The sequence below is a fragment of the Bifidobacterium moukalabense DSM 27321 genome, assembly GCF_000522505.1.
Taxonomy (GTDB): Bacteria; Actinomycetota; Actinomycetes; order Actinomycetales; family Bifidobacteriaceae; genus Bifidobacterium; species Bifidobacterium moukalabense.
Genome location: NZ_AZMV01000007.1, coordinates 574,676 through 632,346, shown reverse-complemented (window position 1 = coordinate 632,346; position 57,671 = coordinate 574,676). Strand labels below are relative to the sequence as shown.

At 60.8% G+C, this 57,671-nt stretch carries 44 protein-coding genes, 2 tRNA genes and 3 pseudogenes (2 of these 49 running past the window's edge); 20 read left to right on the top strand and 29 right to left on the bottom strand.

Translation table 11 applies throughout. From position 1 onward, the window contains the following. The 4 genes from menA to BMOU_RS08935 form a co-directional block, all read right to left on the bottom strand. On the bottom strand, nucleotides 1-406 hold the start of the coding sequence (menA, locus tag BMOU_RS08950) for a 1,4-dihydroxy-2-naphthoate octaprenyltransferase (RefSeq protein ID WP_034876835.1). The gene continues 680 nt to the left of window position 1, outside the view; the window shows 406 of its 1,086 coding nt (coding positions 1-406); its start codon is at nucleotides 404-406; its stop codon lies off the left edge, out of view. Between the two features lie 155 nt (nucleotides 407-561). Further along, nucleotides 562-1,362, bottom strand: coding sequence for an alpha/beta hydrolase (locus BMOU_RS08945; protein WP_137648258.1), 801 nt, complete (start codon nucleotides 1,360-1,362; stop codon nucleotides 562-564). Beyond that, the gene (locus BMOU_RS08940) at nucleotides 1,359-2,171 is read right to left on the bottom strand and encodes an alpha/beta hydrolase (RefSeq protein ID WP_034876832.1); all 813 of its coding nucleotides are present in this window, start codon (nucleotides 2,169-2,171) and stop codon (nucleotides 1,359-1,361) included. Before BMOU_RS08940 ends, BMOU_RS08945 begins: the two co-directional genes overlap by 4 nt. Nucleotides 2,172-2,264: 93 nt before the next feature. Beyond that, on the bottom strand, nucleotides 2,265-3,623 hold the full coding sequence (locus tag BMOU_RS08935) for an MFS transporter (protein ID WP_034876830.1): 1,359 nt from the start codon (nucleotides 3,621-3,623) through the stop codon (nucleotides 2,265-2,267). Nucleotides 3,624-3,901: 278 nt separating this feature from the next. Here BMOU_RS08935 and BMOU_RS08930 point away from each other — a divergent pair, with 278 nt between their 5' ends. Beyond that, nucleotides 3,902-4,927, top strand: coding sequence for a LacI family DNA-binding transcriptional regulator (locus tag BMOU_RS08930; RefSeq protein WP_034876828.1), 1,026 nt, complete (start codon nucleotides 3,902-3,904; stop codon nucleotides 4,925-4,927). Between the two features lie 214 nt (nucleotides 4,928-5,141). Here the strand turns inward: BMOU_RS08930 and BMOU_RS11065 are convergent. Continuing rightward, a pseudogene (locus BMOU_RS11065) lies at nucleotides 5,142-5,315 on the bottom strand (amino acid--tRNA ligase-related protein); the annotation flags it as partial. Between the two features lie 146 nt (nucleotides 5,316-5,461). On the opposite strand from BMOU_RS11065, the gene BMOU_RS08925 reads away from it, so the two are divergent. Then, complete coding sequence (locus BMOU_RS08925) at nucleotides 5,462-7,975, top strand: DNA cytosine methyltransferase (RefSeq protein WP_051428951.1); 2,514 nt, start codon at nucleotides 5,462-5,464, stop codon at nucleotides 7,973-7,975. Between the two features lie 48 nt (nucleotides 7,976-8,023). Here BMOU_RS08925 and BMOU_RS08920 read toward each other — a convergent pair whose 3' ends face one another. Beyond that, on the bottom strand, nucleotides 8,024-9,271 hold the full coding sequence (locus tag BMOU_RS08920) for a hypothetical protein (protein ID WP_051428950.1): 1,248 nt from the start codon (nucleotides 9,269-9,271) through the stop codon (nucleotides 8,024-8,026). A 324-nt stretch (nucleotides 9,272-9,595) separates the two neighbouring features. After that, nucleotides 9,596-11,272, bottom strand: a complete 1,677-nt coding sequence (gene lysS / locus BMOU_RS08915) for a lysine--tRNA ligase (RefSeq protein ID WP_034876825.1) — start codon at nucleotides 11,270-11,272, stop codon at nucleotides 9,596-9,598. A 95-nt stretch (nucleotides 11,273-11,367) separates the two neighbouring features. Here lysS and BMOU_RS08910 point away from each other — a divergent pair. The 3 genes from BMOU_RS08910 (at nucleotide 11,368) to BMOU_RS08900 (ending at nucleotide 14,805) form a co-directional block, all read left to right on the top strand. Further along, nucleotides 11,368-11,444: transfer RNA gene (locus BMOU_RS08910), tRNA-Pro, on the top strand. Nucleotides 11,445-11,652: 208 nt separating this feature from the next. Further along, complete coding sequence (locus BMOU_RS08905; protein WP_034876823.1) at nucleotides 11,653-14,502, top strand: glycoside hydrolase family 3 C-terminal domain-containing protein; 2,850 nt, start codon at nucleotides 11,653-11,655, stop codon at nucleotides 14,500-14,502. A gap of 27 nt (nucleotides 14,503-14,529) precedes the next feature. Further along, nucleotides 14,530-14,805 (top strand): hypothetical protein, encoded by a 276-nt coding sequence (locus tag BMOU_RS08900; protein WP_034876821.1) that lies wholly within the window; start codon nucleotides 14,530-14,532, stop codon nucleotides 14,803-14,805. A 64-nt stretch (nucleotides 14,806-14,869) separates the two neighbouring features. On the opposite strand, the gene BMOU_RS08895 is transcribed toward BMOU_RS08900, so the two are convergent. Both BMOU_RS08895 and BMOU_RS08890 read right to left on the bottom strand, forming a co-directional pair. Beyond that, nucleotides 14,870-16,225 carry a sensor histidine kinase gene (locus BMOU_RS08895; protein WP_034876818.1) on the bottom strand — a complete coding sequence of 452 codons (1,356 nt, stop codon included), beginning with the start codon at nucleotides 16,223-16,225 and terminating at the stop codon, nucleotides 14,870-14,872. Continuing rightward, a complete protein-coding gene (locus BMOU_RS08890) occupies nucleotides 16,218-16,940 on the bottom strand; it encodes a LytR/AlgR family response regulator transcription factor (RefSeq protein ID WP_235143760.1) in 723 nt (240 codons plus the stop codon). The genes BMOU_RS08895 and BMOU_RS08890 overlap by 8 nt, the downstream gene beginning before the upstream one ends. A 183-nt stretch (nucleotides 16,941-17,123) precedes the next feature. On the opposite strand from BMOU_RS08890, the gene BMOU_RS08885 reads away from it, so the two are divergent. From BMOU_RS08885 to BMOU_RS08870, 4 genes are all read left to right on the top strand, one after another. Continuing rightward, nucleotides 17,124-18,311, top strand: a complete 1,188-nt coding sequence (locus BMOU_RS08885) for an MFS transporter (protein ID WP_034876816.1) — start codon at nucleotides 17,124-17,126, stop codon at nucleotides 18,309-18,311. Nucleotides 18,312-18,675: 364 nt separating this feature from the next. Next, nucleotides 18,676-20,493, top strand: coding sequence for an ABC transporter ATP-binding protein (locus BMOU_RS08880; RefSeq protein ID WP_034876813.1), 1,818 nt, complete (start codon nucleotides 18,676-18,678; stop codon nucleotides 20,491-20,493). Continuing rightward, on the top strand, nucleotides 20,486-22,231 hold the full coding sequence (locus tag BMOU_RS08875; RefSeq protein WP_034876811.1) for an ABC transporter ATP-binding protein: 1,746 nt from the start codon (nucleotides 20,486-20,488) through the stop codon (nucleotides 22,229-22,231). Before BMOU_RS08880 ends, BMOU_RS08875 begins: the two co-directional genes overlap by 8 nt. Nucleotides 22,232-22,394: 163 nt before the next feature. Beyond that, entirely contained in the window at nucleotides 22,395-24,026 is a 1,632-nt protein-coding gene (locus BMOU_RS08870; RefSeq protein ID WP_034877452.1) for an alpha/beta hydrolase family protein, read from the top strand. Here the strand turns inward: BMOU_RS08870 and BMOU_RS08865 are convergent, their stop codons facing one another. Together BMOU_RS08865 and BMOU_RS08860 are read right to left on the bottom strand one after the other, a co-directional pair. Next, entirely contained in the window at nucleotides 24,027-24,518 is a 492-nt protein-coding gene (locus BMOU_RS08865) for a hypothetical protein (protein WP_034876809.1), read from the bottom strand. It lies immediately after the preceding gene. After that, a complete protein-coding gene (locus tag BMOU_RS08860) occupies nucleotides 24,515-26,398 on the bottom strand; it encodes a PspC domain-containing protein (protein WP_034876806.1) in 1,884 nt (627 codons plus the stop codon). The genes BMOU_RS08865 and BMOU_RS08860 overlap by 4 nt, the downstream gene beginning before the upstream one ends. A 245-nt stretch (nucleotides 26,399-26,643) precedes the next feature. Between BMOU_RS08860 and BMOU_RS10740 the strand changes: the two are divergent. Together BMOU_RS10740 and BMOU_RS08850 are read left to right on the top strand one after the other, a co-directional pair. Beyond that, nucleotides 26,644-27,994 (top strand): annotated as a pseudogene (locus BMOU_RS10740) (ATP-binding protein). After that, nucleotides 27,991-28,677: a LuxR C-terminal-related transcriptional regulator gene (locus BMOU_RS08850; protein ID WP_034876804.1), complete on the top strand. Its 687-nt coding sequence runs from the start codon at nucleotides 27,991-27,993 to the stop codon at nucleotides 28,675-28,677. The pseudogene BMOU_RS10740 and the gene BMOU_RS08850 overlap by 4 nt, the downstream one beginning before the upstream one ends. A gap of 91 nt (nucleotides 28,678-28,768) precedes the next feature. Here BMOU_RS08850 and BMOU_RS08845 read toward each other — a convergent pair whose 3' ends face one another. From BMOU_RS08845 to serS, 12 genes and pseudogenes are all read right to left on the bottom strand, one after another. Continuing rightward, the gene (locus BMOU_RS08845; RefSeq protein WP_034876803.1) at nucleotides 28,769-29,545 is read right to left on the bottom strand and encodes a GntR family transcriptional regulator; all 777 of its coding nucleotides are present in this window, start codon (nucleotides 29,543-29,545) and stop codon (nucleotides 28,769-28,771) included. A gap of 33 nt (nucleotides 29,546-29,578) precedes the next feature. Beyond that, nucleotides 29,579-30,943, bottom strand: coding sequence for an aspartate aminotransferase family protein (locus BMOU_RS08840; RefSeq protein WP_034876801.1), 1,365 nt, complete (start codon nucleotides 30,941-30,943; stop codon nucleotides 29,579-29,581). A 208-nt stretch (nucleotides 30,944-31,151) separates the two neighbouring features. Beyond that, the gene (locus BMOU_RS08835; RefSeq protein ID WP_034876799.1) at nucleotides 31,152-32,645 is read right to left on the bottom strand and encodes an amino acid permease; all 1,494 of its coding nucleotides are present in this window, start codon (nucleotides 32,643-32,645) and stop codon (nucleotides 31,152-31,154) included. Nucleotides 32,646-32,758: 113 nt separating this feature from the next. Further along, nucleotides 32,759-33,610: a phosphotransferase enzyme family protein gene (locus tag BMOU_RS08830; RefSeq protein WP_235143759.1), complete on the bottom strand. Its 852-nt coding sequence runs from the start codon at nucleotides 33,608-33,610 to the stop codon at nucleotides 32,759-32,761. Nucleotides 33,611-33,629: 19 nt separating this feature from the next. After that, complete coding sequence (locus BMOU_RS11620; RefSeq protein ID WP_235143758.1) at nucleotides 33,630-33,830, bottom strand: hypothetical protein; 201 nt, start codon at nucleotides 33,828-33,830, stop codon at nucleotides 33,630-33,632. A 429-nt stretch (nucleotides 33,831-34,259) separates the two neighbouring features. After that, a complete protein-coding gene (locus tag BMOU_RS08825) occupies nucleotides 34,260-35,306 on the bottom strand; it encodes a YdcF family protein (RefSeq protein WP_034876798.1) in 1,047 nt (348 codons plus the stop codon). Nucleotides 35,307-35,497: 191 nt separating this feature from the next. Continuing rightward, on the bottom strand, nucleotides 35,498-36,058 hold the full coding sequence (locus BMOU_RS08820; RefSeq protein ID WP_034876796.1) for a cysteine hydrolase family protein: 561 nt from the start codon (nucleotides 36,056-36,058) through the stop codon (nucleotides 35,498-35,500). A gap of 26 nt (nucleotides 36,059-36,084) precedes the next feature. Further along, entirely contained in the window at nucleotides 36,085-37,533 is a 1,449-nt protein-coding gene (locus BMOU_RS08815) for a purine-cytosine permease family protein (protein WP_034876795.1), read from the bottom strand. 138 nt (nucleotides 37,534-37,671) lie between these two features. Continuing rightward, nucleotides 37,672-38,607: a PfkB family carbohydrate kinase gene (locus BMOU_RS08810; protein ID WP_326928908.1), complete on the bottom strand. Its 936-nt coding sequence runs from the start codon at nucleotides 38,605-38,607 to the stop codon at nucleotides 37,672-37,674. Between the two features lie 11 nt (nucleotides 38,608-38,618). Next, nucleotides 38,619-39,639, bottom strand: a pseudogene (locus BMOU_RS08805) (ADP-ribosylglycohydrolase family protein). A 219-nt stretch (nucleotides 39,640-39,858) separates the two neighbouring features. Further along, a tRNA-Ser gene (locus BMOU_RS08800) sits at nucleotides 39,859-39,943 on the bottom strand. A 139-nt stretch (nucleotides 39,944-40,082) separates the two neighbouring features. After that, nucleotides 40,083-41,369, bottom strand: coding sequence for a serine--tRNA ligase (gene serS / locus BMOU_RS08795; RefSeq protein ID WP_034876794.1), 1,287 nt, complete (start codon nucleotides 41,367-41,369; stop codon nucleotides 40,083-40,085). A gap of 130 nt (nucleotides 41,370-41,499) precedes the next feature. Between serS and BMOU_RS08790 the strand changes: the two genes are divergently transcribed. Further along, nucleotides 41,500-42,636 carry a diacylglycerol/lipid kinase family protein gene (locus tag BMOU_RS08790; protein ID WP_171001985.1) on the top strand — a complete coding sequence of 379 codons (1,137 nt, stop codon included), beginning with the start codon at nucleotides 41,500-41,502 and terminating at the stop codon, nucleotides 42,634-42,636. Here BMOU_RS08790 and BMOU_RS08785 read toward each other — a convergent pair. Next, on the bottom strand, nucleotides 42,552-43,439 hold the full coding sequence (locus BMOU_RS08785) for a PRD domain-containing protein (RefSeq protein WP_034876791.1): 888 nt from the start codon (nucleotides 43,437-43,439) through the stop codon (nucleotides 42,552-42,554). The genes BMOU_RS08790 and BMOU_RS08785 overlap by 85 nt on opposite strands. A 29-nt stretch (nucleotides 43,440-43,468) precedes the next feature. After that, on the bottom strand, nucleotides 43,469-45,604 hold the full coding sequence (locus BMOU_RS08780) for a glucose PTS transporter subunit IIA (RefSeq protein WP_034876790.1): 2,136 nt from the start codon (nucleotides 45,602-45,604) through the stop codon (nucleotides 43,469-43,471). Nucleotides 45,605-45,898: 294 nt separating this feature from the next. On the opposite strand from BMOU_RS08780, the gene pgm reads away from it, so the two are divergent. The 5 genes from pgm (at nucleotide 45,899) to rpiA (ending at nucleotide 51,991) form a co-directional block, all read left to right on the top strand. Beyond that, nucleotides 45,899-47,575 (top strand): phosphoglucomutase (alpha-D-glucose-1,6-bisphosphate-dependent), encoded by a 1,677-nt coding sequence (gene pgm, locus BMOU_RS08775; RefSeq protein WP_034876789.1) that lies wholly within the window; start codon nucleotides 45,899-45,901, stop codon nucleotides 47,573-47,575. A gap of 210 nt (nucleotides 47,576-47,785) precedes the next feature. Beyond that, on the top strand, nucleotides 47,786-48,583 hold the full coding sequence (locus BMOU_RS08770) for a LytR/AlgR family response regulator transcription factor (protein WP_034876786.1): 798 nt from the start codon (nucleotides 47,786-47,788) through the stop codon (nucleotides 48,581-48,583). Beyond that, nucleotides 48,583-49,950 (top strand): sensor histidine kinase, encoded by a 1,368-nt coding sequence (locus BMOU_RS08765; RefSeq protein WP_034876784.1) that lies wholly within the window; start codon nucleotides 48,583-48,585, stop codon nucleotides 49,948-49,950. Before BMOU_RS08770 ends, BMOU_RS08765 begins: the two co-directional genes overlap by 1 nt. A 37-nt stretch (nucleotides 49,951-49,987) precedes the next feature. Further along, the gene (locus BMOU_RS08760) at nucleotides 49,988-51,151 is read left to right on the top strand and encodes a ribonuclease H family protein (protein WP_034876782.1); all 1,164 of its coding nucleotides are present in this window, start codon (nucleotides 49,988-49,990) and stop codon (nucleotides 51,149-51,151) included. Nucleotides 51,152-51,292: 141 nt separating this feature from the next. Then, nucleotides 51,293-51,991 (top strand): ribose-5-phosphate isomerase RpiA, encoded by a 699-nt coding sequence (gene rpiA / locus BMOU_RS08755; RefSeq protein ID WP_034876780.1) that lies wholly within the window; start codon nucleotides 51,293-51,295, stop codon nucleotides 51,989-51,991. Nucleotides 51,992-52,161: 170 nt separating this feature from the next. Here the strand turns inward: rpiA and BMOU_RS08750 are convergent, their stop codons facing one another. The 4 genes from BMOU_RS08750 to BMOU_RS08740 form a co-directional block, all read right to left on the bottom strand. Continuing rightward, entirely contained in the window at nucleotides 52,162-52,404 is a 243-nt protein-coding gene (locus BMOU_RS08750) for a helix-turn-helix transcriptional regulator (protein WP_235143757.1), read from the bottom strand. Next, nucleotides 52,404-52,721, bottom strand: coding sequence for a DUF6442 family protein (locus tag BMOU_RS08745; protein WP_034876778.1), 318 nt, complete (start codon nucleotides 52,719-52,721; stop codon nucleotides 52,404-52,406). The genes BMOU_RS08750 and BMOU_RS08745 overlap by 1 nt, the downstream gene beginning before the upstream one ends. A gap of 374 nt (nucleotides 52,722-53,095) precedes the next feature. Next, nucleotides 53,096-53,185, bottom strand: a complete 90-nt coding sequence (locus BMOU_RS11060) for a 30S ribosomal protein bS22 (protein ID WP_004268639.1) — start codon at nucleotides 53,183-53,185, stop codon at nucleotides 53,096-53,098. Between the two features lie 114 nt (nucleotides 53,186-53,299). Further along, on the bottom strand, nucleotides 53,300-53,914 hold the full coding sequence (locus BMOU_RS08740) for a hypothetical protein (RefSeq protein WP_034876775.1): 615 nt from the start codon (nucleotides 53,912-53,914) through the stop codon (nucleotides 53,300-53,302). Nucleotides 53,915-53,977: 63 nt separating this feature from the next. Between BMOU_RS08740 and radA the strand changes: the two genes are divergently transcribed. The 3 genes in view from radA to BMOU_RS08725 are tightly spaced (at most 45 nt apart) and all read left to right on the top strand, a layout consistent with a single transcriptional unit that may run on beyond the window. Beyond that, nucleotides 53,978-55,387, top strand: a complete 1,410-nt coding sequence (gene radA, locus BMOU_RS08735) for a DNA repair protein RadA (protein WP_034876773.1) — start codon at nucleotides 53,978-53,980, stop codon at nucleotides 55,385-55,387. 45 nt (nucleotides 55,388-55,432) lie between these two features. Next, the gene (locus BMOU_RS08730) at nucleotides 55,433-56,899 is read left to right on the top strand and encodes an adenosylhomocysteinase (protein ID WP_034876771.1); all 1,467 of its coding nucleotides are present in this window, start codon (nucleotides 55,433-55,435) and stop codon (nucleotides 56,897-56,899) included. Nucleotides 56,900-56,903: 4 nt separating this feature from the next. Then, nucleotides 56,904-57,671: the 5' portion of an amidohydrolase family protein gene (locus BMOU_RS08725; protein ID WP_034876769.1), read on the top strand. It continues 633 nt past the right edge of the window; 768 of the gene's 1,401 nt are visible here — the first part of the coding sequence; the start codon lies at nucleotides 56,904-56,906; the stop codon falls past the right edge of the window.

The following is a 57,671-nucleotide window of genomic DNA, read 5'->3' as shown; positions in this document are numbered from 1 at the left end:
GGCCACGCGACGGGTCACGGGTCGACAGTGTTTCGGCAGAGGAGCGGCCCGGCTCCATGTCGGCCCCTCGACCTTCATCCGTCCCGCGCACGCCGTCGGAGTAGTCATTCGCGAAGTTCGCGGCGATTTGCAGGAACAGAGCCACGCAGCCGCACAGCACCGCCACCAAGATGAACCAGCTTACGGAATGGTGGCATGCACCGACCAACGAACCGAGTTTCGTCTCCCCCAGATCACGTTGGCCTCCGAAGAACGGACATGGCTCGTGCAGCACGTCACCGCCCTGCGAATAGACGAACACACCCTTCCACGACAGCGCGGTCCCGATGATCACCGGGGCGACCGCCAACGGCAGGGTCTTCAGGCGAGCGCCGCGAATCCAAGTCGACATTGTCATACCCGCCATGGTACCCAGTCCATCGCGAATCGGCCTGGTCCGCTTGGTTGGAGAGCCAAACCATGATGACGCCGCAAGATGGCCCACCGCGGAATCCTCCCGTCGCGCATGCATCCAAACGGAACAAGGCGCCTCCCGCAGGAAGCGTCTGGAACAACCGAAGATCATATGGCCTGGGATGAGATGAACTCACCTACGCCCTGCATGACGATGCGGCGATGTTCCACATTGCCGAAGCCGTGGTCACCACCTTTGATCTCCAACAGATCCATACGTTCGCCATACACATCGCGGTAGCGGCGTGCGTATTCGATCGGAATGAAATCCTTAGTGCCGTGAACGAACTTCGCACGCCCCACGAAGCCCCACGCCTGCGCATACGGATCGGACGCCGTGGCATCGTCAATCATCGCACGTCCCATGGCGACGCCCATGAAATCGAAATAGCCCAGATCGTCCAGCATGCTTAACGAGCATCCTTGCAGATGGCCGCCGCGAATCTCGTCGGCATAGGATGCCGCGATCGAACACAAGGCGATCGAACGCGGTTGCACCGCAAGTCGTGGCGCGGTCCATGTCGCGATCACCGCACCCAAGCTCAATCCCGCCAAGTGCAGGTTGTCCGGATCGCAACCTGGAAGGTTACGCACCGCTTCCGCCACTTGCAACGCGTCGGACACGTCACCCGTAACGGTGGTGTCGTAGAACGATCCGTCGCTTTCACCATGACCGGCGCGATCATAGGTCACCGCAACGAGACCACGTTCGGCAAGCTCGCGGGCCATCTGCACCATGAATCCGGAGAAATCGATGCGATTGCCACCGAATCCGTGGAATAACAGCGCCACGGGCGCCTTCCCATGCTCGTCGAAATGCTCCGGCAGATATTTCGTGCCGCGCAAGGTCAACGGTCCGCGGGTGCCGCCGTCAACGTGAAATGCAATCGGCTCCACACCAATCATCATCGATTCCCTTCCTTATCGGCCATCCATTCGATGGCGGTTGTGATGTGCTGGTTCCAGAACGTCCAATCATGCACGCCCGGGTGTTCCTCGTAGACGACATCGACGCCAAGTTCGCGTGCCGAGGCAGCGAATGCACGATTGTGTTCGATGAGAAAATCCTCGCCGCCGCAGGCCAGATACAACGGCTGCATGCTTCCTTCGCGTACGGCCGTATGCATGCGTTCGCGCGGATCGTTCGGCCCGCCCGCGATCTTCCTGAGATCGCCGAAGACGCTGCGGTAATAGTCGTAATCGGCGATCGGATCACGATACCCGGGTTCGACGCCGTTGATGGTGTCGAGAATCAGCGCCGACGAAAGCGCTGCGATCTTGCCGAAGATTTCCGGATGGCCCAGCCCTAGGTTGAGCGCACCGAATCCTCCCATGGAATTGCCTGCGATGAAGGTATTGGCGGCAGCGTGGGAAACATTGAACATGCGCCTGGTGAATGGCACCAGTTCGTCGACGATGAACGACTCCCAGTCTCCGCGCATTGCGGAATCGACGTAGAAGCTGTTTTCGCCGCTCGGCAGGAATACCGCGATACGATGGTTTTTGGCGAGGCGTTGGATGTCGGTGTTGTCGATCCAATCGTTGCAATCGCCGCCATAGCCGTGCAGCAGGTACAGCGAACGCATCAGATTGTCGGACTCGCCGTATTCCGGTGCGGTGCCGGTATCGGTATCGTACGGATCGGTTGGGATGATAGCCTTCATCGACGTCTTGCGTTTCAGCGCATTCGAGGCGAAGGAGATGTCCAGAACAGCCATGTGAGGCTCCTTAATTGTCTTGGAAATCGGCCGGGTTCCGCAACGGACACCGAACGGCTGGACCGGTGCGTGCCACGAAACCCGACAACCGGCTTACTCTGCGGGTTCCGCACTCTTCCGTGCGGCCAGCTCCTCGCGGATGTCATCGATCTGATAGTCGACCTTGTACATCAGCATAAGCATGATACCGATTGCGCCGCAGATCACCGGCAGCCATACGAAGTTGAAGGTGATGGCGTTGAGCGCCGCCGGGGTCTGCGCTTGATTCGGCACGAAGCCGCTGGCCTGCAGGATGAAGCTGGACAGCCATCCGGCGATGCCCGCACCACAGGTGACGCCGATGGCCGCGCAGGAGGTGATCAGGCCCTGGCTACGCACGTTGCTCTTCCATTCGCCGTAGTCGACCACATCGGCCAGCATCACGAAGCCCATGCTCTGACCGGCACCGGAGAGCGCGGCGAAGGCGATGGCCGCGAAGATCAGCGGCAGCGACATTATCTTGGCGCCGAAGTACAGCGCGACGGAACCGACGATGCCGAGCACGAAGAAAAGAATCGCGATATTGCGTTTCTTCATTCGCCTGGCGAAAATCGGGGCGAGGATCATGCCGACGATCATGCCTGCGGAGTTGACGCCGTTGGCGATGGATGCGAGATTCTCGTTGCCGACGTTGTATTTGAAGAAGTACACGATGGAAGCGGACTTGGCGACCACGCCGATGAAAATCACAAGATTCAGCAGGGTGAGGATCCACCACGGCTCGTTGCGCAGCATGGCCGCGAGGCTTTTGAGGAACGGTGGCTCCTCGGACTTCGGCGTGTACACGCGTTCGCGGGTGTTGGTGAAGGTCATGAGCAACAGCGCCACGCAGATCACGCCATACAGCGCCATGGTCAGGGTGAAGCCGAGTTGCTGGTTGCCACGGCCGAGCAGATTGACCAGCGGTAGGGTGAGCATGCCGGAGGCGATGACGCCGATCTGCCCGCCGACGTTGCGGAAGGCGTTGGCGGTGACGCGTTCCTGCGTGTTGGTGGTGAGGTTCGGCAGGATGGCGGTCACCGGAGTGGTGACTGCCACGGCTACGAAGTTCATGAGAATGTAGGTGACGTACACGTAGATCATCTGCAACGGCCCGCCGAAGCCCGGTACGGAGAAAGTCATGACCCCGATCACCGCGAATGGGAAGGCGAACCACAAGAACCACGGGCGTACCTTGCCCCACTTGGTGTGGGTCTTGTCAATGAGCACGCCGACGACCGGGCCCGCGACCGCGTCGAGGATGCGAACCACCAGGAACAGCGTGCCGACCGACATCAGACTGATGCCGGCGACATCGGTGTAATAGAACATCATGAACGTGGTGATGACGCTGAATACAAGGTTGTAGGCGCAATCCGAGGCGCCGTAGCTCAGTTTTTCCTTCAACGAAAGTTTGACGTTTGCATTGTCCATGTGACGTAACTCCTTTGTCAAAAGCCTGTCAAGACTTGGGACTTGCCGTTGCCGCGGCGCGTTGGCAAGTGCAAGACGATTTCGGGCTCTCCATTCCTTCCGTCGTCTCGGTTTGCCAGCATAGGCAATCATTCCGCTATTTTCCTACCGTATTAGAGAAATTTCTTGACTATTTTCAGCCCATCCATCCCGCAAATTCTCTTCATGTGCACCATCAAGCCGTTTACTCACAACGCATTCAACAGACAAAAAGAAATTTCTTCGATAATATCGTTGACATGGCAACAGCATCACCCGAACACCGGCAACGTCCGAAACTGGCGCAGATCGCCAAAATGGCGAACACCACGGCTTCCACCGTCTCCAAGGTCATCAATGGACGCTCCGGCGTATCCGATGAGACACGTTCACGCATCGAGAGGATCCTCAACGACCTTGAGTACACGAAACAGCCGGTACGCCATGCCTCGTCCACATCCATCACGCTGGTATTCGAATCCATGGCGAACCCCTGGGTGCTCGACATCATGCAGGGAGCCACCGACGCGGCCATCGCACGCGGATTCACGGTGACGGTCTGCGCGAAGCACTCCTCGGACGGCGAGCGCGACGACAGCTACCGTCAGGCGATTCGCAGGGCGCGGCCTCGGGCCGTCGTCTTCGACAACGCCTACGTGTCGATGAAGGACCGCACGCTTTGTCAAGAGCTCGGCGTCCGTTTTGCGGTAATCGACCCGTCCGGCAGACCGGCACACGACTGCGCCGAAGTACGCATCGACAATTGGACGGGCGGATTCGAAGCGGGCTGCCATCTGCTTGGTCTTGGGCACCGCAGGTTCGCGGTGATCTGCGGCCCTTCGTCCTCGACCTGCTTTCCCGCAAGACTTGACGGGTTTCGCTCCGCCTTGATGCAGGAAGACGTCACATTGGATGACGATATGGTCCGTATCGGCGATTTCTGGTCGGAATCGGCACGCCTGCACGCCTTGGAACTGTTGTCGAGCGAAGATAGGCCGACCGCGATCTTCGCATGCAGCGACACACACGCGCTCGGAATCTACGATGCCGCGCACCAACTAGGATTGCGCATTCCCGAGGACCTGTCGATCATAGGATTCGACGACATCGAAAGCGCCCGGCATCTCAACCCACCGTTGACCACCATGCGCCAGCCGATGGCCGAAATGACAAGTTCCGTGTTGAGCACGCTGCTCTCCTCGAAGGACGCGGCCGCCACCAGCAAGCTCCTGTTCCCGCCTTCATTGATCGTACGGGGCAGCACCGATGCATGCCCAATGCGCTAGCAACTATGCAAAAGGGCGTTTCCCCATCGGGAAACGCCCCCTGAGACTTGGCTCCGCCTCAGTTCAGCGGCTTCAATTTTTAGAGGATGGCTCCGGCGGAAAGCGGATACCTTCGTCGGCGAACAGTCCACGGGACTGTTCTTCTCCTCGGGCGGCATCCTGCCAAGCGGGATGCCGCGCCTCGCGTGAAGCCCTTGAAAATTAACGCTTTGCGTTAATTTAGGGGCTTCACCAGTGGGAAAGTGATGGTCTCGCGGATGGTGGCGCCGGTCAGCGCGATGAGCAGTCGGTCGATACCCATACCCATGCCGCCCGCCGGAGGCATACCGACGCCAAGGGCCTCCAGGAAGTCCTCATCGATGTCGCAGACCTCCTCGTCGCCCGCGAGCTGAGCAGATCAGAGCGGCCGGAAACAGCTTTCACACAATTCAAAGTAAGACCATTGCTCAATATCTTTATGAAGGAGGATTCTTCATAAGAAATGAATAATTCTCCTTCTTGCATCTTTCATTACAATAGTATAGATTAAAAACTATGGGAGACACTCAATTAGGTTACGTATCACTGTTCAGCAGCGCTGGCCTCGGCTGCTATGGATTCAAGTCCGCAGGCTTCGACTGCGCGGCCACCGCAGAACTTATACCACGCAGACTAGACGTGCAGCGGGCCAACTCTGTGGCATCCGACGACAAAGCTTATGTCCTAGGTGACTTGACCAACGTCATCGTCCGGCAGTATCTCATCGAACAGGTGAAGCATTGGGAGAAGTCCAACGGCACCGATATTACCGTCATCGTTGCCACACCTCCCTGCCAAGGCATGTCCGTCGCCAATCACAAGAAAAACGACGAGTTGGGACGCAATTCACTAGTGGTCGAATCCATCAAAATCATCTCCGAACTAGAGCCACGGTTCTTCGTCATGGAGAACGTACGAGCATTCCTTACTTCGGCATGTCGAGACATTGACGGCAAACTCAAACCTATACGGGAAGCCATCGACGCACATCTACTCGATCGATACAACATCTTCGCCAAGGTAGTGAATTTCAAAGACTATGGCGCCAACTCCAGCCGCACCCGCACCTTGGTGCTCGGCGTGCGGCGTGATATCCAAGACGTCACACCCATCGATTTATTCCCAGATCGAGCGCAGGCACCCACGCTACGTAATCTCATTGATGACCTGCCGACCCTCAATACGATGGGACAAATCGATCCAAACGACATTTATCATGCATTCCGCCCCTACAACCCCGACATGCGCCCATGGATTCACGGTCTAAAGCCCGGCCAAAGCGCGTTCGACAACGTCGATCTTGCGCTGAGACCGCATCACATGGTCAACGGCAAAGTCGTTGAGAACAAAGCGAGCAATGGCGACAAATACCGCCGAAACCTCTGGGATAAGGTAGCACCCTGCGTCCATACACGTAACGATATCCTTGCCAGTCAGTCCACCATCCATCCCTGCGACGACAGAGTTTTCAGCATTCGAGAGCTGTCTCGGATGATGGGAGTTCCAGACACATTTCGCTGGACAAAAGACGACCCTAAGACACTCAACGCACTGCCCGAAGAACAAAAGCGAACTTTCCTTAAGGAACATGAAATCAATATCAGACAATGCTTGGGCGAGGGCGTTCCGACGCAGATTTTCGCCGCCATCGCACGCAAAGTGGCGCTCTACAACCATACGCCCCGCAAACGTCGCGGACGGCCCAGCAAACATGCCAACAACGCAGTGCTTCCACCCGTCGCATCGTTCGTGAGCGATGCCGAGCGAAACAACGTCCATAGGAAACAACTCGCCGCGTTTTACACCAGGCAGGACATCGCCTACAGTCTACTATCCACATTGCCTGAATACCCCCGCTCCAAGACGCTTCGTATCCTCGAACCATCAGTCGGCGCTGGCGCGTTCGTTCCCCTGTTGATCAAACGATACGGGGATCACGAGTTGCATATTGACCTCGTCGACATCAATCAACATGCGTTGGAACAAGTTAAGGAGCTACTGGCTCGTCTGGACGTGCCCAATCATGTGCATCTGAACTACATCAACACCGACTTTCTGAAGTTCGAGCCCTCGAACCGCTATGACATCATAGTGGGAAACCCACCGTTCGGCTCCCCGTCCCACAGACCGGCGTTTGAATCCAAGTTTTCGGTTCGCGACCTCTACGCCCTGTTTCTCGAAAAATGTCTTTCACTCGGCGAGCATGTGGCGCTAGTTATCCCCAAGACTTTCCTTAACGGTGCAGAATTCGTACAACTACGCAATTATGTGGCCACTAAATGTGCCATCAAGGACATCCAAGACTACGGCGAATCCGCGTTCAGCGACATCAAGATTGAAACCATCGGTCTGCACGTCTCTCACGATGTTCCAAGCAACACCGCCGTCCTGTCACTCCCGATGCGCAACCGCCGAATCGTGGCACAACACATCATCACTTCAAAGAAGTTCCCCTCGTGGTTAATCTACCGCAACGATTTCTTTGATGCCATGTGCAAACAACTGCGTCTCGGATGTTTCGAAGTTTACCGCGACCGTTCACTCACGCTGAACAAACAGCATTTCGAAAATGGGATTCCCGTGGTCAAAGCACGAAATATTGTCAACGGCCGTATAAACCTCAATGCCGTACAATCGTTTTGTGCGCCGGAGTGCGTGCCAGTATCATTCAAGACTAAGGTATCCGCCACCAGTGCCATAGTCGTACCGAATCTGTCGTATTATCCACGTGGCGCTGTGTTACCACAGCACTGTTATGTAGATGGGTCAGCCGCGGTTCTAATTCCTCACAAAAACGAGAAAGTGAATCCTGACGAAGTCATAAAGCTATGGCCGACCGTCGATTTCTTCTTCTTCTACCGCATCGCACGCAACTATTCAGTCCGATCACTCAACGTGGACACCATCAGCGTCTTCTACTGGGGAGTTCCGAAAGCTGGATATGAGCCAATCGTGCGTATGGAAGGAGTTCCGAACTCGTCTTGGCTTTATGCCACCGTATCCGCCAACGGCAAAGTCACCCAGCGTTAGGAGTAATGCAGCGTCTCGGTCGGGCGGAATAGCCGACCGAGACGTGTGTCACGCCAAATCGGGCGCACCAACCTTGCGACGTTGACGACGCAGGAACTCACGAATCGACTCGGCATCGGCATGTTCGTCCAGATTGGCCGCATAGCCCACATTGAGCACATGGACAAATCGGGCCAAATCATAGAAGCCATCGCCAAGAGCAATTGATTCTTCGACATTATCCAGTTTGGACAACAGACAATCAATCTGGTATTGGGGATCAATTTGCTGAGTCTTATTGTCAGGATGTGCACAAGTGTAATGTTGCTGTGGAGTGAGAAGGATAAGGTTCTCTCGCTCGGCAACGAGCTGGGGGAATAAATGGCGAGGGAAAATGTGATGAACTTGAGTCGCCTTGTCGATGGCAAACTTATCCTTCACCTCGCTACAGGGGAAATGCCTTTTCTTTACGGCATCCATCTGCTTGGCAACAAGCGATGTCCCGACCTGCGACTCTGAATCTTTCGGCATATCAAGGGCAGCTTGCTGACGTGTCTCAGTCTTGTCTTTGCCCTTATCTCGGAAGTTGATGGAGTTGTAGTTCAGAGAAATATATGTCATAGGAGACTTGCTCACATGCCCTTTTGTCGCTCCCGGCACATGCCACTCAACAGCCAGCACATTGAGCACCTTGGGAAAAATACGACGAATCTCGACTTCGTTGCGGATATTAGTGTACGACAGCAAATCTTCGATGAACGCGCGGCGGAGTGCACGAAAGTCAATTTCAGTATGCCCGCTGTTATGATACTTTTCAAAATAACCCATCATACCGCTTTGACGCAATGTCTCCTTGAGATATTCGAGAAGAAAGTCATAGGCATTAAACTCATCACCAGCGATGAATCTAAGAATGTCCTCCTGCTCCACCGTATATCGAATGGCGGCACCGCATTTCTCTTCCCCGAGCAAACCAGCATATGCCAGTGTTTTAATTGGCTGAGATACAAATTTATCGTATTCGTTATGGGCGGCGGGCTCCTTGGCCGACGGCTTTGTAAACACACGCGTCACCACTGTCTCCAACTTGGCAACATCCCATATGTCTTTGGTGCCGAACGACTCTCCAGGATGCATCTGACCGTAGTCCACGATGCATCGGGCAATGGTTCTCAACACATCCGGGGTCACTTTCTGATCCATGAACCGTGGGCTGATACCAGTACCTTTCCAACGCATGGTCGCCGTCTTAAGATTCAGATTCCTGCTTTGTAGGTACTTCTCCATAATAATCTCAACGTGGGAATCGTCTGCCATAGTGGATCCTTAACGTTATTCATTCGATACACGGAACAGTATATCGCGCAATAGAACCGTTTTAAATTCTGCGGAAATAAGAACTTTACCGGAAGACGGATACCTTTTCACTGGACAGCCCCATTGTGCCGTTCAACTTTCGGATGGGCACCCGCTAAGTGAGATGCCCATGGCTCGTGCGGCCTGCAAATGCAATTCCCACGGAATTGCGGCAAGCTTAGTTCAGCGGCTTCATTTTAAATGATAGCTCCGGCAGGCTGACGGCCCACTGGGCCGTCAGCCGTTTCGCCTCGCGTGAAGCCCGTTACTTATTAATGCTTCGCATTAATTCAGCGGCTTCACCAGCGGGAAAGTGATGGTCTCGCGGATGGTGGCACCGGTCAGCGCGATGAGCAGTCGGTCGATACCCATACCCATGCCGCCTGCCGGGGGCATGCCGACGCCAAGGGCCTCGAGGAAGTCCTCATCGATGTCGCAGGCCTCCTCGTCGCCGGCGAGCGCGGCCTTGGCCTGGGACACGAAGCGCTCGCGCTGTACGACCGGGTCGTTGAGCTCGGAGTAGCCGGTGGCCAGCTCGAAGCCACGCACGTAGAGGTCCCACTTCTCGACTACGCCGGCCTTGGAGCGGTGGCCCTTGACCAGCGGGGAGGTCTCGACCGGGAAGTCGCGCACGAAGGTCGGCTCGTACAGCTTGTCTTCGTAGAAGTGCTCCCACAGGTGCTCGACGAGCTTGCCGTGGTTCTCCACGTCGTCGCGTTCCACGCCAAGCCTGTCGGCGATCTCGCCCAAATGTTCCACGGAGGTTCCCGGATTGTCCGGGCCGCCGTTCGGCACGATTTCCTCGCCCAGCGCCTCGGATAGGGAATCGTACATGCTGATGGTCTTCCATTCGCCGCCGAGATCATATTCGGTGCCATCGAGCAGGGTCACCTTGTGGCTGCCGAAGACATCCATGGCGGTGTCCTGCACGAGCTGCTTGACGAGTGCGCCGATGGTGTCGTAGTTGCCATAGGCCTGATATGCCTCGACCATGGTGAATTCCGGGGCGTGGGTGGCGTCGGCGCCCTCGTTGCGGAAGTCGCGGTTGATTTCGAACACACGGTCGATGCCACCGACCAGGCAGCGCTTGAGGAACAGCTCCGGCGCGATGCGCAGGTAGAGATCCAGGTCGAAGGCGTTCATGTGCGTGGTGAACGGGCGGGCCGCGGCGCCACCATGCACGGTCTGCAGCATCGGGGTCTCGACCTCGATGAAGTCGTGGTCCGCGAAGGTCTTGCGCAGGGAGGCGACGGCCTTGGAGCGGTTGCGCACCATGTTACGGATCTTCTCGTCCGCGATCATGCCGATGTACGGCTTGCGGGTGCGGGTGTCCTCATTCAGATCCTTGTGCAGGGCCGGCAGCGGCTGCAGTGCCTTGGCGGCGATGGCCCATTCGGTGGCGAACACGGACAGTTCGCCGGTCTTGGAGGCGATCACACGGCCTTTGATGAACAGGTGGTCGCCCAGATCGACCAACTGCTTGAACTGCTTGAGGGAGTCGGCGCCGATCTCCTTCTTGGAGATCATGCCCTGGATTTTGGTGCCGTCGCCGGCGGACAGCTGCACGAAGCACAGGCCGCCCGCATTGCGCAGGAACAGCACGCGGCCGGCGATGCCGACCACGTCTTCGGTCTCGTCTCCGGCTTCGAGCTTGCCGTCGTACTTGGCACGCACCGCTTCGATGGTGTCGGTCACGTCAAGGGTGACCGGGTACGGCTCGATGCCCTCCCTGAGCATCATGGCGCGCTTGGCCACACGCATCTGCACCTGCTCCGGATGCGCCAGCGAGCCGAATTCCTTGTTGCTCGGGTCCACAGCCTCGTCCAGAGTCGCGCCGTCGTTGATCCTGGCGCGAATCGCGGCATCCTGCCGCAACAGCATTTCGGCACGTTCCACCGTGGTCATAACGGGAACGGGGGCCTCTTCATTCTGATGTTCTTGGGATTCGTTGGTCTCAGTCATAAGCCCCCAGTGTAACGAGATGGCAATACACAACATACGACACGCCGGGTTTGCGCACATGGCTCATTCGTGTAACATATCCAACTGTTGCAAAACGGGCTGTAGCGCAGCTTGGTAGCGCGCTTCGTTCGGGACGAAGAGGCCGCGGGTTCAAATCCCGCCAGCCCGACCACAACACAGGCGGAACTTCGGTTCCGCCTTTTCTTTTCCCGCACGCCCATGTTTGCCAAACGTGCCGCGGAACGTACCGAAGGTGCCGGTCGGCCCACGACATCACGCTTTCTCAGGTGAAATGGAATCATCAGCGGCCAACCGCCATGCGCAATGCAGCGCAACGGCCTGACCACTGAATCCAATCAAACGGACATATTGAGGGAGTGATGATGAAGAGGAAGTTCTTCCATCCCATATCGAAGCGATTCGGCGTCTTCGGTCTGGTGCTGACGGTGCTGCTCACGATGGTGATGATCATCGCCAACGTGGCGCTCAGCCGATATTCCAACACCATTTCGTCCACGCTGGATCTCAACAGGCAGATCAGCGCAGGCGGCGACGACGCCACCTATCAGAAGGCACGCGAGCTGACGCAGGAAATCGCCGGAGAAGGCGCCACCCTGCTCAAGAACACCAACGACGCACTGCCGCTCGGCACCAAGAAGATCAACGTGTTCGGCTACGGCAGCGTGAACCTGGTATACGGCGGATCCGGCTCCGGCTCCACGTCGGGCGCCTCCTACAACGACACGTTGAAGCAGTCGTTCGAGGCCGAGGGTCTCAGCGTCAACGAGGATCTGTGGAACTACTACACCAAGCAGTCGCAGAGCGCAGGCTCCTGGAACGTGTTCTCCCCCAACGGCGGTGACTACAACATCTATGACGCAAAATGCACCGGCGTGCTCGACATGATGGACGACGCCAAACAATACAGCGACACCGCCGTGGTCGTGTTCTCCCGTGCGGGCGGCGAAGGCGGCGATCTGCCAATGGACATGGGCGTCAAGGACAGCGAATCCGGCGAAGGCCTGGTCGGCGGCGACTCCGGCAAGAGCTATCTGGAATTGCAAAGCGCGGAAACCGACCTGCTCAAGGCCGTGGAAAAGAATTTCGAGCACGTGATCGTGCTCGTGAACTCGTCGCACGCCATGGAACTCGGCTTCCTTGAAGACGCCGGCGTGGATGCCGCGCTGCAGATCGCAGGCCCCGGCGCCACCGGCATGCGCGGCGTGGCCGATGTGCTGCTCGGCAAGGTCAATCCGAGCGGTCATCTCGTGGACACCTACGCCTACGACGTGAAGAGCGCGCCGTCCTACTACAACATGGGCGATTGCTATTACACCGATTACCAGCAGCAGATGAGCGACAAGTACTTCTACTTCGAAGAGAACATCTACACCGGCTACCGTTGGTATGAGACCGCCGCCGCGGACAAGGCCGTGATCACCGCCTCGGACGGCACCGTCTACGATTACGGCGATTATGATTCCATCGTGCAGTACCCGTTCGGCTACGGCCTGAGCTACACCACCTTCGACTGGCAGCTTGAGGATTACCAGGTCGACGGCCAGGGCGGCGAGGTGACCGCTACCGTGAAGGTGACCAACACCGGCGACGTCGCGGGCAAGGACGCGGTGCAGCTGTACTACAGCGCCCCGTACACCAAGGGCGGCATCGAAAAATCCGCCGTGGACCTCGGCGCGTTCGCCAAGACCAAGGAACTCAATCCCGGAGAATCCGACGAGGTGAAGCTGACCATGACCTTCGACGACATGGCCTCCTTCGACTACAAGGGTGCCGGCGCCTACGTGATGGACAAGGGCGACTACACCTTCACCCTGCGCACCGACAGCCACACCGTGAAGAACGACGACTCCACCTTCACCTACACGGTGGAGAACACCATCACCTATGACGACGCCCATGACGGCAAGCGCTCCACCGACAAGGTGGCGGCCACCTCCCAGCAGGAGTTCCAGGACGCCGGTTCGCTCGAGACGAACGTGACCTACCTGTCGCGCGCAGACCTGGCAGGCACCTTCCCGAAGGTCGAACGCCGCCTGAACCCGACGTCGATCCCCGCCAAGGTCAAGGAACGTCTCGAGGCCAACGGCCCAGGCTCCACCGTGCTGACCTCCGACAACAGCGACGCCTCCGACGCCGAGACGCCGACCACCGGCGCCGACAACGGTCTCACGGTCGACGACATGACCGGCGTGGACTACGACGACGAGAAGTGGGACAGGCTCGTGCAGCAAATGAGTGTCGACGAGCTCGTCGAACTGACCGGCAACGCCGGCTGGCAGACCTCCGCCATCGAATCGGTCGGCAAGAAGGCAACCACCGACATCGACGGCCCGCAAGGACTCAACGGCTTCAACTTCTCCGGCACGAAGATGAACGCCTACGCCTCCGAAGTGCTCATGGGCATGACCTGGAACGTGGATCTGGTCAAGCGGATGGGCTCCACCTACGCCGATGAGGCGCTCTCCTGGGGCATCGTCGGCATGTACGCGCCGGCCATGAACACGCACCGCTCCCCGTTCGGCGGCCGCAACTTCGAATACTTCTCCGAAGATCCGACCCTCTCCGGTCTGATGGGCGCGGCCGAAGTGAGCGGCATGCAGGGCGAAGGCGCATACGTGTACGCCAAGCACTACATGCTCAACACGCAGGACACCAACCGAGACGGCGCCGCCAATTGGTGCAACGAGCAGGCCCTGCGCGAAGTCTACGCCCGCCCGTTCGAGCTGGCCATCAAGAACGCCGACTGCACGGGCCTGATGACCGAGCTCTCCCGCATCGGCACCTCCTGGAGCTCCGCCACCAAGGCGCTGTGCACCGAACTGCCACGCGACGAATGGGGCTTCAAGGGCAAGATCATCACCGACGGCGTCGGCCCCGGCGGCAGCTACTACATGCTTCCGGACTACGCCATCATGGCCGGCAACGACATGATGCTCACCCGAGCCAGCGGCGACTGCGGCTACACCGACACCATCCTCAAGAGCGACGCCGGCATCCGCAACATGCAGCGCGCCGCCAAGAACATCCTCTACGTATACGCCAACTCCAAGGCCTCCGAGGTCTCCGGCAAGTATGACGTGAACTGGGAATGGATGTGGGTCGTCGGCGACGTGGCGCTCGCCGTGGTGACGCTCGCCCTGTTCATCTGCCTGCCGGTACGCGCCTGGTGCGTACCCGAGCGGCCCGTCGTCACCGCCTCCGGCAAGTAAACGGATGAATCCCGGAAAGGAACAGCAATGAACGCGCAGCGCAATCTCAAGAATTCCCCGATCCTCAACCTCATCTGGCTGCTGTTGATCGTGGCCAGCAGCTCCATCGGCATTCTCGCCGGCGTGATCTACATACTCGCCGTAACGAACGTGCAGATCCTGAGCTGGTCGATCGGATACGTGCTCACCTCCGGAACGAACGAGACGATCATGGGCCCGTGCCTTACGGCGTTCATCGTCTGCCTCGTCGTATTCGTGGCCTGCATGCTGAAAAACGTGATTCTCAAGGCCATCAAGCGCTGACGGAATCCTCCGAAACCCATAACCAACACAGGTGCGAACCCACTGCCCCGGGTTCGCACCTTTTTCAATTCAGCGGGAATACCACCTGCAGGGTAAAGGAATCGGGGGCGATCTTCACGTTCATCGTGCCGCCATATTTTTCCGCCGTGTAGCGGATGCCCCGCAATCCGTAGCCGTGATAGCCTTTGCCGGCCTTCTTGCTGGTGACCGGCAGGCCGTCGGCCAGCGTAATCGGCTCGTCGCAGTAGTTGCGTATGCGGATCATCAGAAAACCGTTGTCGGGATAGACCGACACCTGGATTACACGCTTGGCCGGATCCCGTTGCTTCGTCACGCTTTCGATGGCGTTGTCGAGCGCATTGCCGAACAGCGCGTACAGGTCGGCCTGGTCGATGAAATCGAGCTTCGCGCCATCCACCATGCAGGTCAGGGTGATGTGCTCCGCCTCGCAGTACAGCGATTTTTCCGTCAGCACCACGTCGAGCACGCGATTGCCGGTCTGAACCGCGGAATCGTAGATCATCACCGACTGCTCCACCTCGCCCAGCCGTCGGTCGACCTCCGCATCGTCCTGCATGGTGCGGAAGGCGGCCAGCTGGTATTTGAGATCATGGCACTTGCGATTGATCAGGTCGATCGTCTCCTTGGAGATCTCGTATTGCCGTTGCTTGCTTTGCCACAATCGTTGCACCAGACTGAGTTCCATCTGCGCATGCTGCCGTTGTTCGATGTCATTCTGCAGATACAGCGTGATCAGGCCCAGCAGTTCGACCATGATGCGGAATGCGGGAATCATATAGGTATGATCGCGGGAGCCGAGCAGCAGGAAGATGACCTGATAGTTCGACAGCAGCAGGAACATGATGCACAGCGTCGCCGCGAACAGCAGCTTGCGTTTGCCCACGGTCCCGGCATGACCGTTCCGCAATTGCGGCAGCAGCCTCACCCGCACCACGACGAACAGCGCCACGCAGACGGCCGGCGTGAGCAGCCCCAACGCGACGACGCGTGCGGGATCGGGAAGCCACATGGTCACGCAATCCATGCATTCGAAGCTCAGGGAGGCGATAACCTGCGCCCATATCGCCTCGTAGACGCCCTGCGTCACACCGTTGCGCAACGCTACCAGAGCGAACGCGACCAGTATGGCCAGGCAGATTGGCGCCTCCAATGCCGTGGAATTCGTATTGAAGTCGATCAGCGTCTCTTTGGCCCAGACCGCAATCGCCAGCGACAGCGCCAATCCGATCACGATGCCCGCATACCAGGTCACGCGGGAGCCGGATGGCGGTTCCGGGCGCGCGCCATTACGCGGCCGCGCCCCGCGGAACCCGACCGCCGGGAACACCGCGGGGGTCAGCGCCATCTCCACCGCGATGCCGCACAGCAGCGGCGACGGCAGATTCAGCACGTCAATCATGGATGCCTCCCAGATACTCGCTTAGCGCCACCATGAAGTCCTTGTACCGCTGCCGGCTGATCGGCACCCGGTCGCCGCCGACCAGTACCTCCCGGTCCTTCGTGATGCCGCCGACCCGCGCCAGATTGACCAGAAAGCTTACGCCGCACCGGGCGAATGCCGGATCGCCGATCTTCGCCTCCATGGCGTTCATCGACTCACGCACACGCAGCACGCCGCCGGTGGTATGTATGAACAGGTTGTGCCGTTGGCTTTCGATATAGGTGATATCGCTCAGATCGACCCTATCCACGCCCCCGCCGCTCGGCAGGAGCAACGCACGGCCGTTCTGGTGTCGGTTACGGTTGATGTAGTCGATCGCCCCCTGCAGTTCCATGGAGAGTCCGTAATAGTTGACCGGCTTCAATATATAGGAGCGCGCCTGCACCGTGTAGCCCTTGAGTGCGTATTGCGCCATGTTGGTGATGAAGATGATGACCACGTCGCGGTCGGTCTTTCGGATCTCACGCGCGGCCGAGATGCCGTCCATGCCGGGCATCTCGATGTCCATGAGCACGATGTCGTAGACCGGACGATAGCCTTCCGCAATCGCCGCACCGTCACGGAACATCGTGGTTTCGATGGATTCGCCGTGCTCGTTCGAGAAGCGCTCCAGGCATTGCGTCACCACCCGCGCGCACTCGTCGTCGTCTTCGACCACAGCTACGTGTATCACCTGATCAATTATAGAAAAAACGCGATTCGGCACCCCCCCGAATCCGCAACCCCGCACATCGTCGAATCGCGCGCGACACCGGTGACGCCATGCGGCGCACTGTTCGACGGTATTCCTAGAATGACACTTGGTTCAAACGATGTACATACCCCGCATACCCGCTATGCGGCATGAGGAGAGACCTTGAAGAGAAGCATTCTGGCGCTGGCTTCGGGCGCCTTCATTCTGGGCGCCGCCGAATTCGTGATGATGGGCATACTGCCGCAGACGGCCGCCGCCATGAAGGTGAGCATTCCGGCCGCCGGGCACTACATTTCCGCCTATGCGATCGGCGTGTGCTTCGGTACGCTGATTCTGGTGTTCGGGCGCAAGGTGCCGCCGAAGAACCTCATCATCCTGTTCATGGCCATCGCACTGGTCGGCAACACGTTGAGCGCGTTTTGCGTGAATTCCCCCATGCTGCTGGCGGCACGTTTCATCTCCGGCCTGCCGCATGGCGCGTTCTTCGGCACGGCCACGCTGATCGCCAAGACGCTGGCCGATAAGGGCAAGGAGGCGCAGTCCGTATCGATGATGGTGACCGGTCAGACGGTCGCCAATATGCTGGGCGTGCCGGCCGGCACCCTGCTGGCCGAGATGCTGTCGTGGCGTATGGCATTCGGCATTTTGGCCGCCTGGGCCGCGATGACCATGCTGTTGACGCTTGCCTGGGTGCCGTTCGTGGCCCCGATCAAGGATGTCGGCATCAAAGGCCAGTTCCGCTTCCTCACCCATCCGGGCCCATGGTTCGTGCTGTTGGCCGTGTTCTGCGGCAATACTGGCATCTTCTGTTGGTGGAGCTACATTTCCCCCTGGCTGCAGAAGACCGGCGGATGGCCGTCTTCCACGGTTCCCCTGCTTATGGTGCTGGCCGGCTTCGGCATGGTGCTCGGAGGCATCGCAGGCGGCCGCCTGACCGATGTGTGGAAGCCCGCCGCGACGGCGGCACTGTCACAGTCGATTGCGGCAATCGGTCTGCTGCTGGTCTTCCTGATTCCGGGAAATCTGGCATCCACGGCGTCGCTGACGTTCGTCCTCGGCTTCGCATTGTTCTTCAATTCCGCCCCGCAACAGTTGCTGATGGTGCAGGCCGGGCAGGGCGGCGGCGAACTCATCGCCGGCGCGGCTGTGCAGATCGCCTTCAATTTCGGCAATGCGGTCGGTTCGATCGTCGGCGGTGCCGCACTGACCGCCACAGCCATGAATTACCACTACACCGGACTTTCCGGCATGCCGATCGCCATCATCGCGGTCATGTTCCTGATAGTCTACACGCGCCGTTATGAAACGGACACCCAGGCGATGGAGCGCATGCGCGAGATATCCGTCTGACCTGCCGCCGGCCCGCCGGGCCCATTGCCGTAAGCGACGCCAACCCCCGGCGATGGTCTACAGCAAGCGCGGTCCGGAACATCACTATTCGGAATTTTTTACGGTTTTCGATGCCAAGGTATTGACATTCTCCGCAACCGTTGCCACGATGAACATCGTCATGGTTTTTCCGTGACGACAATTTTCAGGCAGTCTTTCCAAGGGTGGAGTATGCCTGAAATCCGGCTTTGCAAGACTGCCTGAACTTGTTTCGCGGTATGCATCGTACCATATTATTGAGAATCATTCTCATTTTGCGCTATGATGTACATCAACACCGAAACATCCCCCGAGCAGGGAATGGGAGCATAGAAAGGAACCAACCGTGGCAGACAACGTCGCCGACGAATCCACGGCGCAAACCGGGGACAAGGCAAAGGCGGTGGAGGGCAAGGCCGCCTTGAACAGAGCCATGAGACCCATCCGGGGCAGGCTGAATTGCGGACGCGCGCTGGCCGCGATCTCGGGCCTGCTGAGCGTGGCGCCCTATGCGGCGCTGGTAAGCATCGGAGACGTGCTGCTGCGCGCCTGGCAGCAGCATACGCAGCCGGATACGGATGCCGTATGGCGTTACGTGTTCATACTGGTCGGCGCATATATGCTGCGCAGCATCCTCTATTTCGTGGCGCTGTCCGTAACGCACTTCGCCGACTGCACGCTGGGCGCCGGCATACGACGGGCCATGGCGGATTCCCTCGGGAAGGCACCGCTTTCCACATTCAACGCATCGACATCCGGCATGATCCGCAAATCGATTCACGACGATGTGGAGACACTGCATGCGTTGATCGCGCACTGGCCGGTGGAAGGCACCGCGGCCACGGTGACGCCGATCGCATTGTTCGCCTATATCGTGACGCTGGATTGGCGTCTGGCGCTGCTCTCCATCGCCACGCTTCCCATATATTTCGGCATTCAGATGCTCAGCATGGTCGGCATGAGCGAGAAGACCGCGCTGATGGACACGAAGATCAGCAACGTGTCGAGCACGATGGTCGAATTCGCTAGCGGCATCGCCGTGGTGAAGGCGTTCGGACGCAGCGGCCATTCGCTGCAGCAGTACGAGCGCGCCGCCGACGGTTTCATCAGGCAATACAACGATTGGTGCGGTCCGCTCGTTCGGTGGTGCGCGGTCGCCGAGGCGTTCACCGCCCCCTCCCTGCTCACCGCGGTCAATCTCGCCGGCGGCATGCTTCTGGTGCAGGCCGGCTATGTGACCGCGCCACAGGTGCTGGCCGCCACACTGACCGCCATGATGCTGCCATCCACCATCACGGTGATCGGCAATATGCAATGGAGCTACCAACTCGCCGGTTCGGCGGCATTGCGCATCGAACGGAACCTGCGCGTCACGCCGCTTGCCGAGACGACGCGACCGAAGCATCCGAACGGCTACAGCGTGGCCATCGACCACGTGACCTACTCCTACGGCCCCACCACGGCGCTTGACGACGTCAGCCTGAATGTCGCCGAGGGCACGATGACCGCGCTTATCGGCCCATCCGGATCCGGCAAGTCCACGCTTGCCACGCTGATCGCCCGTTTCGACGACCCCGCCGAAGGCACGATCAGCATCGGCGGCGTCGATCTTCGCGATATCGCCTCCGAAGAGCTGTACCGCACCGTCGGCTTCGTGCTTCAGGATCCGCAGCTGGTCCGCGCATCGATTCGCGACAACATCGCATTGGGACGCCCGGATGCAACGCTGGAGCAGGTCCGCGCCGCGGCCAGGGCCGCATTCATCGACGACGAGATCATGGCGCTCGAACACGGCTATGACACGGTGATCAACGGTCGGGTCGGCCTGTCCGGCGGTCAGGAGCAACGTATCGCCATCGCCCGTGCGCTGCTGAAGGACACGCCGATCCTGATCCTCGACGAGGCCACGGCCAGCGTCGATCCGGAATCGGAGGCGCAGATCCAGCGAGCGCTGAACGCGCTGGTCAAAGGCCGGACCGTAATCGTCATCGCGCATAAGCCGTCCGCCGTGGTGGGCGCCGACCAGATGGTCGTCATGGATCGCGGCGGCATCGTCGCCTGCGGCACGCACGAGCAACTTGCCGACGAGGCGCATGTACGCGCGTTGGACGCCGTCGCACAGCAGAATCGAATCGCAGCACAGGAGGGCGCATATCATGCGTAGGACCAGCACTTTGCAATGTCTGAGGGAGGCCTTGGCCGGTCATGTCGGCGGATTCGACAAGGCGATGCTGTTGTCCGTCATATCCGGTGTGATCACCGGTCTGACGTTCGCCGCGATCATTCCCACCGCACAGACACTGGGCGGCGCGTCCACCGTGATGGGACTGGGCTTCTGGCAGTGGGTGGGCATATTGGCCGTACTCGCGGTGTCATCCGGCGTCATCGACTACTTCAGGTCCGTCACCTCCTACAATTCCGCGCTTGACTTCCTCGCCATCGCGTTGCATGGCATCGGCGACAAAATTGCCTCGCTGCCGCTTGGCTGGTTCGGCAAGGGCACCGCAGGCCGGCTCTCCCGCTTCGCGACGCACGATCTGATGTCCATCGGCCAGTCGTTCGCGCATCTGATCTCACCGATGATAACCGGCGCCGCAAGCACCATCACCCTGTGCGCGACCATGCTGCTATGGGACTGGCGCATCGGGCTGACGCTGATCGTTCCGCTGCCGCTGCTGTGGGGTGCCGGCAAACTGTCTTCGATGATGCTCCATCGCGGGGATGACGTCATGCTTGCCCTGGATTTCGAGGCTTCAAGCAGACTCGTGGAGTTCGCGACCTGCCAGGGCGCGCTGCGTTCATGCGGGGCGAGCCATCCATACCAACCGCTGACGGATGCGTTGGACGCACGTACCGCAGGGCAACGCAGATCGCTGCGCTGGGGCGTCGCGGCGAATCTGCTCAACGGCATGGCCAGCCAGCTGCTGCCGGTCTCCATGATCATGGTGTGCGCGGCTTTGACGTTGCAGGGCGCGCTTTCCCCGCTCGCCGGCATCGCCTGCATGGGTGTTTCGCTACGGTTCTCCAACACCGTCAACGACATGTTCGCCATGCTGCTCGGCATTGAGGAGTCACGCAAGTCCCTGGACTACTACCTGTCCGTCATGCGTGAGCGACCGTTGCCCGAACCGGCCGATTCCAAGCAGGTGACGGAACCGGGCGCGGTCGAGTTTGACCGTGTACGCTTCGGCTACACCGCCTCCGCACCGGTGCTGCATGATGTGTCGTGGACCGCGCGGCCCGATTCCATGATCGCCATCGTCGGCCCCTCCGGTTCCGGCAAGACGACCATGGCGAAGCTGATCGCCCGTTTCTATGATGTGGACGCCGGCACGGTGCGCGTAGGCGGACTCGACGTGCGCGACCAGCGTGCATCGGATGTCGCGGCGCAGCTGTCGATGGTGTTCCAGGACGTGTACCTGTTCCGCGGCACGCTGATCGACAACATCCGCCTCGGCAGGCCGGAGGCGTCGGATGATGAGGTCATGCGCGCGGCCGAGCTGGCGGGCGTCAGCGAAATCGCGCAGCGCCTGCCCGACGGCTGGCGGACGAACGTCGGCGAAGGCGGCAGGTCATTGTCCGGCGGCGAGCGCCAACGCGTATCCATTGCGCGCGCCGTGCTCAAGCAGGCGCCGATCGTGTTGTTCGACGAGGCGACCAGCGCGTTAGATGTGGAGAACGAGGCGCATATCAACGCATGCATGGCGCAGCTGCGTGCCACATCGACGGTGATCGTCATCGCGCATAAGCTGGAGACGATCCGCAATGCGGATACGATCATCGTCATGGGACGTGACGGCGGCATGGTGCAGCATGGCACCCACGATCGGCTGATCGCGGAACCGGGCATGTATCGAGAATTCTACGAGGCCCGTTGCAGGGCCGAAAACTGGTCGCTGTAAAGGGCGGGCCACCCAGTAAGCACCGCCTGCATGGCATTGCCGGAAATGGCGCCGTCGTTCATATATGCGTATGCCTGGCCCTCGGCGCCGCCCGGAACGTTACCGCGTGGCGTCGGGGGCTCACCGTCAGAAATATGACCTAAAGTGACCTAACGTGCATGCATTGTTGAAAAGGATCGGCGCCACCGCGGTGGTGTCCATCGTGCTGTTCGTACTGTTGGGCGCCTTGGGCAGGGCCATGACCCCGCAATGGCGGGTCGAACCGTTCACCGACCACATCACGGTCGGATCCGCCGACACCACGATTCGCGCGACCGGCTTGCAGACCCCGCAGGAAGGCGCTTACCGTACCAAGGAAACGCACATCAAGGTGTCGCTTGCGCACAACGTGACGGTGAACGCCATCGTGCGCGAGCCGATCGGCGCTCCCGACGGCCATCCGGCATGCCTGCTCATGCACGGCTCCGGCACCGGCAAATCCGCCGAGGCATATGGCGACATCGCCGGTGCCATGGCTTCCGCCGGCATCACCACGCTGGTGCCCGACAAGCGTCTTGACAATTATTCGGCGTTGCACCGCGACTATGTGTCCAGCGCGCACGACTATGCGCGATCGTTGGAGATCCTCAGACGATGGCCCGGCGTGGATTCGGCGAAAACCGGATTGTATGCGGAATCGGAAGGCACGTGGATCGCCACCGTGCTTACGCAGGAGCATCCGGACATCGCGTTCGCGATTCTCACCTCCTCACCGGTGGTGTCGGGCCGCCAGCAGATGACGCTCGCCGCCACCAGCTATCTGACCACCGCGGGCGCGCCGGATGCCGTCAAACGAATCATCCCGAAGCTCACCAGTCTGGATCTGAGGCCCATCGGCCTGGAATACGCTGATTTCGATGCCGCAAAGTACCGTGCATCGCTGACCATGCCGCTGCTCATCAACTATGGCGTGCGCGACAACGCCATGCCGATCGAGCAGGGTGCGCGACTGCTCATGCAGGCCGCGAACAAGGCCGGCAACGATAACGTGACGCTGCGTTATTTCGATGCGAACCATCAGATGCGCACCGGCTCGAACAAAACCGTGCCGGGACTGCCGCTGGAGGAGCATTACACGCATGATCTGGAGGATTGGATCAACGCCGTCGCCGCCGGTACGACGGCCACCGGCTGGGCCACGCCGATGATTGCCGGCGCGCAGCCCGACCAACGGATCGCCGCACCGCTCAGTACCAAGCCCGCACTGGTCAAGACATTAAGCGTGCTTGTCGGCGGTATCGTGCTGTGTCTGCTGCTTGCGTTGATCGCGATTGCCGGCGCGCCGATACTGCTGATCGCCGGCATGTCTCGCGGCCCGCTGGATTCCCGCCGTTTCACCGGTCCCCTACGTGCGGCACTGTGCGTCAACACCGTGCTCGCCGTCGGCGTGACCGGCATATTCCTTGCCTATCTGATTACCGTGGTGCGGGACGCCATCGCGCTCACCAACGATTCGACGCTGCTTGCCGAACATTGGCGGGGCATAGTGATCGGCGCCATCGTCAGCCTCATCGCCTTCGCATGGCTGCTGGTCGAATGCGTATCCGCGGTTCGCAGTCGCCGCCGTCGGGCGACGGATCGGCCGGCACACGCGAATCCCGCAAATATGAATGATGGCCGCCGCGATATGGCGGCAATCCGAAGCGATCATGGAAAAACAGGCATCGGATTCGGCCATATCGCGGTGGCCACGTGTGTGATATTGTCGGCGGCGCTGTCGTTGGCGCTGCTGGCATTCTGGGGATTGTTCAGCTGATCACCGCATCGGCGCCCGATCGTTGTGGGTGTCGATCGCGTCATCGGCGGCCTCGGAGGCCCTACGTTCGGCCTTGGCCCCCTGCACCAGCCTGACGATCGCCCACACGAACGCGATGACGATCAGCACCAGGCCCAATCCGCCGATGGTGCCGACGGCGAGCAACCGCGGATCCACCCCCCACAGATCCATCGGGGATTTCAGGCCCCACATCACCGCCATCGCACCGATCAGCGCGATGCACACGCCTAAGGTGATGGTCGCGCCCGATGGTCCGGAGGGACGGATGATCAGGTCGCCGTTCGATGTGGTGGTAGTCACCGGTTTTGCGGTCTGCCGTATGGAATAATCGGCATGTTCCGCGGGCTTTTCGAACATCGGCACGGTCGTTTCCGATGCCGACGTATCTTCGGCGGTAGGCAATACCGTGGTCGGCTCATCTTCCCGCGCCGTACCGCCCGCCGGCATCGCACGGGTCTTGTCGTCGGTCATTTCGTCTCCTTTGCGTTGAAAGTCGGCAGCGAGTTCTGCGAAGCGTACTGCACGGTGACGCTGCCGCCGATGGTCATATGTGGGCTGATTCTCAGATCCAGTTGCGGGGCCTTGCCTTCCCCGGTCAGGCATGGCCAGTACCAGTGCTGGGCGTAGACCTTGTTCAGGGCCTTGTCGGTATCGACATCCTTGAACGGGGAATCGAACTCCCGTGTTTTCGCGGTGCCGGATGCATCATCCGATGCATCCGAATCCGTGGAATCATTCGGACGCATGAACCGGCAACCCGTGTCCCGGTCCGTGGTGTCGAGGGCCCGTCGCCCCGCCGTAACGTGGGATCGGTCGGTAAGGTCGAACGAGAATACGCCGTCGATGATGCCGACACCGTTGGCATCCATCACATCGATTTCGGACGGTCCCCCGACGAAATCCTGAATGGAGTATCCGCCGTAGTCTTCGTCCCCGTTCCCTCCGAAGGCCCACCAGCAGCCGTCCGGCAGCGTCACCACCACCTGGGCGCTTGATACGGTCATATTGATCGTTCCCGTCGGGCAGGTGCTGTCGCCCATGGTGCCGTCGTTGAGCTTCACCTTGTGCGAGCCGTTGGTCTTGCCATACTGGCTCAGGTCGATATGCAGCACGTCACTGTCGTAGTCGTTGCCGACAACGGAGATGCCCTCGCGGTATCGCTTCATCTGCGCGGCCGACGAGCCCATCACCTTGGTACCCTCAAGCGCGACGGTCCGATAGGTGTCGTTCTGCCTGAACCCGTACCAGCAGATGGAGTAGGTTCCGGTGCACAGCACCATGATGACGGCCATGGCCGCGGCAAGCCATGTCAGCGGGTGCAACCCGCCGGTACGTCGGCCCATGCATCCAAGGATGATGATGATCACGCCCATCAGCAGGCAGAATCCGCCTGCGACCAGCGTCGTCATCTGCAGTTTGTCCGCAACGGCATTCTGACTCATGCCGGAACCGTAGGACGTGCAGTACCAGCACAGTCCGGCCGCCGTAAGCAGTGCGAGGCCGAGCGTCAGGAGCACCAGGAAAGGTCCGGCCGGTTTTCTGCGCCCGTACCGCGGCTGCGGCTCGATCGGCGCGGCCGGTGCGGTGAAGGTCGGCGGCACGTTGGCCGTGGCGAACGCAGCCGGTCCGTTCATCGGCTGCTGCGATACATGGGCCCGCGGCGGAACGGCGCCGCCCGTACCGTTGGCCGGATTCTGCCGATAGGGAGGATTCCGCGGTGGCATGCCTTGCTGTGGCGGTACGCCACGCTGATACCATGGCGAAACCGGTTTTGGTCCATCCGTTGTCGCCACGAACGGCGGATTGCGCGGTGGCACCGGTCCGGCGGCACCCTGCGCACCGGGGACATAGGGGTTTTGCGGCACCGGCCCATATTGCGCCTGCCGCTGCCAGGTCGGCGCATAGGTCTGTCGATTCACCATCAGCCACAGCGCAAGCGCGGCCACTGCGAAGGCCACCCAGCCCGCTCCCGGCAGACAGATGGCGATCGCCATGCACACAAACACGCCGACGCAGCCCCAATCCCAACGGCCGGCAATCAGTTCCTCGCACAGAATACGGTCGTCGGTCTCGTCCGGCAGCAGGAACCAGGCCATGCCATAGAAGGCGGCGCCGCATCCGAAGAACAGCGAGGTGAGAATCACCAGCGCACGCACCAGCGCCACATTCCAACCAAGACGACGGGCAAGCCCGTCGCAGACACCGCCGACCCAACGGTCGCGCCCCCGCTTCAGCTGACTGTTTCGAATCCACGCGAAGAACCGGTTGGAGGGGGAGGGCTGCGGCCGGCCTGCAGGCTGCCGCGATGCGTTCCACTGGCTGTTTCGCGGATCATGGTTTGCATTGCTCATGGCTCCATTACATCAATCCGCACTTGCCATACTTATCGGGGAACACCCTGAATCTGCCCTGAACACGGGATGAAAGCCCCGATCCGGAGTCCCCCACGCGGCACAATGGAACCATGAAGTCCTATGGAGCACCGCGATACACGCAATACGAGTATGACTATGCCAGTTCGGTGTACGCACGCCATTACCTAGGCGATCGCGATCCGTACGAATCCGCTCCGATCAGGCCCGCCCGCCTGCCGTTGATGCGCCCGCAATACGGACGTTGGTTCGCAGGCGTCTGCAAGGGCATCAGCATGCATCTCGGCGTGTCGGTCGGACTGATCCGCCTGATCGCCATTGCCTCGACGTTCGCGTTCGGTGCGGGTGTGATTGCCTATATCTTCCTATGGCTGACCGTTCCGGTGGGAGATCCCGTGCAGCAGGCGTACCGACTGGCCGAGCAGCAGCCGATCAGCCGGTCGCCGCTATCCCATGGCAATGCCCCATACGCGAACGCCCCCCCAGCGCACGCATACGATGACCGGCGAATCGCAGTCCGGCAGCATCCGGGTCGAAGTTCCCAGCGCTACCGAAAACATGCAGGACTCCGGGGAAAGCCTGGAACATCTATTGAAAAACGCACCGAAACCCGCGCTGATCGCATTGGCGGGTCTGGTGCTGATCGCCGTCAGTTGCGCGATGCTGATCAGCGGCATTGACCGTACGCTCATCCTCCCGCTGCTGTTCGTCGCCATCGGCATCGGCGTATCCTGGCTGCGCTACAACGCGAAGGAAGGCCAGCTGTGGACGATGCTCGGTGGCATCGTGCTGATTTTCATCGGTTACGTGGTCTACGTCTTCGGCAGACTGCGCTACCTGCCCGTCTCGGATCACCCGACGTGGACGTTCGCCATCGCGGGTCTGGCGTTGCTGATCGGCGCGATGCTGGCGATTGTGCCATGGATCGTCGCGCTGATCCGCGACCTCGGCACCGAACGCGCGTTGAAGGAACGTGAGGAGGAACGCGCCGATATGACGGCCCATCTGCACGACGGCGTGCTGCAGACGTTGGCGCTGATCCAGCTGCATGCCGCCGACCAGCAGACCGTCTTCTCGTTGGCCCGCTCGCAGGAACGCGAGCTGCGTGAATGGCTGTACCAGGAACGCACCACGTCGGATCGTTCCGTCAATGCCGGGTTAAAGCAGATCGCGGCGCTGGTGGAGGACACGCACGGCAAGCCGATCGAAGTGGTGACGGTGGGTGACGCGCAGCCGAGCGCACAGACCGACGCATTGCTCGATGCCACGCAACAGGCGCTCATCAACGCCGTGACCCACGGTGCAGAGCCGATCTCCGTGTATTGCGAGGCGGGCGAGAACATGGTCGAAGTGTTCGTACGCGACCATGGCGAAGGTTTTGACATCGCCACGGTTCCGGCGAACCGCCTTGGCATTCGCGAATCGATTATCGGGCGTATCAAACGACGCGGCGGTACAGTGGAGATTGTATCGAGACCGAAATGGGGCACGGAGGTGCGCATGCATATGCCGATCGCCGCCGAACGGCCCAAAACCGGTAAGGCCGATGCAGACCAAGCCAAGGAGCAGCAATGAACGAGCAGGAGCAGCCGATCCGCATCGCCGTGGTCGACGATCATGAGATGTTCCGCGCAGGCGTGATCGCCACACTACAGCCGCATTTCAACATCGTCGGGCAGGCGCCGGATGTCGAGGGATCGGTGGCGATGATCGCACAGACCAAACCGGATGTGGTATTGCTTGACGTGCATGTGCCGGGCGGCGAAGGCGGTGGCGGTGCGGAAATCCTCACCCGCTCGCGCGCCTACTCCCCCAATACCGTATTCCTGGCACTGTCGGTATCGGATTCGCCGCAGGACGTCGGCTCCGTGATTCGTGCCGGAGCGCAGGGCTACGTGACCAAGACGATTTCCGGCGACGATCTGATCTCGTCCATCAAACAGGTGCATGAGGGCTATGCGGTGTTCTCGCCAAAGCTGGCGGGATTCGTGCTTTCCGCCTTTCAGGGCGCGTCTTCCGGCGGCGCGTTCGGCGACGACGGTGGCCCGATCCACGACGATGAGCTGGATCGTCTGTCGAATCGCGAACAGGAGGTCATGCGTCTGATTGCGCGCGGCTACACGTATAAGGAAGTGGCCGCCGAGCTGTTCATCTCCATCAAGACCGTGGAGACGCATGTCAGCTCGGTATTGCGCAAGCTACAGTTGTCCAACCGTACCGAACTCACCCGCTGGGCCGCCGACCGGCGCATCGTCTGACCCGATCCCCTCAGAGGTGGCCGGTCCACCGGTTCCGCTCATCTTCCTTTGACGAGAGGAGCGGGCGCGAAACGGACGAAAGACGGCTCCGTCACTTCGCCGAGGCATGAGTGGCGGAAAGCCGCACGTATCCGGAATGATGCATGGTGAAGCGCATACGGTCGGCGATATACACATCGATGGCACGCTCGAATGGCGTTCCTTCATCCGTGAACGCGATTCTATGAATACGCATCAGCGGCGTCTCCGGTTCGATCTCGAGCAACTCGTTCTCCCGATCGCCGCCGACCACGGATTCCAACGTCTCATCCACGCTATACGGGCGAATGCCATAGTCCCGCTCGAACATCGTGTAGAACGGCGTGGTCAGGTCGCGCGTCAAAAACATCGGGAACAGGTATGCGGGCAATCGCGACCGTTCCACGGACAGCGGCCGATCCTCGATATGCCGCAGACGGGTGATGTCGTAGATCATCGGATGTTCGCCGGGCAGCTTCAGAAGTCGTATATCGGAGGGCGAGGCCGGGGCGATCACGGCCTGCAACACCTTCGACGAAACCCGCATGCCCTGCCGCCTTGCGATGGCCGGCAACGATTCGACGGTGTTGATGTTGCGTTCCAACCGGCCGTCGGATACGACGATGCCGCCCGCACGACCGATCTTGCGGATGACTTCGTGGGATGCCTCCAACACCGCCAGAGCCGTTCTCAGGTCGGAACGGCTGATGCCGAAGGATTGTGCGAGCGCACGTTCCGAGCCGAGTCTCTCCCCCGGCTGCAGTTCCTGGTCACGGATAAGGGCTCGGATACGGTGGACCAGTTCACTCGTCGCCGGCCTCCTTCGGCCCGCGTCGATGCGATCTTCCATATCCGCGCCCTCCTTGCCGTATCTCCTTTCGTTTTACAGCTCCAATGTTTCGAGTGTTTTGGTGAATCCGTCCATGAACCAGTCCACATCGGACTCACTGAACACCAGCGGCGGCCGTAGTTTGAGAATGTTGCCGTAGCGACCGCACACCGACGTGAGGATGTGGTTGTCGCGCAGGGTTTCGAGAATGTCGAGTGCCGCCTTCTGGTCAGGTTCCTTGGTGCCCGGCCTGACGACCTCGCATCCGATGTACAGGCCCGCGCCGCGCACGTCGCCGATGCACGGATGAGACGGCATAAGGGACGCGACGGCATCCTTGAACACCTTGCCCACCTTCCTGGCATTGCCCATGGTATCTTCGTCGCGCATTACGTCGAGCACCGCCTGGGCCGCGGCCATGCACACCGGATTGCCGCCGAAGGTGTTGAAGTACGGGATGGAGCCGGCGAATGGTTCAAGCACCTCGTGCCGGGCCGCCATCAACGAGGTCGGCAGACCGTTGGCCATGGGCTTGCCGGAGGTGACCAGGTCCGGTACGATGCCCTGGCGTCCGAAGCCCCAGAAGGCGTCGCCGGTACGGGTGAAGCCGGGCTGCACCTCATCGGCGATCCACACGCCGCCAAGCTCGTGCACGGTGTCGATGACCGGCTTCAGATAGCCGACCGGGTCGGGGTACACGCCGTCGGACGAGAAGATGGAATCCGCGAGCAGGGCCGCAAACCTGATGCCATGACGCTCCATATCGGCCACGGCCTTACGCACCTCGCCGGCCATCCAGCTGCCGAATTCCTCGGCGGTGCATTCCGAAGCCGCCTTGCCTGCGATCTCGAGACGGTAGGTATCAGGCGTGGGAATCATACGCATTTTGAGACCTAGCGTCTGTGCGGTGCCGAGGGCCGGCGACAGTTTGGAGGTCAGGGCGGAGTTGCCGTGGTACGCCTCGTGCGTCACGATCACGCCCTCACCACCGGTGTAGGTCTGAGCCACGCGGATGGCCAGATCGTTGGCTTCGGAGCCGGTGCACTGGAACATGATGCGGTCGAGCTCGTCGGGCATGGTGGAGAGGATATCCTCCGCATAGTGCAGGATGTTCTCGTGCAGGTAGCGGGTGTGGGTGTTGAGCATCGAAGCCTGCTTCGACAGCGCTTCGACCACACGCGGATGACAGTGGCCCACGGATGCCACGTTGTTGTACACGTCGAGATATTCCTCGCCATCGGCATCCCATAGATGCGAACCGATGCCTTTCACCAGATGCACCGGATTGCGGTAGAACAGGCGATAGGCCGGTCCGAGCACGTTGCGTTCCTCGGTAAGCCTGCGCGTTGCCGGGTCGAGTGCGTCCGCCATCTCCGGACGGAAGCTGTTGGTGTCCATGATGGTTGATCGAGTGGCCATGATTCCTTCTTTCGTTGGCTCTCCTTGGCGTCACCCAAACGGTAACGCGGTTTTGTTGAGGGGCTGATACGGCACGGAAACAAACCATTTCCGCCATTTTCCGCTTATTTGGTAGATTTTTTTGGCGACGCTCGGATCTAAAAACGGCATGACCGCATTGACGATGTCTCATGCGATGCATGCCGTTATCCGATTACGGTATTGCCGCTCAGCCCTCGGTCCTGTACTCGATCTTGCCGCCGGATGCGGCAAACTCCTCTTCCGGGGAGAGCACCAGGTGCTTGCGGCCATAGACCGCGAAGAAGATGGTGGCGAGGATGTAGATGGCCACCATGGTGTAGACGGCCAGACGGTAGTCGGGGTTGAGCAGCACCGCCACGAAGATGCACAGAGCCAGCAGGCCGGCGATTACCGCACCCGGCACGCCGAAGCGGCTGGTGAAGGGTCTCGTGATGTCGGGCATGTTCCTCTTGAGCAACACATAGGAGATCATCTGCAGCAGATAGGCCAGCACGGCGCCCCATACGGCGATGTTAAGCACGACCGAGCCCGCGCCGGAACCGCCATAGGCGATGATGAACAATGCCGCGAAGCCGATGATGGCCCCGACGATCAGACCCCAGTACGGCGTCTTCTTCTTGCCGGTCAGCGACAGGAACGCCGGATAATAGCCTGCGCGCGACAACGAATACAGGTTGCGTCCATAGGCGAACATGATGCCCTGGATTGAGGCGAGCAGACCGATGAGCGCGAAGGCGGAGAGCACTGCGGCAAGGTTGCCGGGCAGAATCGCACGATAGCCGTCGAGCAACGGCTCATCGGAACCGGCGAGCGCCTCGGAACCGACCACGGCCGGATTGAGGAACACGATGATCAGCGCGGACAGCCCCAGGGTGAAGATGCACAAACGGGAGGACTTCGGAATGTTCCTCTCTGGCTCGCGGACCTCTTCGGCGGCCAACGGTAGCTGTTCGATGCCGAGGAACAGCCACATGGCGAACGGCATGGCGTAGAAGATGGCCCCCGGCCCGAACGGCAGGAATGCGGAGCCGCCATTCGTCGGCGTGATGTTGAGCAGCGTGGAGCAATCGGCCTTGCCCGTTGCGAACGCGCCGATGCCGAACAGTGCCACGATGGCGAGCGCGGCAATCGACACGACTTCGGCGAAACGGAAGGAGGTTTCGGCTCCGAGCCAGTTGACCACCACGAAGATGACATACAGGCCGAGCCACCAAATCCAACGCAGACCGTGATCGTCAAGCGAGTAGCCGGTCAGATCGGACAGGATCGCATCGGCGTATGCCGAGGAGAAATAGACGATGGTGGCCGCGGTCATCACATACTCCACGGTTTCCGCGAGACCGGTGAAGAAGCCACCCCACGGACCCATGGCCGCCCGGGCGAAGGAGTATGCGCCGCCGGTGTGCGGCATGGCGGAGGCCATCTCGCTGATGGAGTTGAGCATGAGCACGTACATGAGGTACACCACAAGGGCGGCCACGAGCATGCCACCCCAGCCGGCCTGCGCTATGCCGCCGTTCCACCCGGAGAAGTCACCGGAGACGACCGCCGCGATGCCGATGGCCCATAGGCCGAACGCTCCCGCGGTGCGTTTGAGCTGACGCTTTGTGAAATAGTCCTTGTCGGTTTCGACATAGGTCACGCTGCCTATGGAGCTTCCCGAAACGGTTGATGCCGTCATTGCAATCGCCTTCCTCTCTTACTGTTCGGCGAGTTATGCCATTGATTCCTCATTCAGTTGTGGTTGTTGGGTCGGTTGATGTTCAGTTATGAAATTCTCGGAGGGGGCACCGTTCAGTGCAGCAGCCATAACGGATCGTCAAGGTATCGTCTGGCGCACATCACGCTGCCGGGGGCCTGTTTGGCCGCCAAACCGTCCGGCAACGCATCCTCACGATGGTTGGTGGTCCAGCCGAGCATCTGCAGTCGGCGAATCATCGACAACGCCGACATGACGTGCAGTTCATCGTCGGTGAATGCTCCGGCGATCGTCTGGTAGCCTTTCACCCATGCCTTGGCAAGGTCGGGGGCGTAGGCTTCATGCTCGATGAAGCTCAGTGAGGACGCGTAGTCGTAGAGGTACCAGCTGTAGCCGGCATCATCGAAATCGATGACGGTCAGTTTGCCGTCATCGCCGCGGATTACATTCGAGGGGCGTAGATCGGCATGGATCAGGCCCCATGTCTCATTGGTGCGCGGCACTTTCATCACCACGTCCATGGCCTTCCACAGGGCGGTGTCGCACAACGTTCTCTCATCATCGGTCAGAGTTGCGCTTTCCCAGCGTCCCCAGCGCGGGGCAGGGCCGACCATGTTCGACAGATCCCAGTTGAAACGGGTGAAGCCGTACGGTTTGTTCCAAGTACGGGACTGTTCGTGGAATTTCGCCGCCCACCGGCCGATGGTTTCGTAGTATGGCGCGGGATTGTCGAGATCCTCCAGCACGGTGCCTTCCACGTACTTGGTCGAGATGACCGTCCAGCCGACACCGTTCAGATCGTTGATCTTCGTCACGAACGTGCCGCGTACGGTGGGTACCGGATTGATCAGGCTGATGCCGTCGATGTCATGCAATGCGTTGAGCCAGCTGATTTCCGAGGCGACTGCCTCCGGGCCGCCCACATAGCCGGGCTGCGAGACGCGCACCACACCTTGCGGTTCGCCGTCAAGCAGCAGCAGGAACGTCGCGTTTTCGGAGACGGTGATGAGATTGAGTTGCGCCCGCGCATGGTCGATGCCCCCACGCGCCGCATACCCCTTGAAACAGCCAGAACGGTGCCGGGCACCCCTTGGTCAGTCCGCTGAACGTGTCGAGACTGACGGCTTGCGTCGGGTCGTCGAGCAGGCTGGTGATCTGCTGTGCCATGGTGACCTCGATTCATAACGCTTCGGAAAAACAACCAACGATAAGGCCTCTTATCGAAAAACCTTTGATGCATGTTGTCATTACCCAAGATTGTGCCGGAGTCGGCCATTGCACTCACCACCACACTGTTACACGCCAGTAAAGAATGTCCTTCCGAAAATTAATGGCGCGTTACCACGGGATTCGACGCGGACGAGAGACGAACGGTGGGATGGCCGTTCATCTGTCGGCGGGACCCCGCCTCCCGCGCCGGACGGCGAAACTCATGAATCGATGTCGTCCTTTTCGAACGGGGGTGGTGCTTTGTTGGAATCATCGTTGATTTCCATATGGACGGACCATGCCACACCACGCGACGCCGCAGGCCAAACACGTCTGTCATTGGTCGGCTCGCGACCTATGCAGGCCTACCGCACACCCACATCTCCCTTAGAGGAAGATGCTTTCGGGAAGGATGTTCATCAGTATGAGCACGAAGCGAACGACAACGAGTCCGAAGAAAACGGCAACGGCAGGACGATTGCGCATAATCAGGGCGATATATTCGCGGAAGAACGCCGCCGGATAGAAGAAGGCCGCCGTGTGCCCGCCTACGCAGTTCGCGTTGATGCCAAGGCGTCGTGCGAACATCGCGGCGCGCAGGCAGTGGTAGGAACTCGTGGCAATGGTGCAGTGCGCGGCCCCGCCGCGGGCATCCATGATGGCGCGCGAGAACGCTAGGTTCTCTTCGGTTGTTGAGGACTTGTCTTCCAGGAGGATGCTGCTTTCCGGCACACCCCGCAAAAGCAGGTAGTGAGCCATGGCGCGGCTTTCGGAGATCACCTCGTCATGCCCCTGACCGCCGGACGTGATGATTGTTGCGCGACGCCCGCCCCGCTCCCAGGCCGCGATCGCCGCATCCAAACGCCCCCGCAGCAGTGGCGTGACCGTGCCGTCGTCGAGAATGCTGCACCCCAGCACAATGATGTATTCGGTTTCAGGGGCTTTGGCGGACTTGTAACAGATGTCGTTTGAGAACCAGACGCCCAAGACCGCGATGGGAACGTAGCTCACCATCATACTCACGAAGGTCATAATGCGGACGTAAAGCTCCGAGCCCGACATGCCCCATCCCGGTCCCCAAAGGAACCAGTAGTCGGAAAAGAGCAGCATGATGCCCCAGGCGAAGGGGAGCGCATTGGTAAGGGAGAGACCTTCGCGTCGCACCCCGATGACCCCATTTGCCAATAAGGCGAATCCCAGAATGGCAAAAAGGACCGGACGAATGAATACGAGAACGTAAAACACACCCTTCAGCCAAGGAAACGTTCCCATGTGGGTCATCGCCAGGCAAAGGACGCCGCTGAGAAGAAAAATGACGGACAGCTCCAGTACGAATCCGTTCGAAATGTGGTTGGGATGCCTTCTGGCCAGAAAAAAGGTGGCAATGCAGAGCATGACGCCAAGGATGCAGTAGACAAGGCCCAGCATTGTCATGTCGTCCTTCCGAGGGGGCAAAGTTGCGCAGCCCATTGTATCCGGCAAATGCGACGAAGCCGAACTTTGTTGATGTTGCGAAAAGGCCCGATGTGCCCGGGCTTTGGCGGAAGGTCGTACGGGACGATGATCCCGCCAGCGCGACCGACATGCGCCGAGTCGACCGCGCTGACGGTATGCGGATGCCCACCCTACTCCAAGATCGCGTCCGTGTCCGTCACGGTGATCAGCGGAGTGAACAAGCGCATGGCATTCAACGCCAGTTCCTGGTTTTCGGGGGTGCTTCCGTCGCAGGCGTCCGCCGGCACGCGTACGGCCACGCCACTGTCGGCGGCGGCCAGAACGGTGGTGAGCACGCAGCAGTCCGTGGCCACGCCGCATACCACGATCCTCTTCGCACCTCGGATCGCCTCGGCGAGTTCCGTGCCCCATTTGCAGAACGTGTCACGGTTGACCACGGGATGGCCCTCGGCCAGAATCGCGGTCTCGTCGGTGAAGTCGTACATCGGGTCATCATTGGCCACCAGGAACTGCGGCCAGTCCTTGAAATACTCCACCCAGGCATCCTGCGGCGGCTCGGGCGGCACATAGCGCGTGTAGGCCACACGCTCGCCGAATGCCTTCGCCAATCGTCCGAATGATTCGTCGGTGTCGTAGTAGGTTCCGTCGGCGCAGGCCCAAGTGGACCACTCACTTTCGGCGAATACTTTCTGGCGGTCGATTACGACCAGCCATTCGTCTTCGGAAATCATCATTGCTCCTTTCCGTAAAACCCGCATCATTCGGTGGCCGGCAGATCGGCCTCCTGCCCGGCGATGTCCGCACGCTGGAACACGAGTGCGCCGATCAGACCGACAAGCAGAGCCACGATCACGCCGAGGTTGGCGGATGCCCAGCCGCCCTCCTTGCCGCCTATCAGACCAAGCAGATATCCCTGCCAGGTAAGCCAGCTGGCCGCGGTGTTGACCACGAGTCCCCAACCAAGCACGGTGCCTGCGGCAAGAATCACGAACGACTTGATGTTCCACTTGCCGTACCGTCCGTTCGGATCGTACAGGTCGGCAGTACTGTAATCCTTCCTGCGTATGATCACGTCGGCCACGAACATGCCGGCCCATACGGCCATCGGCACGCCGAGCGTGGTCAGGAATCCTTGGAACGGGCCGATGAATGTGTCGGAGAAGAAGGTCACATAGACCACGCCGAGCACGGTGAGGGCCGCGGTAAGAGCGGCCGCGACGGTACGGGGAAGCTTCACGCCGAAGCTCAGCAGGGCCAGCCCGTTGGAATAGTTGTCCATAATGGCGCCGGACATGAGGCCGAGCACCGCCACGACGGTATATGGAATGAGATACCAGGTCGGCAGGATCGACGCGATTGCGCCGATCGGATCGTTGCCGACGTTTTCAGCGAGATCGGCGTCGGACGCGGCCAGCATCAGTCCGTAGAAAATGAGGAGCACGTTGGCGATCGATGCACCGAAGGTGGTCCAGAACACGATGCCGCCGTTGGATGACCTACGCGGCAGATACCGTGAATAGTCGGCCGCGATGTTCACCCAGCCCAGACCGAAACCCGTCATCACGAAGAAGCAGCATCCCAGCATGGCCGGCAGGCTTCCGGACGGAATCCGGTTTATGGCGGAGAAGGCGATATGCCCCCAACCAAGAATGAAGAAGCCGACGGTGATCACGCCGGTCACGATGGTGATGACCTGCTGGCAGCGCATGATCAGGTCGTAGCCGAAGATGCCCGCGATGACGACCAGGCCGACTACGACGATGGTGGAGATGATTTTCGGTGCGGCGCCCGAGCCCCAACCGAGTTTTTCGATGGTGGACGACATGGCAAGCACCGCGGTGGTGGTCAGGGAGATCTCCCATCCCAGTGTGGCGATCCAGCTCAACGCCGCTGGAACCTTGGCGCCCTCGACACCGAAGGTGGCACGGGTGAGCACCATGGTCGGCGCGTTGCCACGCTTGCCTGCGATCGAGATGATGCCGACAAGCAGGAACGAGGCGACCACACCGATGACGGTCATGGCCGTTGCCTGCCAGAACGAGATGCCGAACCCCAAGGCCCAAGCGCCATACGACATGGCGAACATCGAGATGTTCGCCGCAAACCATGGCCAGAACAGACTGGCCGGCGTACCTTTGCGTTCGTCTTCGGAAATGGTGTCGATGCCCTGCTCCTCAACGGTGAGGGCGCCTTTCTCCTTGCTCATATAAGTCCTCCTTGCTTCATTGCACTGATTGAGTGCACGGCCGCCTCCTAGGTCTCAAACCCCTTGCGCGCGGTACGGCACATCATAACCCGACTTATAGTCAGTAAGACTAAAACTGCTCATGCCGAGAGCAGCCGCTCAACCTCCCTTCGGGTGGGACAGGTGGCCGGCCCACGTCGCGTCACTGCGATGGCCGCCGCCGCATTGGCGAATCGAATCGCCTTCTTCAGATCCACTCCCCCCGCATAATTCGGCGCATAGCACACCCGCATGGCAGTCGCCCGCACCATTGGTGTCGACCGCATGGACCGGGAACCCGGCAATCAACTCCGCTTCCCCTCCCGGTCCCGCAAGCCACGCGCCCTCCTTGCCGACACGTATGACCAGCGACGATCCCAATGCGTCGGCCATCTTCATAGCCAACCCACGGAAACCGTCCTCATGGGCGGACAGTCCGAGCTGCTCTGCGACAAGCAGCGCCTCCCGCTCGTTGCACGACCAGATCGGATGGTATTCCACCAGCGTCCGGAAGGTCCCGTCATCGACCTGCCCGATTATGGGAGAGGGGTCGAACAACGCCGTGAAACGGCGATGTTCCGCGGTTCTGGCCAGAAAATCCAGTAATCCCGCACCAGTTCGGTGAGCCAAGGTGTAGCCGCTGACATGCACTACATCGCCGCTATCCGGTCGAACATCGGCGAAGGCGTCCACGTCTCCGAACGCTTCGGCGCCCCGCGTCGAGATGAAGGTGCGTTCGGCGCCCTCATCGGTCAGCGCCACGCAGAAGGCGGAATCACGTTCGGTATCGCATCTGCCGACATGCCGTATGCCGTCCGTTTCGAGCGCCTGCCGAATCATGCTCGCCCATGGGCCGGTGCCAAGAATGCCGGCATGCTCCGCGATGACCCCCATCCGCCGCACCGCATGCAATGTGTTGAAGCTCGCGCCGACACTGGTGACGACGTCATCCGCGAACACATCGCAGCCCGCCGTCGGCACCCGAGCAACTTTCATGGTCAGATCGACTATTACCTGCCCAAGCGAGATGACTTTGCCGCCGCCCCGACATTTCATGGTCGCTCCCATCATTGACGCAACGCGCACAGTCGCCTTACGGTCCGTTCCAGATCAAGCCGATTGTCGTCCTTCAACCGGCGTAGCACCTGGCCGGCGATCGCACCGTCGAAACCGCCGGGGCCATGCCACGCACCCAGCATCGCGCCCGCAATGGCCGCGATGGTATCGGTGTCGCCGCCAAGGGAAGCCGCGAAACACAATGCCTTCGTCGGCTCATCGAAGAATCGGCCGGCGATGGCGAATGCCGCCGCCACGGATTCGTTGGCCTCCACGCTGGTGCCGCAGTCACGTTGCAGAATGGTGGCGAATTCGTCATCCGACGTGATGCCGTTCTCGCGTTCGCCCCGATTCATGAACAGCTGCACACGCGCCGCCACCGACGCCTTGGCCGACCAGTTGCCGCGAGGCGGCATGCCTTTCACGAAGTCAAGCGCCCTGTGCAGGAAATCCCGCTCCCCCTCAATGGCATAGCTCACCGCCGCCGCCACCAACGTGGTGGACTCGATGCCTTGCACCGTATTGTGGGTCACTACGCAGGAGCGCCAAGCGGCATCGGCCAGGGCCCTCCCCGGCCGGAACGCGATGCCGACGGGCGTGACGCGCATCGCACCGCCGTTCGTGGTGCCGAACCGGCCGGTTTCCTCCGGATCGACGCCGTTCGTCAGGGCCTGCAGCGCGGCCTTGGTGGATGGCCCCAGCAGATCCAATGATCCCCTGGCCTTCATCCCCGCCTCCCACCGCAGCAGATCCTTGGCATACGCGTCATTGTCGAGCCGACCTTCATCCTCGACCAATCGCTCAGCCAACACAAATGCCTGTTCCGTATCGTCCGTCACCGCACCGGCCTTCATATTCGGCGCGATCGGCTGTTCCGGAACCGCATCATGCAACGTTGCGATCGGCCCGCCGTAGTATTCCACGATCTGCGCCGGCGACATGCTCTGAGTCGGCATGCCGAGCGCATCCCCCCACAGCAAGGCCGACCATCGCACCCCTTGCATGGTTCAGCAGTCGCTCATCCACCATCATTGCTCCTCCCATGGCGTCATGCGGTACAACATGCCGTAAATACAAGAATAACCGCATATGTTCAACCAATTCACCGCTTTTATCGAAATTATGTCGTCCAGAGAGCGAAAATACAGGATAATATAACGCAGACTCGTACAAAGCCATACGTACACACGGCAGCGCGGTCGCCAGGCCAACGAAAAGGGCCCATCGAGGAATTCCCGATGGGCCCAAAGGCGGACAGAGCGAGATTCGAACTCGCGGGAGGTTGCCCTCCAACGGTTTTCAAGACCGTCTCTTTAGACCGCTCAGACATCTGTCCTTCGTGCCGTTCGCACGAGACGCCAATATAGCACAGCGTTCGGAATTTCGGAACGCATCACGCACACGACGGCGGCCCAATGAGACGGCGATCGCCGTCATCCCGGCCCGGAACGACGTTCGACACGGCGGCCCCGGAATCAGGCCTCCCACTTGGTAGGCTCGATGACCTCCCTACCGCCCATGTAGGCGCGCATGGCCTGCGGGATGACGATGGAGCCGTCCTTCTGCTGATGGTTCTCGAGAATGGCGACCAGCCAGCGGGTGGTGGCCAGGGTGCCGTTCAGCGTGGAGACGGCACGGGTGTTGCCATCCTCCATGCGCTCGCGGATATTCAGGCGGCGGGCCTGATACTCGGTGCAGTTGGAGGTGGAGGTGAGTTCACGGTAGCGGCCCTGGGTAGGCACCCAGGCCTCGCAGTCGAACTTACGGGCCGCGGAGGAGCCCAGATCGCCGGCTGCGGTGTCGATGATGCGGTACGGCACCTCCACCTTGCCGAGCATCTCCTGCTCCATGGCCAGCAGATGCTCATGCTCCTTGTAGGAGTCCTCCTGCTTGGTGTAGACGAACATTTCGACCTTGTCGAACTGGTGCACGCGGATGATGCCGGAGGTGTCCTTGCCCGCGGCACCGGCCTCGCGTCGGTAGCAGGAGCTCCAGCCGCAGTAGCGCAGCGGCCCGTCGGACAGGTCGAGGATCTCGTTCTCATGCATGCCGGCGAGCGCCACTTCGGAGGTACCGACCAGATACTGCTCGTCAGGCTCGCGAAGACGGTAGATCTCGTCGGCGTGGGAGTTGAGGAAGCCGGTGCCGCGCATCACTTCCGGGCGCACCAGCGTCGGGGTGATGGCCAGGGTGAAGCCATGCTCCTCGGCCTGATCGACGGCCATGGTCAGCATGGCGATCTGCATGCGGGCCACCTGGCCTCGCAGGAAGTAGAAACGGGAGCCGCCGACCTTCACGCCGCGCTCCATATCGATGCCGGCAACGCCGCGGCCGAGGGTCAGATGATCCTTCGGCTCGAAGCCCTCAGCCGCGAAGTCACGGATCTGGCCGACCTTCCTGACGACCACGTAGTCGTCTTCACCGCCTTCCGGAGCCTCCGGCTCGACAATGTTGGACAGCTTCCACATGGCGGTCGTATACTCTTCGGCCGCGGCGTCGGCGGCCGCCTTGTATTCGGAGACCTTCTGGGACAGCTCCTTGGTCGCGGCGATCAGGCTGGCCTTCTCGTCGGCCGGGGCCGCGGCGACCTTCTTGCCGATTTCCTTCTGCTGCGCGCGGGCAGCCTCGAATTCCTTCAGGGAGGAGCGACGGACCTCGTCGGAGCGCAGCACCTCGTCGACAAGTTCGACCGATTCGCCACGCTTACGCTGGGATTCCCTGACAACGTCGGCATGTTCACGAATGAATTGGATATCAAGCATGCCTTTAAGACTAGTGCCGCAAGCCGACAGTGAACGTAAGACACCCTTTTTCCTGCGCAACGTGCAGTTTTCGTCGATTTTGTCGCGTCGAATTCACATTTTCGGCCCATCTTCGGCGACAATGGAAGACATGCCTATGCCCGTCATCATCTCGTCGCTCATCGTCATCGGTGTGGCCGCAGTGTGCGCCGCCGCCTTCTTCGGCGTGCGTGCGTACAGGCACCGCAAGCTGGCCCGCCAGCTCGATCAGCGTAGCGACGACCAAGTGCACTACGTATTCGTCATCAACCCCTCGAAGCCGCAGGCCGATCAGCGCAAGCAGCATATCAAGGAATTCTGCGAGTCGAAGGGCCTTACACAGGTGGATTTCATCGACACGCAGCTCGACAAGGACGGCCGCGTCTGCGCGCTTGAGGCCTTGGAGCATGGCGCCGATGTGGTGGTGGCCGTCGGAGGCGACGGCACGGTACGCACGGTGGCGAGCGCGTTGTCCGGCACCGGCCATGCGCTGGGCATCGTGCCGATCGGCACCGGCAATCTGTTCGCCCGCAATATGGGCATTCCCGTGGATGACATCGACGCGGCCCTGACCGTGGCCACCTCGCATGGCTCCCGCCAGGTCGACGTGGGCCGTCTCACCCTGCTCGACGACGAAACAGCCGATCATGGCCATGCATTCCTGATCATCGCCGGCATCGGCTTCGACGCCCTGATGATCGACGATACCGATCCGGAACTCAAGAAGAACATCAGCTGGCTGGCGTATTTCGTGTCCGGCGTCAAGAACCTGTTCGCGCCGAAATACCATGGCGATGTGACCATCACCAGCGAGGACGGCAGCACGCATACCACGCACGGCCTGTCATTCCGCACGTTCATGGCCGGCAATTGCGGCCAGATCCCCATGTTTTCGCTGATGCCGGACGCCATCTACGACGATGGCATCCTCGACTACGAAATCATCGACACCTCGGGCGGCATTCTGGGCTGGGCCAACCTGTTCGGCGATGTACTGCACCAGACGATCACCGGCAAGGCGCAGCAGAGCCCGCTGTCCACGAATTCCACGGTGGACCAGGTTCAGGGCGTAAGCGCCGAGATCATACTGGAAAAGCCCGCTTTGGCGCAGGTTGACGGCGATATGCTTCCCGAGACGAAACACATCCGTTTCAGCGTGGAGCGTCAGGCGTTGTGCGTGCGTGTGCCGGAGGTCTCCAGTTCAGATGACGATTCCTTGGCGGCATCGGCCGTGACACGGGAGATGTGAAGCGCAAGATAGGCGATTTCCGCTTCCGTCAGCGTCGCGCTCAGCCGCATGTCGACCACGATGGCGAGCTTTCGTGCGCAGGCGGTCGCCTGCGGATATGACGTCATGATGGTCTCGACGATCGGCCGTGGCTCGTCGTTGAGCTGCTGATGCTGGTGGATGCGGACGAACAGATAGCGCAGATGCGTGATGAAACGTCCCACGTTGACGCTGTGCTGGTCAAGTGTCACATCGTAGGTGTTTTCGATGACCGACAGCATCTGCTGGATCACGCCGGTCATGGTGTAGGTGTTCGACAGGTCGCCGGTGGAGAAGCCGGCGTTGACCAGGTGCAGGGCGAGCGCCACGGCCTCGCCCTTCGGCAGCACCCCGCCCAGATAGTCATTCATGGCGTCGACCAACGCCTCGCCCTTGGCGTATTCGCCCGCATACAGCGAGCGCACCTCCGCCTCAAGCGGATATTCGATGGTCTGGCCCCGCTGCGACCGCTGAATCGCGCCACAGATATGGTCGGCCAACGCCATGACCAGTGTGGGCTGGGCCTCGATCTGCTCGGCGAGTCCGGTACGGGACATGGCATCGGTGGCCAGGCGGATGATCTCCGGCGGGATCCCGGCCAGCAGTTCGGCCATATGGTCGGGATCCCGGCCGTCCGCGGGAACGAATCGGCGGACGATCTTCGCGTCATCGACATGCTGTCCCGGCTTGGCCTGGAAGCCTATGCCGCGACCGGTGAGAATCACCTCACGGTCGCCGTCCTTGGCCAGCACGACATTGTTGTTGAATACACGAAGAACGTCCACATCGACCCTTTCCTACAGTGATCGCAAGGTCAGCGCTGGATGTCGATCACGACGTCGCCGGCTTCGACGTCGACGCCGGTCCTCGGCGTGACGGAGGCGAACGCCACGGTGTTGAGCACCGTCATCAGCGTGGTGGTGCTGTATCCAGCCTCCTTAACCTTATCAAAATCAACGGTGACGAGCAGGTCGCCGGCATGCACGCGCTGGTTCGCCTTGACGGCCACCGCAAAGCCTTCGCCGTTCATCTTCACGGTGTCGATGCCGACGTGAACGAGCACTTCGACACCGTCATCGGTCTTGATGCCAAAGGCGTGGCCGGTTTCGGCAACGGTCTGCAGCACGCCCGAAACCGGGGCCACCACGGTGCTGGCGGTCGGCTGGATACCGACGCCCTCACCAAGTGCGCGGGAAGCGAACACCGGGTCTCCGGTTTCGTCCAGAGAGATGACATGGCCTGCGACCGGCGCGTTGACCGTGTCGGTGGCGGCCTGTGCGATCGCCGCGGCGGCTCCGTCGGAGCCCGCTTCGGCGTCGGCGGTCGCCTCGGCCACCTTGACGGCCGCCGGAACGCCCTTCGGTGCGGTTGCGGCCGGGGCGGACTCGGCCTTGGATTCCGCGGCGACGCGGGCCAGCACTTCGGCCTTCTGTTCCGGAGTGCGGTAATCGAGGGTGACGATCAGGATGAAGGAGGTCAGGAACGCGACGGCGATGGAGACCGCATACACCCACATCTGGTTGAAGACCGGGATGGTCAGCAGGGAGGTGAAGGCGAACGCGGTGGTGGTCACGCCATGCACGACCTGGCCGGAGGCGGTGACGGACGGGAAGAGCCAGCCGAGCACTGCGATCACGACACCGCCGAGGCCGCAGCCGATCAGCATGCGCTTGTAGACCAGCTTGTAACGCAGATGGATGCCGTACAGGGACGGCTCGGAAACGCCGCCGAGTAGACCTGCCGCCAGAGCGCCGAGGGAGGTCTGGCGCATTTCCTTGTCCTTGTCGCGGATGGACAGGAACAGCACGCCGGCGGTGGCGCCGAAGCAGGCGAAGTTCCACACGCCCATCGGGCCTTGGATGAAGTCGTAGCCGAGGGTCTGAATGTTCATGAGCATCAGGGCGTTGAGCGGCCAATGCAGTCCAAGCGGCACCAGGAACGGGTACAGCAGCGGGATCAGGATGGCGAAGACGAACGGCGCATAGCTGTTGAGCCATGCCAGGCCGATACCCAGGCCATTGCCGACCCATACGCCGATCGGGCCGATGATGAAGGCGGTGAGCACGCCCACGATGATCATGGAGAAGAACGGCACGAACACGAGCTGCACGCTGTCCGGGATGATCTTCTTCAATCCGTGGTACACGAGGGCGAGCACCGCGGCCATGAGCAACGGCACGAACACGTTGCCGCTGTAGTCGCTCAGCTGCATCGGCAGACCGAAGATGTTGGCGGTGCAGGAGGTGGTGCCGAGGGCCGTGTTCTCCACGCACGTGGTGGAGGTGAAGGTCTTGGTGTTCATCAGACTCATGAACTGCGGGGTCATGAGCATCGCCATAATGGAACCGCCCAGCCACGGGTCGACCTTGAGCTTCTTGGAGGCGTTGTAGGCGACCATGATCGGCAGGAAGTAGAATACGCCCTTCCAGATGGCCTTGACGAACACCCAGCCCGCGGAGGCCTCATCATTCGGAATCACGCCAAGGGAGATCAGCAGGTTCACCAGCGCGATGATGATGGAGGCGCCAAGCAGCACGCCCAGAATCGGGCGGAAGGAGTCGGACAGGTATTCGAAGAAGGAGTCGAGCCACGCCACCTTGCCGCGCGCCTTGGAGCGGGCCGCCGCCTTCACCTCGGCATTGCTCATCGTCTTGCCGCCGTCGCCGGAGGCATCGCCGGAAGCCGCGGCGCCGCCCATGTTGGCCATTTCGGGCAGGTGCATGATGTCTTCGTACACGGTGGCCACGGCACCGCCGATCACCACCTGGAAGCGGTCGCCGCTCTGCGGAACCGCGCCCAGCACGCCTTTCATATGCTCGAGGGCGTTCTGGTCGACCTTGCCTGCGTCGACCAGTTCGAAACGCAGTCGCGTGGCGCAATGCGTCAGGCTGCGGATGTTCTCAGGACCACCGATGGCGGCGATGATCTGCGATGCGAGTGAGTCAGCCATCCTGATCTCTTTCCTTTCCTTCCTAGATACAACCGTCCCGGCTCATGCAACGCTGCCTGAAGACAACAAAAAAAGACCCGAGGTACGGCAAAGCACGTCACACCTCAGGTCTTGCGTCTTTATGTTGACTAGCAACCCTGCATTAGTCGAATCGATAAGCACGATACACCATTCCCCCATCGCACGCAAATCATCCCACAGCGAAGCCTGCACCACGAACCCTTTCGGAATAATCCGCCGAACACAATATGGCGGTTACGCGCACATCGTCCCGAAGCGTGGCAGAATGGGGATATGGTTGCAAAAAATGCGGGAATGCCCGCCACCCCAGAAGATCTGATCAACGTCGACGAGGTCATCGGCAAGTACTATGACGTCGTCCCCGATCCCAACGTTCCGGAACAGCGTGTCTCCTTCGGCACCTCCGGCCACCGCGGTTCGTCCCTGAAGACCTCGTTCAACGAGGCCCATATCGTCGCCATCACCCAGGCCATCGCCGAATACCGCAAGAAGGCCGGTGTCACCGGCCCGCTGTACATCGGCCGCGACACCCACGCCCTGTCCGAACCGGCCTGGAAGACCGCCATCGAAGTGCTCGTCGCCAATGGCGTGACCGTACGCATCGATTCACGTGATGACTTCACCCCGACCCCGGTCGTGTCCCAGGCCATCCTGACCCACAACCGTGCCGCCGACGGCACCCAGCGCTTCACTGGCGAAGGCCTGGCCGACGGCATCGTCGTGACCCCGTCCCACAACCCGCCCACCGATGGCGGCTTCAAGTATGACCCGGTCACCGGCGGCCCGGCTCCGGCCGACGTGACCAACGCCATCGCCGACCGTGCCAACGAGCTGCTCGGCGACTTCCGCAACATCAGGCGCGTACCGTTCGAGCAGGCCGTCAAATCCGACCTGGTCGAACGTTTCGACTATCGCGACCATTATGTCTCCGATCTGGAGAACGTCATCGACTTCGATGTGATCCGTTCCTCCGGCGTGCGTCTGGGCATCGATCCGCTCGGCGGCGCCTCGGTCAACTACTGGCCGCTGATGAACGAGAAGTTCAACCTGACCATCGACGTGGTGCGCCCGCAGGTCGATCCGACCTGGAGCTTCATGACCATCGACCACGACGGCAAGATCCGCATGGATCCGAGCTCACCGTATGCCATGAAGGGCCTGGTCGACTCGCTGAACAACGGTGCATGGGACAAGTACGACCTGGTCGGCGGCACCGACCCGGACGCCGACCGTCACGGCATCGTATGCCCGAATTGGGGCGTCATGAACCCGAACCACTACATCGCCGTGTGCGTGGAGTACCTGTTCGGCGGCAACCGTCCGGGTTGGCCGGAGGGTGCGGGCATCGGCAAGACCCTGGTCTCCTCCTCCCTGATCGACCGCGTGGCCGCCTCCATCAACGCCAAGCTCGTCGAGGTCCCGGTCGGCTTCAAGTGGTTTGTGGACCCGCTGTTCAAGGGCGAGGTCGCCTTCGGCGGCGAGGAAAGCTCCGGCATGTCCTTCCTGCGCAAGGACGGCCGCGTGTGGACCACCGACAAGGACGGCCTGATTCCGGACCTGCTGGCCGCGGAGATCACCGCCAAGACCGGCAAGAACCCGGCCCAGCTGCATCAGGAACAGGTCGAACGCTTCGGCGAAAGCTGGTACAAGCGCGTCGACACGCCGACCACCCTTGAGCAGAAGCTCAAGTTCGGCAAGCTCTCCGGCGACGACGTCGAGGCCACTCAGCTGGCCGGAGAGGACATCACCGCCAAGCTCACCGAAGCTCCGGGCAATCATGCCAAGATCGGCGGTCTGAAGGTCACCACCAAGAACAACTGGTTCGCCGCCCGCCCGTCCGGTACCGAAAACATCTACAAGGTGTACGCCGAGTCCTTCGAATCCCCCGAGGCACTTGACAAGGTACTCGCCGAGGCCACCGAGGTCGTCGACAAGGCACTGGCCGAGTGACCGATCGATAAATCCAAGCAGTCACAAGGATTTACACCGCAACCAAGCCCGTCGGAGAATCTCCGGCGGGCTTGTTCATGCCCGTGTCCACTGGCACGAAACACCATTATTTGGCATGAAACACACCCCGAAGACAACCCCTCATACCGCCCGAAACGGTTACGCTTGGAAGCAAGCCGCAAGATTCAGGCACATTGCCAAGGGAGGTGCATGATGCGCGTCGCGATCGTAGAGGATCATCCGGCCGAACGGCAGCTGATGAAGACCATGTGCACCGCCTATTTTCGGGAAAAGCGCGGTCTTGACATTGACTGCGCCACCTTCGCCGGCACCGACGATTTCATCGAAAGCTGGAAATCAGGCCGTTTCGATCTGGTACTGCTCGACTGTTACCTGACCGACGACGAAACCGACGAGACGACCCCGACCGGCCTCGATATCGCACGTTTCCTGCGTAAGCAACGCGACGACTGCCCCATCGTCTTCATCACCTCCAGCAGCGACTTTGCAGTGCTCGGCTACGAGGTGCAGGCGATCGGCTATCTGCTGAAACCGGTCGGCCGCGCCGATTTCGACATGACCATGGACCGCGTCTGCGAAACCCTGAGCAAACGACCCCGCGTCACGCATCTGTCGGCGGACAAGCCGACGCGCGCCACCGACGCCGCCTGGCAGGTGGCATTCGGCAATCCCGCGGTCAACATGGACCGCCGGCTCATCGCATACTGCCTGTCCAGCGCGCACTATGTGGAATTCACCTTCGCCGACGGCACCTGCAGCAAGATTCGCACGAACTTCTCCGACGTGGAGCAGCGACTCACCGTCTTCGACAACTTCTACCGCACCGCACGCGGCGTACTGGTGAACTTCGACTACGTGGCCGGCATCAGCAATGCCGAATTCGTGATGAAAGGCGGCAAGCACATCCCCATCACCAAAACCGCGGTGACCGCCACCTGCCGCAAGTATGCGGAATACACGTTCACCCGCATGAGATCGGAGCGGTGATGAATCTGATCGAGATGGTCACCTCCACAACACCTTCCGCCATGTCCTTCGCCATCGGCGAGCAGGTCAACGCGCTGATGGGCGTCATCCTATGCCTGATGGCCATGTGGGACCGCATGGAGAATCCGAAGCGCACCGGTGGCATCATCCTGGCGGTAAGCACGGTGTGGTTCATCCTATGCGGCTTCATATGCGGACTGCACCGGATCCCCACATTTTGGACGGTGATCCCGACCGCCATCGTCGCGGTGCTGGTGTTCAGCAAGGTAACGGACCTGACCGTTTCCAAGGCACTGCTCCTATGCAGCACCGCCGCCTACGTGGTGGCGATCATCTACTACCTGTCGCTGGTCATGGACGTGACCGTGCTGGGTGAGCAGTCGGTGAATCTGCGTGTCGGATGGCCGGGACTCATCAATCTGCTCGTGCTTGACATCATCGCGCCGTTGTGCCTCTGGCATCCGCTGCACGATTCCATTCCGCCCACACTCGACAGCCCCGCCATCAGCCCGTCCTTCTGGAGGCTCATCTGGCTATTCCCGTTCATCTCAACGGCGATCGTGGTATGGTGCCTGCCCGCCGACAACGATTCGATCATGAGCGATCGGGTGCGGGCGCTCGCCTTCACCATCGCCATCACCTACTCCTGCTTCATGACGTTGGCCTACCTGCTGATCTGGTATATGATCAGGCAATCCGATCGGCTGCTCGAAGCGGCCAGACGGGAGCATTACGAGGCAATGCAGACCATACAGCTGCAGCATATGAATGGACGCATCCGTGAGGCGCGGCAGATCAGGCATAACACGCGTCACCATATTCAGACCCTGCAGACGCTCGCCTCGGCCAACGACATGGACGGCATCCGCGACTATCTTGAGCAGATGGCCAATCACCGACTGCTCTCCCCCGAGCATCCCATGCAGTACTGCGAGCACGCCTCGTTGAACGCGGTGCTGGTCTATTATTGCGATTGGGCCCGGCAACAAGGCGCCGATGTCGATGTCAAGGCCGCCGTGCCACCATATATCAGCATCAACAATGCGGAATTGTGCTCACTGGTCGGCAATCTTCTGGAGAACGCCGTCGAGGCGATCATGGCGCAACACAGCGGCGACAAAAAGCTGCGCGCGCGCATCCGGTATAATGACGGGCCCCCGGCCTCACTGTTCATCGTCGTCGACAACTCGTACGATTCCTCGGTCACACAGGTCGACGGCAATTTCGCCTCCAGCAAGCATGGCGGCAACGGCTTGGGCACCATGACGGTGAAGGAGACGGCCGAACGGCACGGCGGCACGGCATCGTTCGACTACGATGGCAAGACGTTCAAGACGTCGGTCATGCTGTGCCTTGACGAGACCTGAGCGGGCACGAGTCGCGCGGCCTCCGTAGGGTAGAGGCATGACGATTACGGTTTCCACTGACGGCTCCGCGCTGGGCAATCCGAATGGCCCGATGGGTTGGGGCTGGGCCGATCACGACCTGAACGCAGGCGGCACTCCCGGCCATGAGCATACCGGCGACTGCGATGCCGGCGGCGCCACGAACGGCACCAACCAGATCGGCGAACTGTGCGCCGTGTTGGAGGCGTTGCGCGCGCATCCGGGTTCCGAACCGCTGGTGATCGAAACGGATTCGCAGTATGCCATCAACTGCTCCACCAAATGGGTGCATGGATGGAAGAGGAACGGATGGAAGAACTCACAGAAGAAGCCGGTGAAGAACGCGGCGCTGATCAAGGCGATCGATGCTGAGCTTTCCAAGCGTCCGGGCTCGGTGAAGTTCGTATGGGTCAAGGGCCATGCCGGCAACGCCGGCAACGAGAAGGTCGACGAACTGGCACGCACCTATGCCGACGATTGCCGTTCGAAGGTGCGTGAGGGATATCTGCCATTGGAGGGTTGGCAGTCGTTGCTCGCCTCCGAGTATTCACAGGGCACCGATGTTCCGGAAGACGCCAGGATGCTGCTCGATGGCGCGATCAGCACGGCGGAGTATCACCTCGGCCGCGGTGAGAGCGGTACGACGCCTCTCTCCGGCGAATCCACGAAGTCGATCGCCGATATGCTGGTCGAGCCGGAAGGCTACCCGGCACCGGAACCGGTCGAGGAGCCCACCGAAGCGCTGGTGGCCGAGGAGCCGACGCGGCCGATCGAGACCGAGACGGCGGCCGAAGCTCCCCGCAAGTCGCTTGCCGAGCTGCTGGTCAGGCCGGACCATTTCCCCAAAGAGGACGATGGCACCCCCGTTACGGAGGATGATGGCATCGAGACGACGGTTCTGCAGCGCAATGCCGAGAGCGCCACGACAAGCATGCCGCAGTCGCGGGATACGGACGATTCGCAGGCCCCGGTCGTTTCGAATCTGCCGAAACCGCCGCATCGACCAAGCCCGTCGGGACTTGCGGTGTCGGGTACGATACGGTTCACTCCCCCACCGGAATCCAGCCCGACCTTCGATGGCAAACCGCGCCTGATCCGTGGCTATATCGCCGTGGAGGGCTATGTGACGGGCGATGGCACGCTGGTGCTGGACGACGCCCCATTCTCGGTGAAGCATGCCTGATCCAGTGTGAAACATCGCGTGAAAATATTTTTGCCATCGTTCATGCGCCGTCCGCGACGCCCATGACATGGCATTAGCCGCCAAAAATCGGCATATCCGATAGTATGGGAACCGGTCTTAATCCCATATCGAAGGAGCATTATGGACAAGGCACAGCAGGATGCACTGAAGAAGGCGGCCGGCATCGAGGCTGCCAAGCTGATTCGCAGCGGCATGATCGCAGGTCTGGGCACCGGCTCGACCGTGCGTTTCCTGGTCGACGAGCTCGGTCGCCGCGTCAAGGAGGAAGGTCTCGAATTCACGGGCGTCACCACCTCCCGCCGCACCCAGGAACAGGCCGAAGGCTACGGCATCAAGATCGTCGACATCGATGACGTCGACCATATCGACGTGACCATCGACGGCGCCGACGAGGTCGACAAGAACTTCAACGGCATCAAGGGCGGCGGCGCCGCCCTGCTGTGGGAGAAGATCGTGGCCACCAACTCCAACAAGATCGTGTGGATCGTCGACGAATCCAAGGTCGTCGACACCATCGGCAAGTTCCCGCTGCCGGTCGAGGTGATTCCGTTCGGCGCAGGCCAGGTCATCAAGAAGTTCGAATCCCGCGGGTACAAGCCGGTGCTGCGTCTCGATGCCGAAGGCCAGCCGGTGCGCACCGATGAGAACAACTACGTGGTCGACCTGCATCTCGAGCGCATCGATCACCCGGAGGATCTGGCCGAAGATCTCATCACCACCGTCGGCGTGGTGGAGCATGGCCTGTTCCTGCACATGGTCGACCAGGTCATCGTCGGCGATCCGAACGGCCCGCGCGTCATGACCAACTCCAACAAGTGAGTCTTCGAACGGCAAAGATCATGCGCTCCAATGCCGGACAGCCGTAAAAACGGCGGGGTGCAGAGGTGGGAACCTCGCGTTTCCAAAGGGGACGGCGTGACCTCGGTCACGCCGTCCCCTTTTTTCATCGGCCCCTCCGGTGGGATGTGATCCAGCCTGCGCCTACCCGATCAGAAATAAAACAGTTCCTCGAATTTCCTATCCAACGCAACGCAGAGAATCAACGCCAACCTTGCCGTCGGATTGAACTGCCCGGTTTCAATGGAACTGATCGTCTGGCGGGACACACCCACCAACTTCGCCAGCGCCTCCTGAGACAGACCCTTTTGCATCCGGGCATCCCGCAGGCGATTTTTCAAGATCAATCGTTCGTCCACGATCCCATCCCCGCAATCACATTTCAGACGTCCCATTAGGGCAACGTATTCATCACATAGGACGCCAGCGTAGCCACGGTGCCTATCGCACAGATGATCCCGGTTACCAGCGCGGCCTTTTCCTTTCTCGCCGCGTAGCGACCGAGGGCCTCGCAGGAAAGATACCCTAGCAGAAACACGGTCGGCAGAACGCTGGCAATCCCGACCGCCAGATCGTACAGGACGACGATGGCGTACAGGGACAGAAATCCGAGAACGCCCCATTTTCGCCCGTTGTCTTGTGCATTCTCCACTCCCTCGTCATGGAGCGGATTTTCTTTTCGGCTTAATTCCAGAATCTCTTTCTTGTCCATAAGCGTCCTTCATCCCGCTATCGTGATCGATACCAATTTGCCAAGTTTTCTTGACAATCTCAGTATGGCACTGACAAGTATACTTGTCAACATCGTTCCTGATTCCGGAACGCGGAGAAACCCAAAATCAATGATTTAGAAACAGGCCCCGCAGCGATCAGGCCTGAATGCCGCACATACACCCATCGTTTTTTCATGACGGGCAAAAAAATAACGGGTACCGGCTTTCACACCGAATACCCGTTATTCTGCTATCAATCCCGCCGGACGGCCGCCCATCTCACGATTTTTCAGTCCAAATCCGTTCCATGAGCATCCACCCCGAAAAGAGTCGCGGGATTTTGTTTTGCGAACGCTTCGCACGCGCCTGAAGACTACTTGCGCTGGTGGCGAGTCTTGCGAAGCAGTTTACGATGCTTCTTCTTGCTCATACGCTTGCGGCGCTTCTTGATGACCGAGCCCATCTCAGCCTCCGTTCCTTGGTCAAAGGGTAAAAGTTTGCAACTTGCCCAATACTACACTGCTTCGGGGACGAATGCGCACCAACGCACCCGCATGCTGGAATCAGGCCGGAACATCTACAGCGGGAACTGCTGGTAGAAACGCTGCACCGACTCCTTGGAACCCGTCGCATGGAACACCACGGTGTCGTTCTGCCATAGTGCCACGGCCTTGTTCTCGTCATCCGGATCGGACTTGAAGGAATAGCTGCCGGTCTGCTCGCCGCTGACCTTCACGTTGCCACTGCCCAGTTCCTTGCCGGTCATGGCGCTGGCAAGGGCGTCATATTGCGTTTTGGCGGCATCCTGTTGCGTCCACTGCGCCACGATAAGCGTGACGTCCTTGGCCGTGTCGCCGGTCGAATAGGTCACCGTGTATTCCTCGACCGGGGAGGCACTGCTCCAGGCGTTGCTGGCGTCGGCCTTGGTGCGGGCGAAATTCAGCACCGTATCCGGCATGGCCTTGAGCAGTTCGCTCGAACCGTCCGGAAGCGCCACCGCGTCGATGGTCGGCTTGGAGTTCGGCTCGGCATTCTGCGAGGCGGACTGCGAGGACGTCGCCGTATCGTTCTTGTTCAACGCCCAACCCGGCCAGACGAACGCGGAGACCAGAGCGAGCACCACGACCACGGCGGCGGCCACGACGGCGGCGATCAGCTTGCCGTGGGAGGAAGAGGTTTGCGTATTAGACATAGGTCCAATTCTTTCACAGCCATAAGACGCTCGATGTCCTAAAACCACCGTAATGTCAACGTTATGGTGAAGACCTCCGTGCAGTTTTTGTGCTCAGAATGTGGCTGGAGCGGACCGAAGTGGTACGGCCGCTGCCCGGAATGCGGCCAATGGGGCACCATCGAGGAGTTTCATGAGGCACGGCCTTCCGCCGCGTCCCGCACCGCCGCCCCCGGACGCACGTCGCGCACGCAATCGGGCGCAGTACCCTCTTCCGCCGCCAGGCCGATCACCGAAATCGGCACGGAAAACATTTCCAGAATCCCCACCGGTTTTTCGGAATTCGACCGTGTGCTGGGCTCCGGCATCGTTCCCGGATCGGTAACGCTGGTCGCGGGCGAACCCGGTATCGGCAAATCGACGCTGCTGCTGGAGACGGCAGGCAACGTGGCGCGTAAGGTCGCCGGCCATCGGGACCGCAACGTGGTCCTGTACGTTTCCGGCGAGGAATCACAGGCGCAGGTGCGCATGCGCGCCTCCCGCATCGATGCGGTCGAACCGAACCTGCTATTGGCGGCCACCACCGATCTGGCCACGGTATTGGGACTGATCGAACAGGTCAGGCCGGCACTGGCGATCGTGGATTCCGCGCAGACCATCGTTTCGCAGGACGTCGACGGCATCTCCGGCGGATCCACCCAGGTGCGCGAAGTGGCGAGCGCACTGATCGACACCGCAAAAACGCTTGATGTTCCGGTACTGCTGGTCGGTCATGTCACCAAAGACGGCTCGATCGCCGGACCGCGTACGCTGGAGCATCTGGTTGACGTGGTGTGCCAGTTCGAAGGCGATGCACAGACGGCGTTGCGCATGCTGCGAGCCGTGAAGAACCGTTTCGGCCCGACCGACGAGGTCGGTTGCTTCGATATGAGCGGCGAGGGCATCGAAGAGGTGACCGATCCTTCCGGACTGTTCCTTTCCTCGGATGGTTCCGCTCCGGTGGAGGGTACCTGCGTGACGTTCACGCTGGACGGCCACAGGAGTCTTCCGATCGAGGTGCAGTCACTGGTCACGAAATCCGTGCTGCCGACGCCCCGACGTGCAGCGAACGGCGTGGATTCCAACCGTATCGCCATGCTGGTGGCCGTACTGTACCGGCATGGCGGCGTCAACCTGCTGGCGAACGATCTGTACATCTCCACCATCGCGGGCGGCCTCGCCAAGGAGCCGGGCTGTGATCTGGCCATCGTGTCGGCGTTGGCGAGCGCGGCGAAATCCAAGCCGGTCGCACGCACGACCTGTGCGATCGGCGAAATCTCGCTGACCGGCCAGGTTCGCCCCGTTCCGCGCCTGGAATACCGTTTGCGCGAGGCGGCCCGGCTGGGTTTCACCACCGCCGTGGTGCCGACGCTGCGCAAGCGCGTCACCGTTCCCGGACTCACCGTCATCCAGGCCGACACGCTTAAGGATGCGCTCGGTGCCATACTCAAGTAGATGCGCCTGCGTATGGGCGCTCACGATGCTAAGGAGCAACACCTTATGGAGCAGTTCCGTTTCAGCACATGGGCTGAGGGATATTCGCAGAGGACCAACCGCTCGCTGGCCGGTACGCGGCTCTATATCGGTCATGATGGCGGGGATTCATACGGTATCGGCCAACCCGACCTTGCGCAGGCGCAGGATTGGGGCATGGTCCCCTCCTGCGATTCCGCCGAGATTCAGACGGGGCGTGCCATCGATGCGACCATGCCGCTCGGCGACGTGGTCGACGCACGCAGACTGACCGGTGCCGAGGCGATGCGATTCGCGCAGGAACACATGCCCGTACTTGACACCTTGATGCGTCAGATGCGCGATGACGTCGATTTCACCGGTATCCGCATCGCGGTCTGTCTGATCCTTGAACCGAAAACCGCCGTGCTGTTGCGCCAACTGAAGGCCGCCGGCGCCGTCGTGGGCGCCTACTGCGGCTCCGAGGCCAACGACGAGCGCGTGGCGGCGCAGCTGCGCGCGGAGGGCATCCCGGTCGCCTACGATCCTGATTGGACTCCGGCCCAGGCGCATCAGGGCGCGCTTGACCTGCTGGATGAGATCCAGCCGAACATCATCATCGATGATGGTGCGAGTTTCGCCCGTCTGGCCGCGATGGAACGGCCGGAACTCATGGAGCGCATCATCGGCGTGGCCGAGGAGACGACCAGCGGCATCCGCGCATTCCAGGCCATGCAGGACGCCGGCGCGCTCACCTTCCCCGTCATCGCCGTCAACGACAGCATGTTGAAAACCGGTTTCGACAACGCCCACGGCACCGGCGAGACCTGCGTCACCACGCTGCAGCGCATCCTCGGCTCCGACTTCTTCGGCGGCAGGAACGTGAGCGTGATCGGCTACGGTCCGGTCGGGCGGGGCTTCGCGCACCGCGTGCGTGCGCTCGGCGCGAACGTCACCATATGCGATACCGACCCCGTGATCGCCCTGCAGGCGGTATTCGACGGATTCCGCGCCCACGACATCGATCAGGCGATCGGCGAATCGGACGCCATCATTTCCGCGACCGGCGTGCGCCATACCATCACCCTGCGGCATATGCGGCGAATGAAGCCGAATGCCGTGCTGTCGGTAATCGGCGGCATCGCCAACGAGATCGCATTGGATCAGATCGACGGATTCCATGCCGAGAACAAACGCGAGATCCGCGATCTGGCCGTTCCGGACGGCCCGGTGATCCGTCTGGTTTCGGAGGGCGACGGCGTCAACTACACCGTCGGCGGCGGCAATCCGATCGAAATCATGGATCTGAGCTTCGCGGTGCAGGCGTCGGCCGTGGCCTATTTGCTCAGGAATCGTGGCACGTTGCGACCCGGCCTGCAACGGCTCGGGCGCGACGTCGACCGTCATATCGCCGACATCGCGTTGCGCACACGGGGCTACCGGGCAAGCCACGCCACAGCCGACAACGAGTATGATTGGACGCTCACCCGTTTCGCGGAGAATGAAAAGGAGTAACGGTATGCCCCTCGACAATCCGCTGCATCTGGCGGCGCATCCACAGCCGCTCGACTCGGTGACCGTCTACAGTTCGCCGATGATCATTCCCGTCACCGGGCCTGTGATAGTGAACGGTGCCGTGGCCGTGGCTGGCAGCCGCGTGGTGCATGTGGGCACCCGTCAATGGGTGTTCGACGAGCTGAAACACGACATGGCCGCCGACGGCCGCATCGTCGAACATCATTGGAACGGCCTCATCACACCGGGCCTGATCAACGCGCACACCCATCTGCAGTACACCGACATGGCCGAGGTCGGCCGTGGCGCCTATGACCGTTTCCGTGCGTGGGAGATCGGCTTCAACACGGTGTATGCCGAACTGCAGCGAACGCGCCCGTGGAAGGACTCCGCCTATCGTGGCGCGCGCATGATGGTCGAATCCGGCACCACGGCGGCGGCCGACATCGTGACCGATCCCGAGGCTGTGGGGGCCCTCGCCTCGCAGGGCATGCATGGCATCGCCTACTGGGAGGTCATGGGCTGGCACAACGGCGATTGGAAGTCCGAGGGCATTCCGGAGCTCATCGACAACCTCGGGCACATGCATCAGGAAGGACTGCCCGGCATCGGCATCAGCCCGCACGCGCCATACACCTTGGAATCCGGGCCGTTCGTGGACCTGCCCGACATCGCCCGCCAACTGGACATGCGCCTGCACATCCATCTGGCCGAAACGCCGATGGAGGCCGGCGAACGTGACACCACGCTCACCACGTATTCGTCGGCCGAC

What these genes read in the sequence shown, in the direction of transcription:
- BMOU_RS08750 (WP_235143757.1), bottom strand. Translation starts at nt 52,404, where the DNA reads ATGGGACGTCTGAAATGTGATTGCGGGGATGGGATCGTGGACGAACGA.
- BMOU_RS08920 (WP_051428950.1), bottom strand. Translation starts at nt 9,271, where the DNA reads ATGGCAGACGATTCCCACGTTGAGATTATTATGGAGAAGTACCTACAA.
- BMOU_RS08820 (WP_034876796.1), bottom strand. Translation starts at nt 36,058, where the DNA reads ATGATTTCCGAAGACGAATGGCTGGTCGTAATCGACCGCCAGAAAGTA.
- BMOU_RS08905 (WP_034876823.1), top strand. Translation starts at nt 11,653, where the DNA reads ATGATGAAGAGGAAGTTCTTCCATCCCATATCGAAGCGATTCGGCGTC.
- BMOU_RS11620 (WP_235143758.1), bottom strand. Translation starts at nt 33,830, where the DNA reads ATGGCACAGCAGATCACCAGCCTGCTCGACGACCCGACGCAAGCCGTC.
- BMOU_RS11060 (WP_004268639.1), bottom strand. Translation starts at nt 53,185, where the DNA reads ATGGGCTCGGTCATCAAGAAGCGCCGCAAGCGTATGAGCAAGAAGAAG.
- BMOU_RS08840 (WP_034876801.1), bottom strand. Translation starts at nt 30,943, where the DNA reads ATGGCCACTCGATCAACCATCATGGACACCAACAGCTTCCGTCCGGAG.
- BMOU_RS08850 (WP_034876804.1), top strand. Translation starts at nt 27,991, where the DNA reads ATGAACGAGCAGGAGCAGCCGATCCGCATCGCCGTGGTCGACGATCAT.
- pgm (WP_034876789.1), top strand. Translation starts at nt 45,899, where the DNA reads ATGGTTGCAAAAAATGCGGGAATGCCCGCCACCCCAGAAGATCTGATC.
- BMOU_RS08935 (WP_034876830.1), bottom strand. Translation starts at nt 3,623, where the DNA reads ATGGACAATGCAAACGTCAAACTTTCGTTGAAGGAAAAACTGAGCTAC.
- BMOU_RS08765 (WP_034876784.1), top strand. Translation starts at nt 48,583, where the DNA reads ATGAATCTGATCGAGATGGTCACCTCCACAACACCTTCCGCCATGTCC.
- BMOU_RS08845 (WP_034876803.1), bottom strand. Translation starts at nt 29,545, where the DNA reads ATGGAAGATCGCATCGACGCGGGCCGAAGGAGGCCGGCGACGAGTGAA.
- BMOU_RS08745 (WP_034876778.1), bottom strand. Translation starts at nt 52,721, where the DNA reads ATGGACAAGAAAGAGATTCTGGAATTAAGCCGAAAAGAAAATCCGCTC.
- radA (WP_034876773.1), top strand. Translation starts at nt 53,978, where the DNA reads ATGGTGAAGACCTCCGTGCAGTTTTTGTGCTCAGAATGTGGCTGGAGC.
- BMOU_RS08900 (WP_034876821.1), top strand. Translation starts at nt 14,530, where the DNA reads ATGAACGCGCAGCGCAATCTCAAGAATTCCCCGATCCTCAACCTCATC.
- BMOU_RS08940 (WP_034876832.1), bottom strand. Translation starts at nt 2,171, where the DNA reads ATGGCTGTTCTGGACATCTCCTTCGCCTCGAATGCGCTGAAACGCAAG.
- BMOU_RS08770 (WP_034876786.1), top strand. Translation starts at nt 47,786, where the DNA reads ATGATGCGCGTCGCGATCGTAGAGGATCATCCGGCCGAACGGCAGCTG.
- rpiA (WP_034876780.1), top strand. Translation starts at nt 51,293, where the DNA reads ATGGACAAGGCACAGCAGGATGCACTGAAGAAGGCGGCCGGCATCGAG.
- BMOU_RS08815 (WP_034876795.1), bottom strand. Translation starts at nt 37,533, where the DNA reads ATGAGCAAGGAGAAAGGCGCCCTCACCGTTGAGGAGCAGGGCATCGAC.
- BMOU_RS08780 (WP_034876790.1), bottom strand. Translation starts at nt 45,604, where the DNA reads ATGGCTGACTCACTCGCATCGCAGATCATCGCCGCCATCGGTGGTCCT.
- BMOU_RS08790 (WP_171001985.1), top strand. Translation starts at nt 41,500, where the DNA reads ATGCCTATGCCCGTCATCATCTCGTCGCTCATCGTCATCGGTGTGGCC.
- BMOU_RS08860 (WP_034876806.1), bottom strand. Translation starts at nt 26,398, where the DNA reads ATGAGCAATGCAAACCATGATCCGCGAAACAGCCAGTGGAACGCATCG.
- lysS (WP_034876825.1), bottom strand. Translation starts at nt 11,272, where the DNA reads ATGACTGAGACCAACGAATCCCAAGAACATCAGAATGAAGAGGCCCCC.
- serS (WP_034876794.1), bottom strand. Translation starts at nt 41,369, where the DNA reads ATGCTTGATATCCAATTCATTCGTGAACATGCCGACGTTGTCAGGGAA.
- BMOU_RS08760 (WP_034876782.1), top strand. Translation starts at nt 49,988, where the DNA reads ATGACGATTACGGTTTCCACTGACGGCTCCGCGCTGGGCAATCCGAAT.
- BMOU_RS08875 (WP_034876811.1), top strand. Translation starts at nt 20,486, where the DNA reads ATGCGTAGGACCAGCACTTTGCAATGTCTGAGGGAGGCCTTGGCCGGT.
- BMOU_RS08945 (WP_137648258.1), bottom strand. Translation starts at nt 1,362, where the DNA reads ATGATGATTGGTGTGGAGCCGATTGCATTTCACGTTGACGGCGGCACC.
- BMOU_RS08925 (WP_051428951.1), top strand. Translation starts at nt 5,462, where the DNA reads ATGGGAGACACTCAATTAGGTTACGTATCACTGTTCAGCAGCGCTGGC.
- BMOU_RS08740 (WP_034876775.1), bottom strand. Translation starts at nt 53,914, where the DNA reads ATGTCTAATACGCAAACCTCTTCCTCCCACGGCAAGCTGATCGCCGCC.
- BMOU_RS08835 (WP_034876799.1), bottom strand. Translation starts at nt 32,645, where the DNA reads ATGACGGCATCAACCGTTTCGGGAAGCTCCATAGGCAGCGTGACCTAT.
- BMOU_RS08810 (WP_326928908.1), bottom strand. Translation starts at nt 38,607, where the DNA reads ATGAAATGTCGGGGCGGCGGCAAAGTCATCTCGCTTGGGCAGGTAATA.
- BMOU_RS08825 (WP_034876798.1), bottom strand. Translation starts at nt 35,306, where the DNA reads ATGACAATGCTGGGCCTTGTCTACTGCATCCTTGGCGTCATGCTCTGC.
- BMOU_RS08930 (WP_034876828.1), top strand. Translation starts at nt 3,902, where the DNA reads ATGGCAACAGCATCACCCGAACACCGGCAACGTCCGAAACTGGCGCAG.
- BMOU_RS08865 (WP_034876809.1), bottom strand. Translation starts at nt 24,518, where the DNA reads ATGACCGACGACAAGACCCGTGCGATGCCGGCGGGCGGTACGGCGCGG.
- BMOU_RS08730 (WP_034876771.1), top strand. Translation starts at nt 55,433, where the DNA reads ATGGAGCAGTTCCGTTTCAGCACATGGGCTGAGGGATATTCGCAGAGG.
- BMOU_RS08895 (WP_034876818.1), bottom strand. Translation starts at nt 16,225, where the DNA reads ATGATTGACGTGCTGAATCTGCCGTCGCCGCTGCTGTGCGGCATCGCG.